This window comes from Phytoamicus setariae (assembly GCF_016722925.1).
GTDB classification, from domain to species: domain Bacteria; phylum Pseudomonadota; class Alphaproteobacteria; order Rhizobiales; family Rhizobiaceae; genus Rhizobium_E; species Rhizobium_E setariae.
Window position 1 is genome coordinate 171,755 of record NZ_JAEQNC010000004.1, and the last position, 56,759, is coordinate 228,513.

The window sequence follows — 56,759 nt, forward strand, 5'->3', positions numbered from 1 at the left end:
CAAAAATATCCTCGCCCGGACGCTGCTGAGAACCTATGTGGGGCCTCATGCCAGCGAAGCGATACTGGCGGGTGCGACGACGCGAGGCAGTGGTGCGACGATGAACGCCGCCATCATGATCTGCGACCTTCGCGACTTCACGACGCTTTCATCACTGTGGCCGCGCGATTATGTCATCGACCTTCTCAACGGCTACTTCGACGCCATTTCCGGCCCCATCGAGGAACATGGAGGCGAAATCCTCAAGTTCATGGGCGATGGACTGCTCGCAGTGTTTCCGCTTTCCGTTCCGACAGCCTGCGGCGATCTGCTCAGCGCCATAAAGGCAGGAAGAGCCGCGATGGCGGCGCTGAACGAGAAAAGCGCAGAGAAAGGCCATCCGCACCTCGGCTATGGCGTCGGCGTCCATTTGGGGGAAGTCATGTACGGTAACATCGGCTCCCAGAAGCGTCTCGACTTCACGGTGATCGGGCCGGCGGTGAATCTGGCCTCGCGCCTTGAAACCCTCACCAAGGAGGTGAAACGCCCCGTATTGATGTCGAAGGCATTCGTCGAAAAAGCCGGGTGCGCGTCCGAGGTCGATGGACTGGGTGTCTTTACGCTTAAAGGCATAGAAACGCCTGTCGACGTCTTCGCACTGAAGATCGGCTAACCCGCCGATCGCAATCCAGGCCCGATATGCCGGGACATTGCGAAAGCTGATTTCACGCCTCATCCACGCGTTCCTGTCGCACCTGCCATTCCCATCTGCGCCCCTGCCCGCTAGAGTAGCTCCAATCAGAAATCGGAAGCGTACAGATGCAAAAACTCGAAAGATTGATCGACCAGGGAACCAGACGCGAGCCGGCCGACATTGTGCTCAAGGGTGGGCGTTTCTTCGATCTTGTCACGGGTGAGCTCGTCGCGTCCGACATCGCCATCTGCGAGGATCGCATCGTCGGCACCTGCGGCGATTATTCCGGCAAGACCGAGATCGACATTTCAGGAAAGATCGTCGTCCCCGGCTTTATCGACACGCATTTGCACATCGAATCCTCGCTGATCACCCCGCATGAATTCGACCGTTGCATCCTGCCCTATGGCGTAACCACTGTCATCTGCGACCCCCATGAGATCGCCAATGTACTGGGAACGGAAGGTCTCCAGTATTTCTTGGATTCCGCTGAAGAGACAATCATGGACATTCGCGTCCAGCTCTCTTCCTGCGTGCCTGCGACCCATCTCGAAACATCGGGCGCCGATCTGCCGATCGAGCGGCTTTTGCCCTTCCGCAAGCACCCCAAGGTCATCGGCTTGGCCGAAATGATGAACTATCCGGGTGTCGTGCATAAGGATCCCGTGCCACTCGCCAAGCTCGAAGCCTTTCAGGGAGGACATATCGACGGCCACGCGCCGCTGCTCTCCGGCTACGATCTCAACGGCTATCTCTCGACCGGCATCCGGACGGATCACGAGTGCACGAGCGCGGGCGAGGCACTCGAGAAAATTCGCAAGGGGATGCATATCCTGATCCGCGAAGGCTCCGTCTCCAAGGACCTGCACGCACTGCTGCCGATCATGACAGAACGCTTGTCGCCCTTCCTGGCGCTCTGCACCGATGACCGCAATCCGCTCGATATTGCCGAGGAAGGCCACCTCGACTTCCTGATCCGCACGGCAATTGCCCACGGGGTCGAGCCGCTCGTTGCCTATCGCGCCGCTTCGATTTCGGCAGCGCGCGCATTCGGCCTTCGCGATCGCGGGCTGGTCGCACCGGGCTGGCGCGCCGACCTCGTGGTGATTGATAGCCTTAAAAATTGCAAGGCGGACATGGTTTTTGCCGCCGGCCGCCGCGTGCATGACGCATTGTTTGCCACGCGCAAGGCGGTCGAACCCGTGGGCCTCGACAGCGTCAGGGCAAGGATGGTTCACGCTTCCGATTTCGGCGTACCTGCACGCGATGGCGACAGTTCGGTGCTTGGGGTGATCCCCGGCAAGATCATCACCGAGCATCGGCGCTATCGCCTGCCGAACAGCGGCAACCAGACGGTTGTCGATTTCACCAACGACATCCTCAAGATCTCGGTCATCGAGCGCCACGGCAAGAACGGCAACATGGCGACCGGCTTCGTGCAGGGCTTTGGTTTGAAGAAGGGCGCGATCGCCTCGACCGTCGGCCACGACAGCCACAACATCTGTGTGGTCGGTGCCAACGAAGACGACATGGCGCTCGCCGCGAACCGGCTATCGGAAATCAAGGGGGGCTTCGTTGTGGTAGAGGACGGCAAGGTCACCGGCGAAATCGCCCTGCCGGTGGCTGGCCTCATGAGCCTGGAACCCTTTGAGAGGGTACGCGATACGTTGCATCATCTCAGGCAGGCAGCCTATGCGCTGGGCTCCACGCTGCAGGAACCGTTCCTTCAGCTCGCCTTCATGCCCCTGCCAGTGATCCCGCATCTGAAAATCTCCGACAAGGGCCTGGTGGACGTAGACAAGTTCGAATTGATCGAGTGAAAACTTGTCGCCTCTCATGACTTGTGCTACTTGTTGTACAACTATGGAGGTGAAGGCATGGATACGGTGTTCTTTTCGAAGGCCCGCGCCGAGCTCGCGGGCTTGCTGGACAAGGTGAACGACGACGCGGCGCCGATTGAAATCGTTCGCCGCGACAAACGTTCTGCCGTGCTGATCAGCAAGGACGAATACGAGGGAATGCTGGAGACGCTTTATCTGCTTTCCACTCCTGCCAATGCTGCACGGCTTAACCAGGGCAAGGCCGATGTTGAAGCGGGACGCCATTCCCTGCGCGTTATTGCCGGCGTGAACGACGAATGAAATGCGGCTATCTTTCAACGCAAACGGCTGGGAAGATTATCTTTATTGGCAGGAAAAAGACCCGAAACTGGTCGCACGCATCAATGAACTGCTAAAAGATATTCTTCGCCATCCATTTGATGGCATCGGCAAGCCGGAACCACTCAGAGGCGATCAAAAAGGCTATTGGTCACGGCGTATAAACCACGAACACCGCATCGTTTATACGGTGCTCGGAAAAGGCGAGGAACAAACTGTGGTCATCACCCAGTGCAGGTTCCATTACTAGGAAACTGTTTTCTCACAACAACGGCTAGTCGCGTCGGTAAAGCACCATGCCAGCATGATAGAGGATACCGTCCTTGAAGTCGCCGTCGGCGGTAAATCCGGTATCGTCTTTGTATTCGATGTGGTTACCCGTGATCCAGTACTGGCCCTCATAGGCGGCTTCGCGCGTTCCCCGCGCCTCGACATAGCGGCCGGTCTCCAGCAGTTCATGCCGGATCTGCCCGTCGCCGGTCACCCAAAGGCCCGAGTAATTGTGCGCAGCCATGGAGCCCTCCTCCTGGATGTCGTCCTTGCGCCTGGTTTCGCCGAATGCCGGCCCGATGGACGCGACCGCAGCCACCAGCGACATCGAGAAGGCAAGCACTCCCAGCAGAATACCATTGTTAGCCATTGAGCCACTTCCCTTCGTCTTCGTCGGACCGCTCACGAATAATTTTCGTCAATTTCTTGCGTCCGATATTGAAAAGCCGCACCGGGAAATCCCAAATGACGGTTACGTGCTTCTTCGACAGGGTCATCGTTTTTTCCTTTCTTGAACGGGTTGCGGTCTGACAGAAGCGAATATGCGGCATGCGGCGATGAAAGCGGTAGAACATTTCTCCACGATCATTGCATAATTCTACAAAGCTGACGGATCACCCCTTGGCCATCAAAAACCAATGGCGCACTATGATCGCCATAATGTTTTGAAAATATGGCAAGTAAGCGGAATTTTCGTGATGATGCACCATGAAGAACTCGGACACTTGATTGCACGATACGCTATCGAAGATGGCATTCATGCAACGGCAGTGCCGCGCTTGTCGGCGGTACGCATTTCAAAGCCCACGGATCCAGTGCACAGCGTGCACAAGGCTGCCATCTGCATTGCCGCTCAGGGTCGCAAGCAGGTGATCCTCGGCCAGGAGGTGTTCGAGTATGGACCCGGCCGCCATATGCTGGTCTCGGTTGACCTGCCGGTGATCGGGCAAGTGATCGGGGCCACGGAAACAGAACCTTACCTTGCCGTGCGCCTCGATCTCGACCTCGATCTGTGCGCGGACCTGTTGATGCGCGTTTCCCCGCCATCGGGGGAGACTGGTCGCGGCCTGGTCATCAGCGATACACCACGCGAACTCGTCGAGGCGGCGATCCGCCTGATGCGCCTGCAGGAAACGCCGGAGGATATTGACGAACTTGCTCCCTTGATCGAGCGAGAGATGATGTACCGACTTCTCAAGGGCGAACAGGGCGCGTTCATTCGCCGGATGCTAGAGCCGGAAAACCGCAACCGCAATATCGGTCGCGCCATCAGCTGGATCAAGGAGAACTACAACAGGTCGTTCAAGGTCGAGGACGTGGCGTCGCTATCGGGCATGAGCCCGTCCTCGCTCCATCAGCATTTCCGCGAGGCGACCGCGATGAGCCCGTTGCAGTATCAGAAGCAGTTGCGGCTTCAGGAAGCACGCCGGCTGATCTTCAGCCACTCGTTTGATGCAGCCAGCGCCGGCCACAGCGTGGGTTACGACAGTCCTTCGCAGTTCAGCCGCGAATACAAGCGCCTGTTCGGCGCACCCCCGCAACGCGATATCGACCGGCTGCGTTCAGAGCCACAGCGCTATGCGGAGGCATGATGGCGCATGTGAATGTCGGGTAATTTTGCTGCTACGCCGGATCGGATGAATCCGGCCCGCTTTTCAGAATTCCCGCAAGCCGAGGTGCTCAACCATCGGCTGGAAATCACGGTCTCGATGTAGCAATTGATGATTGTTCTCGATGCAGTACGTTCCGATGATGATGTCCGGGAATTTGCGGACCGTAATGCCTAGCCTGCGTAGTCGCCGATAGTTTTCGGCGGCCTTCCGAGCGATCTCCATGTCGAGCATCGATTCCTGCACGAATAATAGCAACTCGCGAACCAGGCGCTCGGCATGCGCATCACTACTTGCGCCTCTGAGCACCTCGAACAAAACAATATCGCCAACCACGACGCCATCCAGGGATCGCAGTCGGCGGAGCTTGGAAGTCTGTGTGTTTTCAACCTTGTTGAACAAATCGATCCAGACTGACGAATCGACGAAAATCATTTCGCGTCAAGCGATGGAAAGCCAAGCCGCATCTCTTCGAGGTCGCCTTCCCATCCGATGCCCCAGAGTTCGTCAAGAGCCTTTCTCCTGCGCCGTTGCAAGACCATTGCCTTGAGCGCTTCTTCGACGACGGCTTTCTTGGTCTTCAAGTCTGAAAGCTCGATTGCTTCTTCGAGCAAGGCTTCATCAATGTCGATATTGGTGCGCACGGGTGCCCTCCAATGTGTATGAATTCAAGAAATCATACACATTGGATCACCGCAGCTCAAGTTACAAAGCAATCCCACGCTTGACTGCCTTGCCCGCCACATAGGTCTCGGCAATGGTGCGGTCGTCGCCCATCGTCTGCATCAGGAACAGTTCCTCGGCCAATGTCTTGACCACTTCCATCTTCAGGGCGGTTGCCGGTGTCGCGCGGCTGTTGAGTACCACCACGTCCGCATCCGACCCCACGTCGAGCGTGCCGATCTTGCCGGCAAGTCCCAGCGCCTCGGCGTTGCCGAGCGTCATCCGGTAGAAGCTTTCGAGCGGCGTCATCCGCTCCCCCTGCAATTGCAGAACCTTGTAGCCTTCATCGAGCGTGCGCAGCATCGAATAGGACGTCCCGCCACCGATGTCGGTCGCCACGGCCACACGCACCGCTTTATCGCGCTTGCTGAGGCGCTTGAGCCCGAACAGGCCGGAGCCGAGGAAGAGGTTCGACGTCGGGCAGAACACCGCCACCGAGCCGCTCTCGCTCATTGCATCCGCTTCCCGGTCCGACAGGTGGATGCAATGGCCGAACAGGCTCTTCGGTCCGAGCAGGCCGTAATGCGCATAGACGTCGGTATAGTCCTTGGCCTGCGGGTAGAGTTCGCAGGTGAAGTCGATCTCCGCATGGTTCTCCGACAAATGCGTCTGCACATGCAGATGCGGAAATTCCTGGGCCAGAGCACCGGCCATCTCCATCTGCTCGGGCGACGAGGTGATCGCAAAACGCGGCGTGATTACTACATGATTGCGCCCCTTGCCGTGCCAGTCTGATATCACCTGCTTGGTATCGTCATAACCCGATTGCGGCGTGTCGCGCAGCGCTTCGGGCGCGTTGCGGTCCATCATCACCTTGCCACCGAGCATCAGCATGTTGCGCCGCTGGGCTTCAGCGAAGAACATGTCGGCGGAAACCTTGTGGACCGAGCAATAGGCGACCGCGGTCGTCGTGCCATGGCGGATCAGCTCGTCGAAGAATTTGACTGCAATGCGGGCCGAATGATCGGCATCGGCAAACCGCTGCTCCTCGACGAAGGTGTAGGTGTTGAGCCATTCCAGCAGGCTGCCGGCATAGGATCCCACTACCTGCATCTGCGGAAAATGCAGATGCGTATCGATGAAACCCGGCATGATCAGGTTCGGCCGATGGTCGATGATTTCAGTAACGGCACCGACAGTGGCCTGAACGTCGGAGAACTCGCCGATGCCGGCAACGATGCCATTCTCGATCAGCAGCCCGCCATCCTCGATATAGAGGTAGCTACCGCTGTCGCTCAGGCCTTCGGGCTCCCGCTTGAAGGACAACAGGCGGCCACGAAGCAGTTTGCTGGTCATTGTATGGTCTTCCCGCTGATCGCGCTTTCATACCAAGCGGCCAGCAGCTTGCGCTCGGCCGTGGTCATTTCGGTGACGTTGCCGGGCGGCATGGCATGGCTGCGGCCCGCCTGCAGATAGATGTCACGCGCATGCATTGCAATGGCCACGTCGTTGTCGAGAACCACGCCCTTGGGCGGCAGCACGATACCTTCCCACACCGGCTCGGCTGCATGGCACATCGAACAGCGCCCGGCGACTGCCTCTGCTGCCTTTGCAAAATGCGTATCGTCGCGGAAGCGCTCGAAGCCCGGAGCAAGTTGCGACGTTTCGGTTTCGCCGGTCAGCACCTTGGGCGCGGTCGACAGCCACATGATCGCAATGAACAGCAAAGCGGTCAACAGCCAGGTCCAGTGCGGTTCACCCTTGCGGGCATGCACGGTGTTGAACCAGTGCCGGATCGTCACGCCCATCAGGAACACGAGGCCGGCGATGATCCAGTTGAACTGGGTCGCAAATGCCATCGGGTAATGGTTCGACAGCATGAAGAAGATGACCGGCAGCGTCAGGTAGTTGTTGTGCAGCGAGCGCTGCTTGGCGATCACACCATATTTAGGGTCTGGCGTACGGCCGGCGATCAGATCGGCGACGACGATCTTCTGGTTCGGAATGATGATGAAGAACACGTTGGCCGACATGATCGTGGCGGTGAAGGCGCCCAGATGCAGGAACGCGGCGCGGCCAGTGAAGATCTGCGTATAGCCCCAGGCCATGATGACCAGCAGCACGAACAGGATTGCCATCAGGCCCCAGGTGTTCTTGCCGAGAGGGGATTTGCACAGCAGGTCATAACAGATCCAGCCGATGGAGAGCGAGGCCATCGAGATCAGGATAGCCACCGGCACCGACACATCGAGCAGATGCCGGTCGATCAGGAAAAGATCGGCGCCGCCATAATAGACCACCGCCAGCATCGCAAAGCCGGAAAGCCAGGTGACATAGCTCTCCCACTTGAACCAGGTGAGATGCTCGGGCATCTGGGCCGGCGCGACGAGATACTTCTGGATATGATAGAAGCCACCGCCATGCACCTGCCACTCCTCGCCATAAGCGCCGACAGGCAGCCCTGGCCGCTTGACCAGCCCCAGATCAAGCGCGATGAAATAGAAGGACGAGCCGATCCAGGCGATGGCGGTAATCACATGCAGCCAGCGGACGGCAAAAGAGAGCCATTCCCAGGCTATGGCGTAGTCATACATTCAGGTCCCCGTCGTGTTTTTTAGCTGAAGAATCATGATCACATTTTGAGAGGCAGCGCAAAGGGTCAAAGCAGGACGGTCAGAAGTTCGGCGGCCACCAACGCGGCAATGACCTCCGGCCGCTTGTCCTTGACCGCCGTCCCGCCGATTGGCAGGATCAGGCTTTCGGTCATTTTGCGGTCCAGCTCGGCATCTTCCAGCCAACTCGCGAATACGCCGCGCTTGGTTTTCGATCCGATCATGCCGACATAGGTAAGGTCGGATCGCTTCAAGGCTTCCGCCCCGATCAGGAAATCGAGCGCATGATCGTGCGTTGCGATCACCACCGCACCACCGGCCCGGATATCGCCGACCGCCGATTCCGGCATCGCTTCCAGCCGGCGGGGTACATCGGCAAGCAGCAGGTCAAGTTCATCGCGCCGCGTCTCGATGACGGTGACCTTGAACGGGAGTGGCTTCAGCGCAATCGCCAGCGCTCGTCCGACATGGCCGGCTCCGAAGATGAACACATCGGGATAATCTCCCGCCTCGCGCGCAAGCCGAGCCTTCAATGCATCTATGGCCTGCGGCCCTGCTCGCTTGAGCGCAAGCTCCACTCGCCCCCCGCAGCATTGGCCGGTTTCCGGTCCGAGTGTCACATCCAGCGTGGCCTCATTGCGGCCGCTGGTGACCATGTCGCGGGCAAGATCGATGGCCTCGAATTCCATGTGCCCGCCGCCGATGGTGCCCCAGATATGATCTGCGGAGACGAGCATGAAGGCGCCGGTTTCACGCGGGGTGGAGCCACGCGTGCGGGTGACCTCGATCACGACTTTTTCGCCGGGGTTGGCGAGGAATTCATCGAGAGTCATGGGATAGCATCCCATGCATATGTTTCAGCACAAGCTTTTGTTTCAGCCATTCCCTCATCCGGCCCTTCGGGCCACCTTCTCCCCGCTGGGGAGAAGAAAGAACATGGAGCTCTGCCCCGAGACAACTTCAGCCGCTCAAATGCGGAGATGTACTGAAAGTGCAGCATGAGCGGCAAATTCCCTCTTCTCCCCAGCGGGGAGAAGGTGGCCCTAGGGGCCGGATGAGGGGGCTGGATGAAAACCATCATTTAATAGGTCACACGAAATTCAAGTCGCCTGCAGCCGCTCAACCGCCATCAGCACGCGTTCCGGCGTCGCCGGCGCGTCGAGCTTCGGGCAGACCTTGTAGTCGGCAACCGAAGCCACCGCCATGGAAAGCGCTTCCAGCACCGAAACCCCGAGCATGAAGGGCGGTTCACCGACGGCCTTGGAACGACCGATCGTCAACTCCTTGTTTACCGACCACTCCGCCAGTTTGACGTTGAAGATGCGCGGCCGGTCGGATGCCAGCGGGATCTTGTAGGTCGACGGCGCGTGCGTCCGCAGACGCCCCTTGTCGTCCCACCACAGCTCTTCCGTGGTCAGCCAGCCAGCCCCCTGGACGAAGGCACCTTCCACCTGGCCCTTGTCGATTGCCGGATTGAGCGACCTGCCCACGTCATGCAGGATGTCCGTCCGCTCGATCTGGTATTCGCCGGTCAGCGTATCGATCGAGACCTCCGATACGGACGCACCGTAGGCGTAGTAGAGGAACGGCCTGCCTGTGCCCCTTGCGCGATCCCAATGGATCTTCGGCGTCTTGTAGAAGCCTGCCGCCGACAGGTGCACGCGTGCCATGTAGGCCTGCTTGATGAAATGCGGGAACGGGATCTCCTCGTCGCCGACCCTTACCCGGTTGGGCAGGAAGGCGATTTCGGCCACTGGCACGCCCCAGCGCTCGGCGGCAAAGGCATAAAGCCGCTCCTTGAGCTGGCGCGCCGCATCGTAGGCCGCCATACCGTTGAGATCCGAGCCGGACGAAGCAGCCGTTGCCGAAGTGTTCGGCACCTTTGTGGTGGTCGTCGCAGTAATCTTGACGCGTTCGATATCCACCTGGAACTCATCGGCCAGCACCTGCGCCACCTTGGTATAGAGCCCCTGCCCCATCTCCGTGCCGCCATGGTTCAGGTGGATCGAGCCGTCCTGATAGATATGCACCAGCGCGCCCGCCTGGTTGAATGGCGTGAACGTAAAGGAAATACCGAACTTCACCGGCGTCAGTGCAATACCCTTGCGGATCACCCGTGAGGTCTTGTTGAACGCGATGATCGCTTTGCGCCGTGCCTGATAGTCGGAACTTTCCTCCAGTTCGGACACGATGCGGTGGATGATGTTGTCCTCGACCTTCTGGTGGTACGGCGTCAGGCAGCGCTCGTCGCCTTCGATGGCATAGAAGTTTCGCTTGCGGATTTCGAGTGGATCGAGCCGAAGCGCGTAGGCGATCTCCTCGATGATGCGCTCGCCGCCAACCAGCCCCTGCGGGCCGCCAAAGCCGCGAAACGCGGTGTTGGAGACCGTATTGGTCTTGATCGGCTCGGATGTCAGCAGCACGTCGGGATAGTAGTAGGCGTTGTCGGCGTGGAACAGCGCACGGTCGGTGACCGGCCCGGAAAGATCAGAGGAAAAGCCGGCCCGCGCCGCATAGTTTGCCTTGACCGCCAGAATATGGCCCTCGTCATCGAAGCCCGCTTCGTAGTCGACGAGAAAATCATGCCGCTTGCCGGTCATGGTCATGTCTTCGTCCCGGTCGGGTCGGAACTTGATCGCACGGTTCAGCCGCTTGGCCGCCATCGCGGCAAGTGCGGCGAACTGGCTGCCCTGCGTTTCCTTGCCTCCGAAACCACCGCCCATGCGGCGTGTGTTGACGGTGACCGCATGGACTGGAATCTGCAGGATGCTGGCGACCATATGCTGGATTTCGCTGGGATGCTGGGTGGAGGACCAGACAGTGATCTCGTCGTCCTCGCCCGGGATGGCGAGCGCAATATGGCTTTCGAGATAGAAATGCTCCTGTCCGCCGACGCGCATCTCACCCTTGATTCGGAGCGGCGCTTTCTTCAACGCCGAAACCGCATCTCCTCGCGAGAGCGTCAGCGGCTCGGTGACCATTTTGTAGCCCAGCTTCCGCGCGTCGAGAATATCAGTCGCATGCGGCAGGTCGTGATAGGTGAACTTTGCCATGCGCGCAGCCGCGCGGGCAATTTCACGCGTCTCGGCGACGACCACGAACACCATCTGCCCATGGAACTCGATGCGCTTTTCGGCAAGCAACGGCTCGTCGCCGCGATGGTTGGGGCCGATGTCGTTATGGCCGGGAATATCCTTGTGGGTCATAACGAGCACGACGCCCGGCGTCTTCTCGACCTCAGACAGATCGAGCGACAGGATATCGGCATGCGCCCGGTCCGACAGCCCTGCCGCCATGTGCAGCGTGCCTTCCGGCACCACCATGTCATCGATGTAGTCCGCCTCGCCACTGACATGCTTGTGGGCGGAATCATGCCGGAGATCCTTGTGCACGGGTGCGGAAATCTCTTCGGCGAAAACGAAATCGATCTTGTTCATCGTCCTGCTCCTGCGGCAAAGCGAACCAGTTCGGCCTCTTGTCCTTGGCTCTCCAGATAGAACCGGGTCAAGAGGTTCCTTGCCGTCAACATGCGATATTCGGCCGTGGCGCGCCAATCGCTGAGCGGAGTGAAATTTTGGTCGAGCTCGGCGGCCGCGGCCTTGACATTCGCCTCGGTCCAGGCGCGTCCGAGCAGCGCGTTTTCCACACTGGTCGCGCGCTTGGGAATGCCGGCCATACCGCCATAGGCAAGCCGGATTTCCTCGACTTTCTCATTGTCATCGAGTTTGAGGTAGAAGGCGCCAAGCACTGCGGTAATGTCCTCGTCACGTCGCTTGGAGATCTTGTAGACCGAGAATCGGACGCCCTCTGGAACCATCGGCACTTTGAGACTATCAACGAATTCATGGCGTTGCCGGTCCTGCTTGCCGTAGTCGATGAAGAAGTCTTCAAGCGCCAGCTCACGTGCACCTTCTTGCGAGCGTAGGGCCACGCTGGCGCCGAGCGCAATCAGCGCCGGTGGCGTATCGCCGATGGGCGAGCCGTTGGCGACATTCCCGCCAATCGTACCCATGTTGCGAACCTGCTCGCCGCCGATGCGGGGGAGAAGCTTGCCAAACGCCGGATGCGTCTTGACGAGTGTCGCCAGTGCATGCGTGTAAGTAACGCCCGCTCCAATCACGATAGCGTCGTCATTCTCGCTGATCGTCTGCAGGGCCTCCAGATTGTTGATGAAGATGACCGGATTGATCGAGCGAAACTGCTTTGTCACCCAGAGCCCGACATCTGTCGATCCGGCGACAACTGTCGCATGCGGATGGGCGCCAAGGATTTCGGCAAGATCGCTGATGGTGGCCGGCACGTAGAGTTCATCGCCTTCATGCGACACCTGAACGGTGCCGTCGCGGGCAATGTCTGCGAGCCGTGTTTGTACGTCCCGCCGCGTCGCCTCGATCGGATCGAAAACGTCGGCGGGCCGAATGCGCGCCGCCATCTCGGCTGCCTTGACGATCGGCTCGTAACCCGTGCATCGACAGAGATTGCCTTGCAACGCCTGCTCGATCCGCTCGCGGGAGGGATTGCTGTCGGTAAGCCAGAGCCCGTAAAGCGACATGACGAAACCCGGCGTGCAGAAACCGCATTGCGAGCCATGACAGTCAACCATCGCCTGCTGCACGGGATGCAGCAAACCGTCCTTGCCCTTGAGATGCTCGACCGTCACCACATGCGTTCCATGCAGCGACCCCATGAAACGAATGCAACTGTTGACCGACTCGTAGACGAGCAAACCGCAGACAAGCCGCCCGATCAGCACCGTGCACGCGCCGCAATCGCCTTCGGCGCAGCCTTCCTTGGAGCCCGTCAGGCGCCTGTCGAGTCTCAGCCAGTCAAGCAGGGTCTGCCGCGGCGAGATCGCGTCGAGCGCCACCTCCTCACCGTTGAGGATGAACCTGATTTGTCGACTGTATTGCCCGTTCATGCTGTTCCACTCGTCTATTTGCGTTGCCGATAGCCTGTGCGCAGATGAGGAAAATCGCAAGGGGGATGTTTACCTTCTGGTCAATAATTGCCGCTTTATTGTGCGAAATGCAGGCGCGCTTATTTTCCTTTGACTTTCGTTTTAAGTTCATATTGAAAACAGGAAGCTATTGGGGATGGGGAGGATCTTATGAGCGGATATATCCTGGCAATCGATCAGGGCACGACATCAAGCCGCGCGATCGTGTTCGACGGCAAGATGCGATCGGTTGCATCGGGGCAGAAGGAGTTCCGCCAGATATTCCCCCAATCCGGCTGGGTCGAGCACGACCCCGAGGAAATCTGGCAAACTACGCTCTGGGCCGCCAGAACCGCAATCGACAACGCCAAAATCGCCCCGTCGGACATATCGGCCATCGGCATCACCAATCAACGCGAGACCGTCGTCGTCTGGGATCGCGCCACGGGCAAGCCCATCCACAATGCCATTGTCTGGCAGGATCGCCGCACCGCCCGCATGTGCGAGGCGCTCAAGGAGAAAGACCTTGAAAAGACGTTTTCGGAAAAGACCGGACTGCTGCTCGACCCCTATTTCTCCGGCACGAAGTTGTCTTGGCTACTCTCCAATGTGCAGGGTGCCCGCGAACGGGCAGAAAGGGGCGAACTCTGCTTCGGCACCATTGATACGTTCCTGCTCTGGCGGCTGACCGGCGGCAAGTCGTTCCTCACCGATGCTACGAATGTGTCGCGCACGTTGATCTACAACATCAGGACCAACGATTGGGACAACGAGCTGCTTGATCTGCTCGACATCCCCAGGGCGATGTTGCCAGAAGTCCGCGATTGCGCCGCCGATTTCGGCATGGCGCAAAAGGAACTGCTCGGGGCTGAGATCCCGATCCTCGGCATCGCCGGCGATCAGCAGGCGGCGACCATCGGTCAAGCCTGCTTCAAGCCGGGCATGTTGAAATCCACCTACGGCACCGGATGCTTCGCTCTCCTGAACATCGGCGGCGAAATGGTTCTATCCAAAAACCGGTTGCTGACGACCATCGCCTACCGCCTCGACGGCCAGACCACCTACGCGCTTGAAGGCTCTATCTTCATCGCCGGTGCTGCCGTGCAATGGCTGCGCGACGGCCTGAAGATCATCAAGTCGGCCGGTGAAACCGCAGCGCTGGCCGCAAGCGCCGACCCAAGCCAGCAGGTCTATCTCGTGCCAGCCTTCACCGGCCTCGGCGCCCCCTGGTGGGATCCCGATGCGCGCGGTTCGATCCATGGACTGACACGCAATTCGGGACCGGCGGAATTTGCCCGCGCTGCGCTGGAATCCGTATGCTACCAGACGCGCGATCTGGCCGACGCCATGCACAAGGACTGGAAAGTCGCTGAGCGCGAAACCGTCTTGCGCGTCGACGGCGGCATGGTCGCATCCGATTGGACGATGCAGGCGCTTGCCGACATTCTCGACGCCCCTGTTGACCGGCCACAGATCCTCGAGACGACGGCGCTGGGCGCCGCTTGGCTGGCGGGCTCGCGCGCCGGCGTCTGGCCCGACATGAAAGGGTTTGCGGAAAGCTGGGCACTGGAGCGCACCTTCAAGCCCGAGATGGATGACAAGACGCGCGAGGCCAAGCTCAAGGGCTGGCACGAGGCCGTGAAGCGGACGCTGAGCGGGAGTTAAGGAAAGCATTGTAAGCGGCAATACGCCACGCTATTCTTCGTCAGTTGGCCGTTTGGAGTGCTATCGATGCGCGTGGCAAAACTGGGAAATGATTTGGCCATCACCCTTCCCGCCGAAGTGGTGGAAAATCTCTCTCTGAAAGAGGGCGATGAGGTGGAACTGCGTGTCGCAGGCCCCAAAGCGATTGAAATTGAGCGCCGCATGAGTGCTGAGGAAGCGCTGGAGAAGATCAAGGACTTGCGGATAAAACTGCCTCCCGATTGGAAATTCGATCGAGAAGAAGCCAACTCGCGGTAATTGTTTATGGCACTTGAGTTCGTTGACACGAATATCGTCATCTATGCCTTTGCCGGCGAAGCAAAATCAGCGGCAGCGCAAGCAGTTCTTTCGAGAAAATGCTACATCAGCATACAAGTGCTGAACGAGTTTGCGAATGTCGCGCGACGCAAGCTCTCGAAAAGCTGGCCGGAAATCGAGCACTATCTGTCATGGATCGAAGCTGTTTGCGGAGTTGTGCATCCGATCGATCTTGAAACACATCGTCGGGGGATAGAGCTCGCGGCGAAGTACCATTTTTCGGTGTTCGATGCCATGATCGTGGCCACGGCCCTTCAGGCGGGCGCAACGACGCTCTATTCGGAAGACATGCAGCATGGTCTGCTTGTCGAAGGCCGACTCCGGATATCCAATCCATTCACGTCAGCCACCTGACATCCCTGCCAAACTTTTTTGCTGCGGCCTGTAGGTATCGCCGGTATGAATGCGTCCTTTGCCACAGAAGGAGCATTCGATGCTGTATGCCATTCTTTGCTACAACGATGAAGACCTGGTCTGGAACTGGTCCAAGGAAGAAGAGGACACGGCCATGGCGGGGTTGGCCGCGGTGCAGGCGCCGCTTGCCGACAAGGGCAAGCTCGGTCCTGTCGCCCGCCTGATGCCGACGTCGGCGGCGACGACCTTGAGGAAGAACGGCAAGGAGAGCTTTGTCGTCGACGGACCGTTTGCGGAAACCAAGGAACAGTTCCTCGGCTTCTACGTGGTCGATGTCGAAAATCTGGACGAAGCCATCACGATTTCGAAAGATCTTGCCGCAGCCAATCCCGGCACCGGTTCCTATGAAATCCGGCCACTGGCCCTTTATAACCCGCCGAGGAATTTTGGATGACCAACGACATCGCCTGGATCGATGCTGCTCTCGTCGGCGCCCGCCCCCAGGCGATGGGCGCGCTTTTGCGCTATTTTCGCAATCTCGACCTCGCGGAGGAAGCCTTTCAGGAGGCCTGCCTGCGCGCTCTGAAGAATTGGCCCGACAAGGGGCCGCCCGGCGATCCCGTCGCGTGGCTGGTCTTCGTCGGCCGTAATGCAGGCGTCGACCAGATTCGCCGTCGTGCGAAGTTCACCGAACTGCCCGAGGAAGACCAGCTTTCGGACAAGGAAGATGCGGAGGCCAGCCTCGCCGACCGTCTGGATGGATCGCATTACCGCGACGATATCCTGCGGCTATTGTTCATCTGCTGCCATCCGGACCTGCCGGCCACCCAGCAGATCGCCGTTGCGTTACGCATCGTCTCCGGCCTGTCGGTGAAGCAGATCGCCCGCGCTTTTCTGGTCGGCGAAGCCGCGATGGAACAACGTATCACGCGCGGCAAGGCCAGGATTGCAGCGGCCGGCATCGCCTTTGAAACCCCGGGAGCGGTCGAGCGCTCGGAACGGCTGGGGCTGGTCGCCGCCATGCTTTATCTGGTGTTTAACGAAGGCTATTCCACGGCGGCCTCCAACCCGGATTCCGCCCAACTCTGTGACGAAGCGATCCGGCTGGCCCGCCTGTTGCTGCGTCTGTTTCCTGCCGAGCCTGAAATCATGGGGCTGCTGGCGCTGATGCTGTTGCAGCATGCCAGACGGCATGCACGCGTCGATGCAGGTGGCCAGATCGTGTTGCTCGAAAACCAGGACCGCGGCCTCTGGGAGCGTGCGTCGATCGACGAGGCCCTGGCCCTGATCGACAAGGCGTTGCGCCACCGCGCACCTGGCGCCTATCAGATCCAGGCCGCCATCGCCGCACTTCACGCGCGCGCAGTCCGCGCCGAAGATACGGATTGGAACGAGATCGCTCTGCTCTATCGCATGCTCGAACAGATGCAGCCGTCCCCTGTCGTCACCCTCAATCGCGCCGTGGCCGTCTCCAAGACGAAGGGGCCGGCCGCAGCACTTGCCTTGATCGAACCTTTGGAAGACCAGCTCTCCAGCTATTTCTATTATTTCGGCGTCAAGGGTGGCCTGTACAAACAGCTCGGGATGCGGCCACAGGCACGCGAAGCGTTCAACCGCGCCATCGCGCTTGCCAATTCGTCTGCCGAGGCGACGCATATCCGGCAACATCTCGACCTGCTGGACACGGAAATTGCGGCACCCGACGTGGCGCACACGGATTGCTGAAAATATTTTCGCAACACTGTCGGATCGCGCCGATGTTCACCGTCCTAGGAGCATCGACCAAAACAAAGCCAAACGCACAGGAAAGGCAACCATCATGACACTAGTAGCAGATACCGCCGCCGACCACGAACTCGTGCTGGTCCGGACTTTCGACGCGCCTGCCGCCAAAATCTATGAAGCCTGGACCAATCCGGAAATCCTGAAGAAATGGTTTGCACCCCTGCCCTTCACCACGCCCGAGGCAAAGCTCGATGTCCGCGTCGGTGGCGAAAGCACCATCGTCATGCAGGACGAAGCCGGCAACAGATATCCAAATACCGGCGTCTATCTCGAACTCGTACCGAACAGGAAGATCGTCATGACCGATGCGTTCACGGCCGGCTGGCGCCCTTCCGGAAAACCTTTCATGGTCGCCGAGGTCCTGCTCGAGGAATTGCCAGGCGGCAAAACGAAATACACCGCCACTGCCCGCCACTGGACGAACGAAGACAAGCAAACGCACGAGCAAATGGGCTTTCACGACGGCTGGGGCCAGTGCGCCGATCAGCTCGCCGCCCTGCTGGCAAAGTAACCCGGTCACGCGAGGGAAATCCCATGGAAACGCTGGTTCTTTCAACCGCACCCGGTCGGGGTGCAAAGATTGCCGGTTGGGTGCTGAGTGGCCTGCTCATCGCCTTTCTGGTCTTCGATGGCGCGATCAAGCTCGTGCCGTTGCAGGTGGTTCTGGATACGATGGCGCCACTCGGCTATGCGCCCGATGTTGCGACCGCCCGCGTCTTGGGTATCCTGACGCTCGCCTGCACAATTCTCTATGCAATCCCGAGAACCTCGGTGCTGGGCGCCATATTGCTCACCGGTTACCTCGGCGGGGCGATGGCCACCCATTTCCGCATCGGCAATCCCGTGCCGACGCATACGCTGTTCGGGCTCTATCTCGGCGTCATCGCCTGGGGCGGATTGTATCTCCGCTATCCGTGGCTCAGGCGGATCATCCCGATCAAGCTCTGAAATCGGGGCGTCACGCAGCCCTCTTCCATCCGATGGCAAGCAACCCAGCCCCGATCATCAGCGAGCCACCCGTGCGATTGACAAAACGTTGTACGGATGGCTTGCGGATCTGCTTGCGGGCCAGCGAAGCCAGGAGCGCATAGCCCGCTGCATTCAGCGTTGCGAGCACCAGAAACGTTGCTTCGAAGATGATCAATTGCCGTGCGAGGGATCCAGCAGGGTCCAGAAACTGCGGCAGGAAGGCGACGAAGAAGATGATGCTCTTGGGGTTGAGCGCAGTGACCAGATAGGTATGGGTGAATATCCGGATCGGTTTTTCGCCCCTCTCTGCCTCGTCTTTGGCGGCGGTTTCATCCGCCCCCACCGGCGCCCGCCAGAGTTTGATGCCCAGATAGATCAGGTAGGCCGCGCCGACCCATTTCAGAATTGTAAACACCGTCGCCGATGCGGCAAGCAGAGCCCCGAGGCCCAGCATCGAAGCGGTCATTGCGGTGAAATCGCCGAGCGTGACGCCGGCGACTGTGGCGAAAGCAACCTTGCGGCCGTGGCCAAGCGCGTAGGAGATGACGAGCAGCACCGTCGGCCCTGGTATTGCCAGAAGAACGGCAGACGCCGCACAGAATGCCAGCCAATGTTCGATCGACATGAAAGCCTCCTGCCCAAAGCAGGAGCAATCCACATCCGGCCGAATATGGCAACATGCCGGTTTCGAAAAATGGCGTGAATCTGGAACGGACTGTTTCATGGTCACGTCCTTTAAAATGACATGGCAGACGCCCATCTTCGGAGAAATTCAATCCGGAGCATATTCATGGAACTCGGACTTTATACATTTGCGGACGTCAATCCCGAACCGGCGCCCGGCCAGCGTGGCCCTGAAGGCGCCCAGCGTATCAAGAACCTGCTTGAGGAAATCGAACTCGCCGATCAGGTCGGTCTCGACGTTTTCGGTTTGGGCGAGCATCACCGGCAGGATTATGCCGCTTCGGCGCCTGCCGTGATTTTGGCTGCCGCCGCGGCGAGGACGAAGAAGATTCGCCTGACCAGTGCGGTGACGGTATTGAGTTCGGATGATCCCGTGCGGGTCTATCAGCAGTATGCGACACTGGACCTGATTTCCAATGGGCGTGCCGAAATCATGGCCGGGCGAGGCTCCTTCATAGAATCCTTCCCGCTGTTTGGATACGATCTCGGCGACTACGACCAACTGTTCACGGAAAAGCTCGATCTTCTCATGGCGATCCGCGATGAGGAAAAAGTTACGTGGTCGGGCGAAACGCGCGCGCCTATCAATGGTCGCGGCGTCTATCCGCGCGCCCTTCAGAACCCGTTGCCGCTCTGGGTCGCCGTGGGTGGTACGCCGCAATCGGTCGCCCGCGCGGGTTACCTGGGACTGCCGTTCGCGCTCGCCATCATCGGCGGCGAACCGGCCCGTTTTGCGCCGCTGTTCGACCTCTACCGGCAGGCGGCCGAAAAGGGCGGGCATGACCCGGCCACGCTCAAGAGCTCCATAAACGTGCATGGCTTCGTGGCGGATACGACACAGGCGGCCGCCGATCAGTTTTACGGACCATCGACTGAGGTGATGAACCGCATCGGCCGCGAACGAGGCTGGGGGCCCTCAAGCCGGGCACAATATGATCGTTCGACCGGTCCGGAGGGCGCACTGTTCATCGGTGATCCCGAGACGCTCGCCCGCAAGATCATTGCCCACCACAAGATCTTCAGGAACGACCGATTCCTATTGCAGATGGCAATCGGCCTGATGCCCCATGACCAGATCATGCGCGGCATCGAGCTCTACGGCACCAAGGTCGCGCCGATCGTACGCGATGCATTGGGATCGAAATAGGTTCTTCTCAGGGCTGCATTGACCCCCGCGCCCGGGGGGAGATAGAAGGCGGCATCGAAGATAATGGTGGACCATGGTTGTTTCCAACGACACGGAGCTGGTCAAGCTCAAGGAAATCGGGCGCATTTGCGCTGTGACAGTGCAAAAGATGGCGGCCGCCATGGAGCCCGGCATGACCACCGCCGAGCTCGACGCGATCGGTCGCAAGCTGCTTGAAGATTCCGGCGCGCAATCGGCGCCGGAAACCTGCTACAATTTTCCTGGCGCAACCTGTATCAGCGTCAACGAAGAGGTCGCGCACGGCATACCCGGATCGCGCGTCATCAAGCCGGGAGACCTCGTCAACATTGATGTCTCCGCCGTCAAGGACGGCTATTTCAGCGACACCGGCGCATCTTTCGCTCTGCCGCCGGCCCAGTCGAAGGTTGAAAAGCTCTGCCGCGACGGCAAGCGGGCATTGTGGGTGGGGCTCAATCAGGTCAAGGTCGGCCAGCCCTATGCGCGTATTGGCGACGCCATCGGCGCCTTTGCCGCCAAGAACCGCTATACCCTGATCCAGAACCTGGCGAGCCATGGCGTCGGCCGCTCGCTGCACGAGGAACCGAAGGAACTGGCCACCTGGCCAGACAGAAGCGAACGGCGGACCATCCAGGAAGGCCAGGTCTTTACCGTCGAGCCATTTTTGTCACTCGGCGCCGAATGGGCTGAAAGCAGTGACGACCCGTGGACGCTGCTCAGCGAAAACCGCGCGCTTACCGTCCAGTACGAGCATACCGTCGTCGCCACACGCAGCGGGCCACTGGTGCTGACCCTCGCGGAGTAATATAATCAGGAACCATCACTTGGCTAAAGCGTTCAACGCCAGGAATGTTCAGATTGGACGATCCGACGAATGACGTTCGTCGGCATCCCGGACGAGGGAGTGTTCCGATGAAAATCTTGACAGGCCTCTTCGACACTTACGCGCAAGCCGGTGAAGCGGTGACGGCGCTCAAGGCGTCAGGCATCGCCGAAGATGATATGTCGCTGATCTCCCGCGACCCGGATCACGTCAGTGTCGATTCCGAAGAGCATGTTGGTGTCGGCTCCGGCATCGGACTGGTCGCAGGCGGTGCCGGCGGCCTGCTCGCGGGTCTGGGCATGATCACCATTCCCGGCATAGGCCCCGTCGTGGCAGTCGGCTGGCTCACCTCGACGCTAGCAGGTGCTGCCGCCGGCATGCTGGTCGGTGGCGCCACCGGCAGCCTGATTGATGCATTGACCAGTTCCGATATTGGCGAGGATGACGCGCATGTGCTTGCCGAAAGCGTTCGTCGTGGCGGCACGCTCGTTACCGTGTGTGTGCACGACGACCGGGTAATCGAGGCACAAGGCATTATTGATCGCTTTGGCAGCGTCGATCTCGGTGAGCGACGCCGGGTTTTCCGCGAAGAAGGCTGGGATGAATTCGACGGCGACCTGCCGCCCTATGCCCACACCGAAACTGCGGCTCCCGAGGAATATCTCGAAGAACAGCGCCGCCAACACAGTATCTCGTGAACCATCCTGCCTTCTATACGGACCGAGCCGGGCGGTAACCCGGCTCTCGCCGCGACGACATGAACAATCGCTTACACCAGCATTACATCTCGGTCATGTTGGCCCATGGCCATTGCGGCCAACACACATCTAAATTACGGTCCCGCTCAAAAATAACTGCTTCGCAAGCAAATGCGGAGCCAAGCGGAGACTGCGCAGCGTGTTCACGTCCTTCTTCCCGAGGCCCAAGCCATTCTTCATTTCTGTCGCGGCCTGGTCGCTGATCTGCATTCTTGCCTGGTATTTTGGTGCGAGCAGTTTGGGCGCCTTGATCGGACTGCCTCCATTGGCAGAAGGACAGGAACTCGTTATTGGCATCTCTCGCTTCTGGTCGGCGCCATTCCTGTGGTTTTACATCTACTTCTTCGCCTGCGTCGCATTTTTTGGGGTATCTTGGGCGACAATTGCCCCGCATCCTTGGCAGCGATGGTCCGTATGGGGCTCGGCGCTGGTCGTCTTCAACACCTATCTTCTGGTGCAGGCTTCGGTGGCCGTCAACGCCTGGTACGGCCCGTTTTACGACCTCATCCAGACCGCGCTTGACAAGAAGCGGGTCGTCACCGCTTCAGAGTTCTACTGGCAATGCGTTATTTTCTTCGGCATCGCCTCCGTCGCTATCACGCTGATGGTCTTCAATTCCTTTTTCGTGAACCACTATGTCTTCCGGTGGCGCACCGCGATGAACGATTTCTATGTCGTGCACTGGCAGAAGCTTCGTGTAATCGAAGGCGCCTCGCAGCGTGTACAAGACGACACGATGCGTTTTGCGCGGACCATGGAAGATCTCGGCGTCAGCCTTGTTGGCTCGATCATGACGCTGATCGCCTTCCTTCCGGTATTGTTCAACTACTCCACCAAAATCACGGAACTGCCGTTCATCGGCGAAGTGCCGCATGCGCTAGTCTGGGCCGCGATCATCTGGTCACTGTTCGGTACAGTTTTCCTCGCTCTGGTGGGCATCAAGCTTCCGGGGCTGGAGTTTCGCAACCAGCGCGTCGAAGCTGCCTTCCGCAAGGAACTGGTGCACGGTGAAGACGACGCCGACCGCGCCAACCCGATTACGGTCCGTGAACTTTTCCAGAATGTGCGGCGCAATTACTTCCGCCTATATTTCAACTACCTGTATTTCAACGTTGCGCGCTATCTCTACCTGCAGACTGACAACATTTTCGGCATCTTCGTACTTATCCCGTCGATCGTCGCGGCCAAGATCTCGCTCGGCCTGCTGAACCAAGTTCTCAACGTCTTCGATCAGGTGCGTTCGTCGTTCCAATACCTCGTCAACTCCTGGCCGACGATCGTCGAACTGATATCGATCTACAAGCGCCTGCGGGCGTTCGAAGCGTCGATCTACAACGAACCTCTGCCGACAATCGACCAGGAATTCATTGAGGCACCTGACGTCGATGCCGAGCCGCAGCCGAGTTAACCTGAACTCACCCGATAGATCAAAAGGCGGTTCCGGCCGCCTTTTTCTTTGCCATATCCAACGCCTGCGCATAGTTCACGCAGGCCACGTCAGGCTTGCTGCATGTCTCGGTGAGGAACGTGTCGAGCGCGTTCCAATAGGCGCCGCCGTTCATTTCGACGAAGTGGAAGCCGAGCTGCAAGGGAATGCGCTCGCCATCATATTGCTTTTCGAATGCGTTGCGGAACATCGCCAGTGTGCGAGCCTCGAATTCCTTCGATCGTCCCGGCGAGTTCAACCCGCCGGAATGTCGAACGAAGAGATTGTAATCCATGCCGATGACCAGCCGGCCACCCGGTCCCTCGGGAACGCGCGGCAAGGCAAACCGCATCAACCCGTCGTCGTTGACGGCACTTGCCGGGCCTTTGGACACAAGGCTGGCGTCATAGGCAAAACCATGCGCCTTCAGCGCCGGCACGAGGCTCGATCCGGTCGATAGATAGGGGACGCGAAACCCCTTGATGTCGTTGCGGACAAAATCGTCCCACTCGGCGGGCTGTCGGTCGCCTGCACCATTGGCCTTCCACGCAGCCAGCAGCGTCCGGTCGAAATCGCCAAATTCCTGCGCCCAGTCGGCCGCCGTCCAGTCCTTGCCGTCGAAATGACCGCAGGCATGCGAGCCGATTTCATGGCCGGCAAGATGCGCTTTCCAGAGGTGATCGAGGCGGGTGCGCACTTCTTGCTCGCTCTGCGCAAAGCCGGTGTTCGAACGGCCGCGCTTCTGGTGCGGCGCCTGATAGGTCTTGCGCGCCGACTGGCTCATCACGAAGGTGCAGGAGAGAAAATAGGTGAACTTCGCCCCGGTCTTTTCGGACAGTTTTAGCGATCGTTCCCACAGTTTGTTGTCGTGCGCCCCGTCGAAGGAAATGATCACCAATTGCTTCGGCTTCTCCAGCGCTTGCGCCGAAGTCGCCACAGAGGCGAGGAGTGCCAGGGAGAGGGAAAAATGTAGGCGCATGCGGAAAACCAGTCTGAATGAGTATGTCGCCATACACAGCGCAAATAAGGGGATTTGATGTTTTCTCAGACACTTGCGCCGAAAGCTTCGCGTCCTTCCAGGCTGACCGTCCGCCCTTGAAGCCTGGGCGCAAAACCGGGCAAAACCAGCGTCTGCCGCACGGCAATGTCGGTAGGCAGCGTAAACTCCACCGCTTCGCGCGTGAGGTTGAAAACGAACAACAGCGTCTCGTCGCCGCTCGAACGGGTGAAGGCCAGCAGATCCTGGTTGGTGCTGATAAACCTGAAATCGCCTTCGACCATCGCGGCATGCGCTTTGCGAAAGACAAGCGTCTTGCGATAATGGTTGAGCACGGAGCCAACCGCGTCCTGCTGCATATCCACGGCGAGTGCGGCGTGTTCGACGGGCACCGGCAACCACGGCTTGGCGGTGGAAAAGCCGGCATTGGCTTTGTCCGATTGCCACACCATCGGCGTGCGGCATCCATCGCGGCCCTTGAATGACGGCCAGAAGCGGATGCCATAGGGATCGACCAGATCCTCGAACGCGAGATCGGCCTCGGTCAGGCCCAGCTCTTCGCCCTGGTAGAGGCAGATCGAGCCGCGCAGGCATGCAATCAATGTCAGCGCGATCTTGGCCACACGCGCAGGATCGTCGCCCGGCTGGGCAAAGCGGCTGACATGGCGCGTGACATCGTGGTTGGAGAATGCCCAGCAGATCCACCCGTCAGCGGCGCGCGTCTCCACCGCTTCCACGCATCGGCGGATATGGGTGGCGGTGAATTCCGGCGACAGCAGGTCGAAGGTGTAGCACATGTTGAGCTTGTCGCCGCCGGACGTGTAGGCAGCGACAGTGGCGAGCGATCGGTAGCCATCGCCGACTTCGCCCACCGATGCGCGGCCGTCATACTGGTCGAGCAGGGCGCGGAAGCGTTTCAGGAAGGCGATATTCTCAGGCTGGGTCTTGTCATAGAGGTGGTTCTGGAACCCGTAGGGATTGACGTCAGGTGCATCGGCGCTCGTCGCCCCCTCGATCTTCTCGAGCGGCGGATTGTTGCGCAGCTGTTTGTCGTGAAAATAGAAATTGACCGTGTCGAGACGGAAGCCATCGACGCCGCGTTCCAGCCAGAATTTCACCGTGTCGAGCAGCGCGTCCTGCACATGCGGGTTATGGAAATTGAGATCGGGCTGCGACGTGAGGAAATTGTGCATGTAGTACTGCCGGCGAACTCCGTCCCACTCCCAGGCCGGCCCGCCGAAGATCGACAGCCAGTTGTTCGGGGCGGTGCCATCCGGCTTCGGATCGGCCCAGACATACCAGTCGGCTTTTGCGTTATCGCGGCTGGCGCGGCTCTCCTTGAACCATGGATGCTGGTCCGAGGTGTGCGAAATCACTTGGTCGATCATCACCTTCAGGCCCCGCCGGTGCGCCTCTGCCACCAGCGCGTCGAAATCGGCAAGCGTGCCGAACATCGGATCGACATCGCAGTAATCGGAGACGTCATAGCCCATGTCGGCCATCGGCGACTTGAAGAACGGTGACAGCCAAATCGCATCGACACCGAGCGAGGCGACATAGCCAAGCCTGCCGGTGATTCCCTTGAGATCGCCGCTGCCGCTGCCAGTCGAATCCTGAAATGAACGCGGATAGATCTGATAGATCACCGCGCCCCGCCACCAATCTTTGTCGGAAGTCGTTGTCAGGGCGGCGGATGTCATGAACGGTCTCCGGGAAAATGTGGACGTCCATGCTTATCGGCAACCGCTGATTCCGTAAACCGGGCCCGGCGAATTGCGGCCAGAACCGACCGTCACACGGCTGTAACAAAATCGTTAGAAAAGCCTCCGACGGATGATTATCCGGAATCGGACGGACACATGGCCAAGATCACTGTTGTAACGGATGCCTGGCACCCTCAAGTGAACGGCGTCGTCCGTTCGCTGGACAGCACAATCGACGAAATGCGGCGGCTGGGCCACGAAATCATGCTGGTGACGCCGGACAAATTTCGCAACGTGCCCCTGCCCTCTTATCCCGAGATCCGCATCGCGTTGACCCGCTACAGCACGGTTGCGAAAGCCATCGACAGGTTCCAGCCGTCCTTCGTGCACATCGCCACCGAAGGTCCGCTTGGCTACTACACCCGCAAATGGTGCCTGAAGAACGGCATGCCGTTCTCCACCAGCTATCACACGCGGTTTCCGGAATATGTCTCCGCCCGTATCCCGCTGCCGAAGAGCCTGCTCTACGGCTTTGTCCGCCGTTTCCACAATGCCGGAAATCTGTGCATGGTCGCCACCCAGAGCCTCGAATCCGAGCTCTCCGCGCGCGGCTTCCGCAATCTTCGCCGCTGGACGCGCGGTATCGACCACAGCCTCTATCAGCCGCAACCGCTTCTCGACAAACCTTTCGGTCTGCCGCGCCCGATCTTCATGCAGGTCGGCCGGGTGGCCGTCGAAAAGAACATCCCTGCCTTCCTAGAACTGGATCTGCCGGGCTCGAAAGTGGTGGTCGGCGACGGCCCCGACCGCGAGAAGCTGGAAAAGGCGCATCCGGACGTATTGTTCACCGGCTCCAAATTCGGCCAGGAACTTGCCGATCACTACGCACAGGCCGACGTCTTCGTGTTTCCGTCGAAGACCGATACGTTCGGAAATGTCATCCTTGAGGCGCTTGCCTGCGGCGTGCCGGTCGCGGCCTATCCGGTCACGGGCCCCGCAGACATCCTTGGCGATCATCCGGAAGCGGGCGCACTCGACAGCGATCTCCGCACGGCGTGCCTTAAAGCGCTCGCATGCAGTCGCAGCGGCGCGCGCGCCTTGGCCGAAACCTACACATGGGAAGCGGCCACGCGCCAGTTCCTCGGCAATGTCATGCAGGCGAATGGCATAACAATGGCGGCTGAATAGCCGCCATTCAAATTTCATCCGCAATCAAAAGCGCTAAGCGGTGATCTAGGCTATTGCCGTGGCTTCTTCGTGCCCGCCTGTCGCCTTGACGCCATGGTCTCTTTGTTCTTCTTGCCCTCGAACGGATTGACCGTGCCGCGATAAGAAATACGGATCGGCACGCCCGTCAGACCGAAATCGTCGCGAAGACCATTGATCAGATAGCGCGTATAGCTCTCGGCAAGCGCCTCGGGACGCGAGCAGCTGATGATGAAACCCGGCGGACGAGCCTTGATCTGGGTCATGTACTTGAGCTTGATGCGACGACCGGAGACAGCCGGTGGCGGGTGTCCCTGGGTCTGGAAATCCAGCCAGCGGTTGAGCTTCGCTGTCGAGACACGCTTGTTCCAGATCTTGTCGGTTTCCTCAACCGCAGCCATCAGCCTGTCTAGGCCCTCGCCCGTCTCTCCCGAGACAGTCACAGCGCGCACGCCGCGAATCTGCGGTAGCAGGCGGTCCGTCTTCTCGCGCAGGTCAGCGAGCAGCTTCTGGCGGTCCTCGATCAGGTCCCATTTGTTGAAGGCGAGCACGACAGCACGACCTTCGCGAACCGCGAAATCGACGATGTGCAGATCCTGTTTTTCGAAAGGAATCGTCGCATCGAAAACGACGATGACCGTCTCGGCGAACCGTACCGCGCGCAACGCATCGGCAACCGAAAGCTTTTCGAGCTTTTCCGTGACCTTGGCGCGACGGCGCATGCCGGCGGTGTCGAACATCTTGATCTGGCGGCCGCGCCATTCCCACTCCACCGAGATGGAGTCGCGGGTAATGCCGGCTTCGGGACCGGTCAGCAGACGATCCTCGCCGAGGAAGCGGTTGATCAGCGTGGATTTTCCGGCGTTCGGACGTCCGACGATGGCAATCCGAAGCGGCTTGGTATTGTCGTAGACGGGTTCGAAATCCTCGTCTTCCTCACCCTCGGCCGGCATAGGCAGATCGACGTTGGTTTCAGCGACGTCCTCTTCCTCGAACGCCTTGTCCTCGCCGATGGCTTCCACGATCGCGTCGCGCAGATCGAGCATACCCTCGCCATGCTCGGCCGAAATCGGGCATGGTTCGCCGAGTCCCAGCGTGTAGGCATCGTAGAAGCCGGCATCCGAACCCTTTGCTTCGGCCTTGTTGGCAACCAGCACGACAGGCTTGCCGCGGCGACGCAGCATTTCGGCCAGCGTCTTGTCGAGCGGCGTCAGTCCGTATTTGGCGTCGACGAGAAACAGCGACAAATCGGCGTCATCGATCGCCGCCTCCGTCTGGGCGCGCATGCGCCCCTGCAAACTTTCCTCGCCCGCCTCTTCCAGGCCGGCGGTGTCGATGATGCGGAATCTCAAATCCACCAGCCGCGCATCGCCCGGGCGGCGATCGCGCGTGACGCCGGGCTGGTCATCGACCAGCGCCAGCTTCTTACCGACAAGACGGTTAAACAGCGTCGATTTGCCAACATTCGGTCGCCCGACAATTGCAACGGTGAAAGTCATTCAATGCTCCAGTGCAAGAATCGGTCGCGGTCCGAACTCAGGACAGCTTGCCGCTAGCAACGATAAGGCCGAGCATCGTGCGGGCACGGCTCGTCGCGCCGCTCGGCGCGTCGGAATCGTCGACAATCAATTGAAACCAGTCGCGCGCCTTGGCGAGGTCGCCAGCCTTGTAGGCGGCAAGACCGAGAGTTTCCCGGGCGCTGTGGCGCATCGCGCTGGACGGTACCGCCAGTTCCTCGACTTCGGTTGCGACCTGATCGTAGGTGCCGGCGTCAACCAGCAACCATGCCGCCCTCAAGCGGGCCGCATTGCGGATCGCCACCGGTATCGACTGATCCTTGCCGATGGCGGAGAAATCCGAGACCGCAGCTGCGGCATCGCCCTTTTCCGCCTTCAGCGTTGCAAGGCGCATCCGCGCCAGCACAGGATAAGCGCCGAAGCCGTCCTTGGTCAGGGCTTCGAGATCCTTGGCCGCGTCATCAGCGCGATTTTCCTGTGCGTCCTTGATCGCGGTCAGGTAACGGTCACCGGAAGCGGATGACTGCTTCGTCTCCCACCACTGATAGATGCCTGAGCCTGCAACACCGACAACGATCAGAACGGCGGTTCCAATAATGAACGGCGCGAAGCGTCGCCAGATGGAGCGCATCTGTTCGGAGCGCAGTTCTTCATTCACCTCGCGAATGAAACTGTCATTGTCGTTCATCATCGTCATATCGTGGTCCGTGGTGGCGCATTCGATCTCGAATTGCCGCTTCTAAACGATTTTGCCGCAGATGTAAGGGGGGCGCGCCAGAATCTCACATCGGCAATGCCGGCACGCCAATTAGCAACGGATGCAGCTTGGCGGCGAACACACCGTAAAGGACCACGCCGATTGCGACCGCAGCGACATCCCAGGTCCAGGATTTATAGACGCGCGGCGCAACTTCGCCCCGCTGCACCCGCTTCTTGTAGGAGATCCTGAGAATGACCCCCCAAGCCAGGAAAGCGGCAAACAGGATCACCTGCACGACTTCACCATTGGCGAAAAGGTGCGCCAGTGCCCAGATCTTGATTGCCAGTACCGGAGGATTCTTCGTCCAGGTCGCAATATAGCCCGAGGGCAGAAAGCCGGAAACCAGCACGATCGATGCCAGCAACATCAGCAGCAACGTCAGATGGGCCATGAATGGGGGCGGCGTGTACAGGATATCCGTCTCCATGCGCGCCTGTCCAAATCCGTAGATCAGCAGACAGAGTGTCGCGATGGCGGCCACGGAAAAGACTGCACGAAAGCCGATCTTGCCGAGCGAGCCGATCAACCCATCACGGATGCCGGGAAAGAGACGTATCAAATGCAAGCCGAGAAAAAGGATCAACCCGATAAGGAAAAGTGCCATCATGAAATCCTGACGATAGACGCTGCGATCCGCCAGCTTTATGCGCTGCCAACCGGAATTGCCAGTTGCAAAAGTGCGGCCGATTGCTGCGCGTCACCGGTCTGGAGGCAGATGGATGGTCTACGGCGTCGCCTTACCGGTCTTCAATTGGATTCGCGGTCCCAGCCACTGGATCATTTTTTCCTCCAGGCGGTCAGGCGTCATCGGCTTGGCGAGGCAGTCGTCCATGCCCGCCTTCATGCAATGTTCCCGCTCGAATTCCTGCCGATTGGTGATCACGCCAATAATCGGCGTATGGCCGCCGGTGACCGCCTCGCTGGCGCGGATATGCATGGTTGCATCCAACCCGCCCAGCACAGGCATGGACGTATCCATGAAAATCAATGACGGCGCTGCTGCCTGCCAGGCCTCCAGTGCCTCTTTGCCATTGCCAACGATCCGGTGGTCGATTGCCAGCCCGTCCAGTATTTGCCGGAAGAATATCTGGTTGACCTCATTGTCTTCGGCCACGAGGATGTAGGGCCGTGGGACGGTTGCCTCCGGCTGCATCACGGAAGGCCCATCCACAGGCTCACCCTGCGACACAACCTCTCCACCAGGCGCAGGCAAGCGCTGGATGGACTGAGGCCTTATCGACACGATCGACGAGTTGTTCGCTTTGTTGGTTCGTTGCCGGGCGGCACGGATAACATCGATCAGCGTCTGGCGCAGCAGAGGGGTCCGTACCGGCTTCATCAGATGGGCCTGCGCATGGATATCCGCCTTCAGCTCTTCGTCTTCGCCGATATCGCGCGCCGTCAGAAATACAATCGCGAGATTTTCGCACCCCGGCTTTGCGCGGATCGCCTGGGCAAACTCGGTTCCACTCATGTCAGCCATATGGCAGTCGATGACGACAGCATCGACGCTAAGCCCGTTGTCAACAGCAACTTCAAGAATCGACATCGCAGTTGCCGCATCGGCAGCGCCCACGCAATCGAAACCCCATTCCTCGACATTTTCGAGAAGATGATCGCGGACGACCTCGTGATCGTCGACAATTAGCACGCGGGCACCCGACACGTTCTTGGGCAACGAACGCGAACGGCTGGCTTCCGCCGCCACCTGAACCGGCAGGCTGAAGGTAAAAGTCGAGCCTCTGCCTTCTGTGCTGTGCACCGATATCGCCCCGCCCAGAATCGTGGCAAGCCGCTGCGCAATGGCCAGCCCCAGGCCCGTTCCATCAGGACGGTTCGAGGAAATCTCCACTTGGGAGAAGCGTTCGAAAATCGAACCGAGCTTGTCGGCGGGAATGCCGATGCCCGTGTCTTCGATGGTAATACTCAGAAGATGCTGGCCGGGACCGCCGTCGACTGCCTCAATCGATGCGGAGACATGACCGCGTTCGGTGAATTTCACGGCATTGCTGACGAGATTATGGACGATCTGCCTGAAACGACCGGCGTCGCCCATTATGGCCGCCGGAATGCAATCCGAACGCTTGACGATCAGTTCGACATCCTTCTCCGCAGCCTTGAAGGCAAACAACGATGCCACATCTTCCATTGCCTCGGCGGGATCGAAGGATGTGTATTTCAGCTGCATGTGCCCGGATTCGAGCTTGGAGAAATCGAGAATGTCGTTGATGACCGTCATCAACGTATGGCCCGACTTGACGATGATATCGATGAAAGCCTTCTGACGCGTATCAAGCGGCGATTTCGACAGCAGTTCGGCCATTCCGAGAATGCCGTTCATAGGGGTACGGATCTCGAGGCTCATATTTGCCAGGAATTCCGACTTGGCCCGGTCAGCAGCCTCCGCCTTGGCGACAAGGCGCTTCAGCTCTGCCTCGCGGCGGATGACCGAAGTCTCATCGCTGCACATGACGACGCTCTGGCCGTTGTCGCCCGCACGCATTTCGAGATGGATCCAGCGCTCCTCGTTGAGCGGAAACACATAGGAAACGTGCTTGCCCGCAGCGAGCGCACCGGCAAACCGCTCCAGGCCTTCCCTGACGACAGCCTCATCCGACTGCGGATTCTGGATCGCCGTTGCACGAAACACATCTTCCCAGCGCCCGCCGCTAGACAAAAGTTCCTCGGGAACGTTCAGGAGCTTTGCCAGGCTATTGTTGACGAAAGCGATCCTGCCGCCCTCGATCACCATCAGTCCTTCCGGCATCGTTTCGGTGGCATTGCGCGCCAGGCTGTAGGCTCGGGCAGCGGCCTCATGCGCCTGAGTGACCTCATAGTCGCGTTGCCGGAGCTCAGTCAGATCGACGTTGCAGAGCAGGAAGTTGCCTCCGGAGAGCGGAATGCCGGAATAGAAGACAACCTTGCCGCTCTTGAGCACTGTTTCACGCGGCCGAATGCGCCCCGAGCGGATTTCATTGATCCGCATGGCGCAATACTCTTCGACCGAAGCCGTTGCCTCCGGCCGGTGGTCATTCCGGAAATGCGAGCACAGCAGATCCTCGAACGGCCGGCCGACCATGTCGCCGGCCTGATCGGCATTTTCCTTGCCCCAGATTTTTTTCTTGTAGGCTTCGTTCATCAACTGGATGTTCAGATCGCGGTCGAGAACCAGCAACCCCACATCGACGCTGGATATGATGTTCTCGAAGTCCTGCCGGACCGCCTCAGCACGCTCGTTGGCTTCCTGCAGCAGAAGTTCGCGCTGCCGGATCGTCGAAATGTCGACGATTGTACCCACCAGGAATGGCGTACCCTTGCCGGTAACCATCCGCCCGGTCTTGACGATGGTGCTGACCGTGCGGCCGTGCGCGACCTGCAGTTCTTCCTCGCGCTCGTATTCGCTGCCGTTGACTAGCGTATCCTGGTTGATTTCGCGTATGCTGGCAGCTTCGCTGCCCAGCAGCTCGAATTCGTCAGTACCGATCAGATTGTCACAACTGCGGCCAAAGAGGTCCGAATATGCCTGATTGACGAAAGCCAGCCGTTGGTCGGGACCGCGCACGAAGGCGGCGACCGGCAGTCGATTCAGCAATTCCCGATACAGACTGACTTCCTCGACGTGACGCTCGAGAAGCGTTTCACGATTCTTCATCTCGGTTACATCGAGACGAAGACCGATAATGCTGCCATCGGCTTGCTTGCGGTTGATGGTGTGCAGCCAGGAGCCATTGGCAAGCTGGGTGTAGTCCGAGCTGCGCTCCCGTTCATAGCCGGCGAGCTTTGCGTCGATGCGCCGCTCGCGAATATCGGGGGCCATGGAATATTCGTCGGGAAAGCGCCGCGCCAGGCTGTCATAGGCCGCGGCCAGCCCGTCGCGGAGGTGCATGCCGATATACAGATCATCAATCAGGCCCTTGTAGTAGGTCCTCAGGCGCTCATTGAAATAGACGAGCTTCCGCTCCTTGTTCCAGACGCAGAGGCCGACATCGAGCTCATCGAGCAGTTCATCTATCTGCTGCCTGTCGAGCGCCACCGCAGGGACGGCAGCGATCTCATGTGCCTTTGTGTCGTCGTGCTGGGTGGCTGTGGAAACCGCTTTTGCGGGGTTCTCCACTGGCCGCGATGCATCTTGAGGGTGAAAGACGCTGTAGAGAAAGGTCTGCCCATCGCCCAGAACGAACTTTTCCATTTCGATGCGGAAGCGACCTTTGCCGAACGGATCAGCGAATTGCGAAGCCTGTTCGTCACCGAAAACCAGGCACGCGCGCTCCTTGTCCTCGATATCCAGCAGCGCTTCGATGTCCTCACGCTCGCTGCGGCCCGTGCCGATGAGATCGGACGGCGAAACATTGAACAGCTTGGAAAAAGCGTCATTGACGGCGACATAAACCAACTCGCTGTTCTTGATGAAAGCAGGTTCGGCGAGCTCGAGTATCCGGTCGCAAATCTTGTCGAGCAATGGGTCGCGGTAATAGATCAAAACTCTCATCCGCAAGTTTCGGGGCTGCGCAGAACTCACCCAATACCATTTGGGCGTTAAACATTTGGTTAACCATGAAGGCAGGCCCCGGCCTGCGGAAGTGGTTGACGCAGCCGGAACATGCAATTGCCCGTCCGCGCCAATGATTCTTCGTTACATGTCGCTTTTACCGAGGCTGGACAGGGGGTTTGTTGGCATTATTATGTATATGCAAATAGAATCTTGAGCAGGCGGAACATGAGCGCAGAAGGCACCCTCGCAAGCACCATCCATGAAGAAGCTACGGGCGAAGCGGGGCGGCGCCGGCGCCCCGGCGGACGCGGTGGTGACCGCACTCGCAAGAGCCATGGCCCTTCCTACCTCAACCTCACCAACACCCGCCCCAAGACCGAACTCCTGTCCGCCGACCAGATCGAAGCAATCCACAATGCATCGCTGACCGTGCTCGAGGAAATCGGCATGGATATCATGCTGCCGGAAGCCCGCGAGATCATGAAGGCACACGGTGCCCGGGTTACTCCCGGCAGCGAACGCGTGCGCTTCGATCGCGGGCTGATCATGGATATGATCGCCACGGTCCCGAAAGAATTTACACTATATTCCCGCAATCCGCTGCGCAACGTGCAGATGGGCGGCAACAATCTGGTCTTTGCCCAGGTCGCATCTGCACCCTTCGTGTCTGATCTCGACGGCGGTCGCCGCACCGGCAACCAGAAGGACTACCGCAACTTGCTGAAGCTTGCGCAGTCCTACGACATCATTCACACGACCGGCGGTTATCCGGTCGAGCCGGTCGATATCCATGCCTCTGTCCGCCATCTCGACTGCATCTCCGACCTAATCAAGCTGACAGACAAACCGTTCCACGCCTACTCGCTCGGCAAGCAGCGAAATACCGACGCGATCGAAATGGCTCGTATCGGACGCGGCATCAGCATGGAGCAGATGGAGCGCGAACCCTCGCTCTTCACCATCATCAACTCGTCCTCGCCCCTGCGCTTGGACGGACCGATGCTGCAGGGTATCATCGAGATGTCCGCAACCAATCAGCCCGTCATCATTACGCCCTTCACCCTCGCGGGCGCGATGGCCCCGGTGACGGTGGCCGGTGCGCTTGTCCAGCAAAACGCCGAGGCGCTGTGCGGCATCGCGTTCACCCAGATGGTGCGTCGTGGTGCCCCAGCCGGCTACGGCGGCTTCACCTCGAATGTCGACATGAAGACCGGCGCGCCGGCCTTCGGCACCCCGGAATACATGAAGGCGGTGATCGCCGGTGGCCAGCTCGCCCGTCGTTACGGCTTCCCGTATCGTACATCCAACACCAATGCCGCCAATACCGTCGATGCGCAGGCGGCCTACGAGTCCGTCTTCTCTCTCTGGAGCGTGATCGAAGGCGGTGGCAATTTCATCATGCATTCGGCCGGCTGGACCGAAGGTGGACTGACCGCATCCTACGAAAAGTTCATCCTCGACGTCGATCTCTTGCAGATGATCGCCGAATTCCTACGCCCGCTCGATGTCTCAGACGAGGCGCTGGCGCTCGATGCCATCCGCGACGTTGGTCCCGGAGGCCATTTCTTCGGCACGGCGCATACGCTCGCGCGCTACGAAAACGCCTTCTACTCGCCGATCATCTCGGACTGGCGCAACAACGAAAGCTGGGTTGAGGCAGGCAGCCCGACTGCCTTCGACAAGGCAAGCAAAGTCGCAAAGTCCGTGCTTGCCTCCTACGAGCGCCCACCGATCGATCCGGCTGTCGAGGAAGAACTCGACGCCTTCGTCGCCAAGCGCAAGGAAGAAGGCGGGGTAGCGACGGATTTCTGATGAAGAATTTGATTGTTCATTTAACAGGGCGCCGTTGGCGCCCTTTTTCTGATGTATACTGCATATATCAACGGTATTTTCACACATTTCCGAAACAATTCCAAAACGTTAGAAATATATATTAAATCTCAATAGTACGGCAGCATTGGAATGGCTTCGGAAACAAATTTCATCGACCTGATATACGAATCTGCTTTTATCCCCACCAACTGGGAACATGTGCTGGACCAGATGGCGCAAGCTGTGAATGGACACGGAACCGCGCTCTTCAATGTCAGCACGGCGGCCACGCGTTCGATTGCATCCGCGTCCCTCGAAGACCTGTCGACCAAGATGCTGAAGGAAGGCTGGGCAACCCGCAACACGCGCGCGCAAAGATTGCTATCAATCGAGCAGCATGGCTTCATCAATGAGGCAGACTATTTCTCCGACGAGGACTACGAGACCCACCCGATCTTCACCGAAGTCATGAAGCCGCTGGGCTACGGCTTCGGCACATCGACATTCATAAGTGCGCCTTGCGGCGACAAGATCATCTTCGCCGTAGAGAAGAAGAAAAGCAAAGGCCCGGTCGACACCGCCTCGATCGCCTATCTGGACCGTCTGCGCCCGCATCTTGCCCGGGCAGCGATGATGTCCAGCCGCCTTGAATTCGAACGCATAAACGCCGCAGTCGAGGCCCTTCACCTCACGGGATTGCCGTCCGCAGTTCTTGGCTTCAACGGCCGGGTGTTGGCAAGCAACAGGCTTCTGGAGAACTTCATACCGCAGATCGTAATTGCGGCGCACGATCAGTTGCGCTTCGCCCATGCACCGGCCAACGATCTGCTCTCCGTGGCAATCGCACGCTTCCAACTGGCCGATGGCGCCACATTCAGCCGCTCTTTTCCACTGCCGCAACTGGACGATGCGCCGCCGGCCGTCGTCCATCTGGTTCAGGTTTCGGGCAACGCACGCGACATATTCACCAGCGCAGCCTTCTTCCTGGTGGTCACCCCCATCGACAGAACGAAAGTGCCTGACACCGAAACGATCCAGGGCTTGTTCGACTTGTCGCCGGCTGAAGCCCGCGTTGCCCGGCGGCTCGCGGCGGGGAGCAATGTGGCCGCAACAGCAACCCAGCTTTCGATCAGCGACGAGACCGTCCGCAGCCATGTGAAATCGATCTTGTCGAAATCTGGTATGCAGCGCCAAGCCGATTTCATCGCGGCGATCGCCAGCATTCGCCCGATGGGAGGATAGCGCGCCTCGCGTTTCGGAGACGCGCAAGCCATTTAACGCGAACCGAAATCGAACAAGTGCATGCATTTCCACCAGTTCTGGCGAAGACATTTGCTTCCACGCCTTGGGAAACGCCTGCTTTTGCCAGCCAACGGGAGATGGCTGATGCTCGCCTATCGAAGCAGGCAAGACGCCTCCCCAAACCACAAGCGCCATGCCCTGGCATTAATTGCCGGGGTATGGCGCTTGGCAACGATGCTTCCATAGGGGTACGGCGGCCTGGCTCGGGCGGCCCCTTCCCCCCCCTGCATGTTTCAGTTGTTCCTCTTGCGGCCGGTGATCATCGCCCGCACCAGATTTTCGCGATGCTCAAAACAGGCAAAGACAACGCCGGCAATATGCAGCACGATCAGGCCAATCGTCAGATAAACTGCGGTCTTGTGAACGTTCTCAACCCATTCGACGCCCCAATAGGCATCCGTCGTCATCATGTACCCCGTTGTGGCGATGGTCGAAATCATCGCCAGCAACACCAGGACCATCATGCCGCCAGCGGGATTGTGGCCGAGATAACGCCTTGCGCGCATCCTCAGGCTGTCACTTAGAAAGCGGATCACGGTGACCGGGTGATATATGAAGTCTGAGAAGCGGGCGTGGCGGCTGCCCACCAGTCCCCAGAGCACCCGAAAAGCCAGCAGGGACGCGATCGCATATCCCGAATAGATATGCGCCGCTTTCCATTCATCTCCGGTCAGAAATGAAAACGAGAATAGTCCAACCAGAGACCAGTGGAAAATCCGCACGAACGGATCCCAGACCTTCACGGTGGGGAGCGCCGAAGCGGCGTCCCCCGTTTCGACATCCTCGGCGGCGACCATTATTCGCCTGCCTCGTTTCCAACGGCTTCGCCGGTCTGCGGATTGAAGAGTGTTTCGACCTTGGCGCCCTTTGAATCGATGGCATAGACCTCGTAGCAGCCTCCTTCGACCTTGATCTTGCGCACATCATAGCCCATGCCCTTGGCCTTTTCCTTCAGCGCGTCCTCGCTCATCCACTTGTCCTTGGGGACATTGCCACAATCATGCGTGTCTTCGGCGCGAGCCAGTCCTGCAAAGGCTGTGGTGAGAACGACGGCAGCAAGAATGATCTTCCGCATATGAAATGCTCCTTGGTGTGAACCGGCGGGCTTGATCACCCGAACCGTTACCGGCACCATAGAAACAGGTAGCTGACGTTCACCTGACGCCCGCTGTCAGCTTTTCGTCATCTTCAACCAATTATCCTGTCAAGATGCATACTTCCATGTCGACGCTCGCAAGACTTGCTGCCGTGGCCACCTGCCTCTGGCCGCTGGCCGGTTCGTGCGTTGCGATCGCCGACGACGATGATCGCAACACCTCGCCAGCCGACGATCATAGCCAGGAAGAACCCGATCCCTATGATCAGATCCGCAAATCCGTGAGGGACGGCAAGCTGCTGCCGCTTGCGACAATCAAGGCGGATGTACAGCGCCGCTGGGCAGGCGAAATCGTGAACGTGTCGATTGGTCGTGAAAAAAGCCTGATCGTCTATGAGTTTCGTATCCTGAGCCCGAACGGCCGGCTGATCGAGATAGAGATCAATGCCGCCAATGGCGCCGTGCTTGAAGTCGAGAACGAATGATGCGCATCCTTCTGATCGAAGACGACCCCATGATCGCGCGTGACGTCTGCGCCTACCTCATCAAGTCGGGCTACATTGTAACGCATGAAAGAAACGGCGAGGACGGCTGGTTCGCCGGTGACACCGAGGATTTCGCGGCCGTCATACTCGATCTCGGCCTGCCGGGCATGGATGGTCTCACGGTGCTCAAACGCTGGCGCGCAGCAGGACGCGAGATGCCCGTGATCATTCTGACTGCCCGAGGCAATTGGGAGGAGCGCGTCGAGGGCATCGACACAGGTGCTGACGACTACCTGCCCAAACCGTTCAAGATGCAGGAATTGCTCGCCCGCCTGAGGGCTGTGTTGCGGCGCTACGCAGGCCAGGCAAATCCGGTCCTTTCCAGCGGTCCCGTCAGCATCGACACGAAGCGCAAGGCGGTCAGCGTCGATGGCCTGCCGGTCGAACTGACGCAACTGGAATATCGTTGCGTCATGGCGCTTATGCTGAACAAGTCCCGACCGGTTTCTCAGCTGGAATTGACCGAACAGCTTTATGCTCAAGACTTCGAGCGCGAGAGCAACTCCGTCGAGGTGTTGATCGGGCGGCTGCGCAAGAAGCTGGGCAAGGACGTCATTCTCACGCGACGCGGCTTCGGCTACCAGATTGCGTCGGACGTTGGCCAATGATTTCAATCCGAACGCGCTTCATCATCGTTTCGCTGATCAGCGTCACCGTCGCGCTTTCGCTCGCCTCATGGTTTCTGGTGGCGCTTTTCGCTGACAATGTCGAAAAGCGCATCGACACGGAATTGACGGGCCACATAAACCGTTTAGCAGGTTCGCTGGAATTCAAGTCCGACGGCACCTTGCAAAGACCCGAAAGCCCCGCGGACAATCGCTTTTATCAGGCCTATAGCGGTCTTTACTGGCAGATTGACGATCCCGCGCGCGGCACGGACCTGCGCTCTCCGTCGCTCTTCGATTATGCGCTTCCCCTTCCGGCCGACGAACATTCTCCTGGCACTGTTCATCGCTACCACCTCAAGGGGCCGGAAGGCAGCGATGTTATCGTCCAGGAACGCGCCCTGATCGTAGCCGCCCCCGGTGGGGGCCGCACGATCAGGATTGCCGTGGCCGTCGATGCATCGGTGCTGAACGACGCAAAGGACAGCTTTGCCAGGGCAATCATCCCCTATGTGGCGGCGCTTGCCGTTTTCCTGGTGGCCATGTCGGTCGTGCAACTGATGATCGGCCTGCGGCCGCTTTCGGCTATAGCCGGTGATCTCAATGACGTGCGCGAGCGGCGCAGCCAGACACTGAAGGCCCCCTACCCCGCCGAGCTTTCGGGTCTGGTCAGCCAGTTGAACCATCTGCTGGTGGCGCAGGCAAATGCGATCGAGAAGGCCAGAGCGCGCGCCAGCGATCTTGCTCATGGCCTCAAGACACCGCTGACCGTGCTCTCCAACAATGCGCTGACATTGCACGACAAGGGCGAAACGGAAATGGCAGCTGAACTCGACCAGCTGGCCGAATCCATGCTCGCCCATGTAAATCACGAGCTGGCGCGGGCGCGGATTGCCCACAGCCCTGAACAGCGCAGGTCTGACGCGCCCGTGGGGAAGATCATCGATGATCTCGTTCGCACGCTCAAGCGCACGGAAGACGGCGAAAAGCTCGACTGGAAGACCGTTGTTCCGCGGGATCTGACGCTGCCGATCGACCCGCAGGATTTCCGCGACCTGATCGGCAACCTTCTGGAAAATGCCGCCAAGTGGGCCCGCACATGTGTCAGTGTGACGGCAACCTCCCGGCCGCAGGGATGGACGATCACCATTGTCGACGACGGGCCGGGGGTGGCGGAAGACAAGCTGAGCCAGTTGACAACACGAGGCCTGCGGCTGGATCATCAAAAGCCGGGCAGCGGCCTCGGTCTGGCGATCACCCAGGAAATCGCCTCGGTGTATGGGTTGGAGCTTCAGCTGGAAAACAGCGGCGACAGCGGCTTGTGCGTAACCATTGCCGGCCCGGGCATTGCCTAGCAGTCTGGTCCCGCCCTATTACGGGTGCGATCGATGCTTGCTTCGGCATCCCCTTTCGCACTTGCGAAACAAAGCACTTGACTTTCTCATGCGAATGAACGAAATGAGCACCAGCTTTCCCTCAAGGGCGCCGCGTGAGCTGCCCGTGCGACAAAGGTCGCGATACAAGAGGTCGGGCGCCGTAACTTGATACCTTCCCCCGGGAAGGTCGAATGCGCCGGAAAGTATATTTCCAGAAACTTACAAGTTCCCAGATCACGCGGGGTTCTTGGGCCAGACGAACCGGAAAGCAATGATGCTTTTCCGGCTGCCCCGTTTGGCACCCCGAAAGGTTATTAGAATTGACCAGCTTTGATACGCTTGGGCTCTCCCAGTATCTATTGTCCACACTCGGCGCCAGCGGCTTCGAAACCGCCACCCCCATTCAGGGCAAGGCGATCCCCGTCCTGCTCGAAGGCCGCGACATTATCGGCCTCGCACAAACCGGCACCGGCAAAACCTTGGCATTCGGCCTGCCGCTCGTGCAGATGCTGATCAAGGAAGGCGCAAGGCCCGATCCGAAAGCGGTACGCGCCCTGATCCTCGCTCCGACCCGCGAACTGGTCAACCAGATCGCCGAGAGCCTGAAAGTCTTCACCAAGAAGTCGCCACTGAAGATCACCACCGTCGTTGGCGGTGCATCGATCAACAAGCAGAGCCAGATCCTGGAAAAGGGCATCGACATTCTCGTCGCCACCCCGGGCCGCCTGCTCGACCTTTGCGAGCGCCGCGCACTGACGCTGACGGCAACCCGTTATCTCGTGCTCGACGAAGCCGACCAGATGCTTGATCTCGGTTTCATCCACGACCTGCGCAAGATCGTCAAGCTGGTGCCGAAGCGCCGCCAGACGCTGTTGTTCTCCGCCACCATGCCGCAGGCAATCGCCGAACTGGCCGACGGCTATCTCGACAATCCGGTCGAAGTCTCCGTCAACCCACCGGGCAAGGCTGCCGACAAGGTCGAGCAGCGCGTCCACTTCGTCGAAGGCCGCGATCACAAGACCGTGCTCCTCAAGGAACAGCTTCGCATCAATACCGAAGGCCTTTCGCTGGTTTTCTCCAAGACCAAGCATGGCGCCGAGAAGCTGATGAAGCATCTCGACCACTCCGGTTTCAAGGTTGCCTCGATCCACGGCAACAAGAGCCAGGGCCAGCGCGACCGCGCGTTGAAATCCTTCCGCGATGGCGAGATCGACATTCTCGTTGCCACCGACGTCGCCGCCCGTGGCATCGACGTCCCCGGCGTCAGCCATGTCTACAACTTCGACCTGCCGCAGGTTGCCGAAGCCTATGTCCACCGCATCGGCCGCACCGCGCGAGCCGGCCGCGAAGGCGTGGCGATCGCGTTTTGCGGTCCCGAAGACGTCAAGCTGCTTTACGACATCGAAAAGCTGATGGGCATCTCGATCCCGGTCGCATCCGGCGAGCGCCCCGACTGGCAGGGCAAGAAGAAGAAAGTCGGTGGTGGCGAAGGCCATCGCGGCCAGCGCGAAACCAGCCGCGGCCCGCGTGAGGAACGTGCAAAGCGCGAACAGTATGCCGACAAGCGCGCACGCGAAATGTCGAGCTTCGCCGAAGTCGAGGAACTCAGCGGCGGCGAATTCAAGCCGGTTCGCACCGAAAACCATGGCGAGCGCCGTGACGACAGCCGTCGTGCGCCCCGTGCCGGCGAACAGCGTCGCGAGCGACCCGCCCATGGCGATCGTCCGCATCGTGGCGAACGCCCGGCTCAGGGTGAACGCCCTGCCCGCGCCGAGCAGCCGCATCGTGGCGAGCGCGCCGCGAACGGCGAACGCCGTGACAACCGCAACCATGGCGAAGGCGCGGCCAAGCCCCATGGCCAGAACCGTCATTCTCCAGTGCGCCATGCCGGCTTTGCCGACGACCGCAACCTGATCGCAGGCGATGTCTCCGGTGACGCACGTCCGGCCCGCAAGCCGCAAGGCCAGCCCGGCGCCAAGCCGCAGGCAGCTGCCAGCAAGAAGCAGTGGCACGGCGGTAACCGTGGTGGCAACGGTGGCAATGGTGGCCAGCGCCGCAAGGCCACTGGCGGCAACCGCGAGGGCTGATAACCCACAACAAGAACACGAGCTCAGTCCCGTAGGATTGAGCTCGGATGGCGAATTTAAGCCGTCCGCGGATAGTTCTGCGGGCGGCTTTTTGCTACCCCTGTTTCCTGCTTTTGCATGAGCCATGGAGACGGACTGAATGAACCTGATCTCGCACATCGAAATACCGGTCGCGAACCTGGAGAGAGCCACGAGTTTCTATGCCACGGTCTTCGGCATTGCATTCGGGAACATCGTCAATCTCCATGGAAGCAGGATGGCGCACTTTCCCTTCGAGGAAGGAAAAGACGGCGCCAGCGGCGCCCTCGCAGAAGGCGAAGCGTATGTGCCAACGGTAAACGGGGCGATCGTCTATTTCAGCGTCGCAGATATCGATGCCGTCATCAAAAGGGCCGTTGGCCACGGAAGCGAAGTTCTCTTCCCGAAGACCGCAATCGGCAAGCAGGCCTTTGTTGCCGAAATCAAAGACAGCGAAGGCAACCGTATCGCGCTTCAGACTTTGTGAGACCCACGGCTGATAGGAATATTAGCTCCTGTTTCCGAACTCTTCATAAAGTTGCAGCAATATACCAACCCAGTGAATCGTAGCTCACCGACTCCGGGGCAGAATGTTGTTTTCACACGAGCAATTGCAGTCCATCCTTTCGACTTTGCCCGACCCGGCGTTCATCCTGACAAGAAGCGGCCGCTATGCGGCGTTGTTCGGCGGCACGGACGATCGCTATTATCATGATGGTAACAGCCTCGTCGGGCAAACGATGTTCGACGTTCTCCATTACGAGAAAGCCAACTGGTTCGCCCAACAGATCAGCCGCGCCCTGGATTCTAAAGCGCTGCATATCGTCGAATACACCCTGAGCGGCAGCGACGTGAAAGGGTTGGAGAACTCAGGGCCTCACCTGCCCATCTGGTTTGAGGGCCGCATCCAGGCACTGGGGTTTCAGGTCGATGGCGAAGATGCCGTCGTCTGGGTTGCAAGCAACATTACCGAGAAAAATGCAATCGAGATGCGCCTGCGCGAACAAAGCGAGACGGATGCCCTCACGGGACTGTTCAATCGCCGAAAACTGCTGGAAGCTCTACAAAGCCGTTACGAGCTGTTTTTCCACCAACAGGCGCCGACGACGGCGATGATGTTCGATGTCGACAATTTCAAGCAGATCAACGATGAACTCGGCCATCTGAAGGGGGACGAAGTGTTGAGCGAGATCGGCTGCGTTTGCCGCAACGAACTCGGTACCAACAACATTCTCGCGCGTCTCGGTGGCGACGAGTTCGTGGTTCTTATGCCCGGCACGACCTGCGACGAAGCGGAAAAAATAGCGAACCTGCTACGTCTCCGCATCATCATGGACATTGAGGACAAACTGAAAATCGGCACGACGATCAGCGGAGGCCTGAGCGAATTCTGGCCCTCTGACACCTCATGCGAAGACGTCCTGAAGCGTGCTGACGACGGCCTCTATCAGTCCAAGCGCGATGGACGAAACCGGATTAGTACAATCCGCCCAGGGTTTCAGTTGTCGAAAAGCGCAGTCGGCATGTAAGCGGAACGCCCAGTCCGGCCCCTGGCTGCAGGCCAGATGGCGGAAATAATCCAGTGTAACTCCGATTGCCAGTCATGCTCACGGACTGGCGCCGTCGCGCCAGGCCACAGCACCAGTCGTGCTGACGGGCGTGAACATCATTGACGGCGTCCTCGATAGCTATCCCAACGCCAGATCGTAGAGCAGCTTGATGTTGAGCCCGGCGATGAACACCGCAATGAAATAGGCCAGCGCACTTAGCCAGCGCGGGGAGACAAGTTCGCCCATCTTGGCTTTGCTGGCGGTGAACATAACCAGCGGGAAGACTGCAAACGAAAGCTGCAGTGACAGCACCACCTGCGACAGGATCAGCAGCTTGCCGGTACCGCTCTCGCCATACCAGATGGTGACGATCGCGGCCGGGACGATGGCAATGGCGCGCGTCACAAGGCGGCGCATCCACGGCGGAATTCGAAGCTGCAGAAACCCCTCCATGACGATCTGTCCGGCGAGCGTTGCCGTCACAGTGGAATTGATGCCGCATGCCAGAAGCGAGATGCCGAACAGGATGGGGGCGACCGCGAAGCCAAGCAACGGCGCCAACAGTTGTTGCGCTTCGCCAAGCTCAGCGACCTCGGTGCGGCCGGTCGTGTGAAAGGCGGCTGCGGCCAGGATCAAGATCGAGGCGTTGATTAACAGGGCGAACATCAGCGCCACGGTCGAGTCGATGGTCGCATAGGTCAGCGCGCTTTTCTTGTCTTCGACCGTGTCGCCGAAATCGCGTGTCAGCACGATGCCGGAATGCAGGTAGAGATTGTGCGGCATGACGGTCGCACCGAGAATACCAAGCGCCAGATAGAGCATTTCGGGGTTCTTCAGGATCTCGGTGGTCGGCGCAAAGCCGCGGATGACGTCTCCCCAAACAGGGTCGGCCATGAAGATCTGCATCCCGAAGCAGACGGCGATCACGCCGAGCATTGCGATGACGAAGGCCTCGACCCAGCGAAATCCGAGTTTCTGCAGATAGAGGATCAGGAACACGTCGAGCGCAGTGATGACCACGCCGATCTCGAGCGGGATGCCGAATATCAGATTGAGGCCGATGGCCGTGCCGATCACCTCGGCAATATCGGTGGCGATGATGGCCAGTTCCGCCAGCGCCCACAGCATATAGGACACCGGTCTGGGGAATGCGTCACGGCAGGCTTGCGCCAGATCCCGCCCCGAGGCGATGGCCAGGCGGGCGGTAAGCGACTGCAGGATGATGGCGATAATATTGGAAATCAGCGCCACCGTGAGCAGCGTGTAACCGAATTTGGAACCACCGGCGAGCGATGTAGCCCAGTTGCCGGGGTCCATGTACCCGACCGCAACCATATAGCCGGGGCCAACGAACGCAGCCATTTTCCTGAACTTTGAGGCATTCCTCGCGACGGAAATGGAGCGATGCACATCCGAAAGTGACGCCTCCCCGCGTTCCGCCCGCCATCCGCCTGCCTGCCATTTTACATTTGCGTCCATTGATGTCAGCTTTTGCTATTGAGAATTATTCTCAATGTAACAGCAAATCGATGGCTGGCAATAGAACCAGAGCAATAAATTTTGTCGTTGTTTCTGCGTGCCGGAACACGTGCCCGTTGTGCGCATGACATGCAGACAGAGTTGCAAAACTGTGGCACAACTGCTCAGACGGCTGCCTGCCGCACATCAAACTCATGCGAAATCGCCTTAACTGAACGGTTTTCTGTGATCGACCTCCTCAAGACCTACTGGCCACATATCCTTGCCGGCGTCTCGCTGATTACCGGCGGCATCGCCGCAGCCCATGCCGCCATGACCAAGGAAGACGTTCGTGCCGCCACCGGCTGGGTCGGCGTCATCATCTTGTCGCCCATATTGGGGGCACTGATATATCTGGTTGCCGGCATCAATCGCATCCGCCACGCCGCACTCGCCACCCGGCGCGGTGCCCGTCGCAGCCTTCTGAGCGAAGCCGATACCCATGTGCTGGGCCGGGAAGATATTGCCGAACTGTTTGGTCGACAATTCATGGCGCTCAACCGCCTGGGCGATACCATCACCCGGTTCTTCATGACCACCGGCAATTCGATCGAACTGCTCGCGACCGGCGATGCCGCCTACGCGGAAATCTGCAGGGCGATCGATGAAGCTGAACAAAGCATAGTCGTCGAGAGCTATATTTTCGACCGCGACAGGATCGGTTTGCGGGTTGCCGACCGGCTGATCGCCGCCTTCAAGCGCGGCGTGGATGTACGGGTACTGATCGACGCGGTGGGTGCACGTTATTCGACGCCAAGCATCATCGGTCATTTCGAAGAGGCTGGCGTGCCCGTGGATGCCTTCAACGGCAATGTCATCAAGGGCCTGCGTCTGCCCTACGCCAACCTGCGCACTCACCGGAAGATCATCGTCATCGACGGCAAGGTCGGATTTACCGGCGGCATGAACATTCGTGAGGGCTTTGCGGGTGAATTTGCCGGAAGCAATTTCAGCCGCGACACGCATTTCAAACTGACCGGTCCTGTCGTCCGCGACCTGCAAACCGTGGCGCTCGAGGACTGGCATTTCGCTTCGGGTGAAAAGCCGGACTTTCCCTCCCCGAACGGTATCAACCCCTCGGAGCCGACAAGCCCGCGCTATATCCGGGTCGTCTCGTCCGGGCCGGATGCAGGCTTGGAAACCAACCACAAAATGCTGCTCGGCGCTTTCTCCATCGCCCGCTCCACCGTTCGCATCATGTCTCCCTACTTCCTGCCGGATCGCGAGTTGATCAGCGCCATGGTCACTGCCGCGCGCCGGGGTGTCGAGATTGACATCCTGATCCCGCAGGACAACAATCTCAAGCTTGTCGATCGCGCCATGTCCGCCCAGTTCGACCAGCTCCTGAGATATGGGTGCCGCATCTGGCGGGTTGGCGGTACGTTCAACCATTCCAAGCTGCTGACGATCGATGGCACATGGTCCTATGTCGGCACCAGCAATCTCGACCCGCGTTCATTACGTTTGAACTTCGAAGTGGACCTTGAAATACTGGATTGGGAATTCGCCGCCGAGATCGAACGGCTTGCCGACGAGGCAATGCGGAAAGCCACGGAAGTCACCCTCGACAGTTGGCGCGCACGGCCATTTGCCCTCCGGCTGCTCGAAAAACTGGTCTGGCTTGGATCGCCCTACTTGTGAAACCGGCAAAGAGACATACGTAAAGACCGAGAAACCAGGGACATCAGCAGTTGATACTGTCGGCAATTAGAAACATGCGTTCGCGACCAAACGCAGCCCCCATCGCCAAGGAACGCGCGAGCGGTGAGCTGGTGGTCGCGTCCTACAACATTCACAAATGCGTGGGGACAGACGGAAAACGAGACCCCGACAGAATCTTGCAGGTCATCCGGGAAATGAGCCCGGACATCATAGCGCTGCAGGAAGTCGATACCCGCTTCGGCGAGCGCAAGGGGCTGCTGAACCTTCAGCGCATCGACCATGATTGCGGGCTGGTGCCGGTGCCGCTGAGCCGCGCGTCCGCCGCCCACGGCTGGCACGGCAATATCGTTCTGGTTCGCAAGGACATGGTGAGTGCAGTGCATGAGTTTCGCCTGCCGGGACTGGAGCCGAGGGGCGCGTTGCTGGCAGACATCGATTTCGACGACGGGCCGGGCGTTCGCATCATCGCGGCGCATCTTGGTCTATTGCGCCGCTCGCGCCGGCAACAGGCCGACAGACTCCTCGACATCATGAGGCGACATACCGCAAAGCCGACGTTGCTGCTCGGGGATTTCAACGAATGGCGGCTCGGCGCGCAATCCTCGCTATCGACCTTCCGCACCGCCTTCGGAAGCCTGCCGGCGGCCGTTGCGAGTTTTCCCTCGCGTCTGCCCTTCCTGGCGCTCGATCGTATCATCGCCGATCGCGAGGGCCTTATCGATGCGGTCAGTGTCCACGATTCGCCGCTTTCGCGCGTCGCCTCGGACCATCTGCCGATCAAGACGACCCTGCGTTATCAAGATGCGGTGCTTGGCGCGGCCTGAAGCGTTTTGGGCTTGCGACCCGCAAGCCACACGCCCGCGACCACGATGACTGTGCCCGCAATCATCCAGAAACCGAGCGGCTCGCCGAGGAAGATGTAGGACTCTATGGCCACGGTCGGCGGCATCAGGTAGATCAGCGATGCCGCGCGCGAAACCTGCCCCCTGCGGATCATGTAAAGCAGCAGCGCCACAGCGCCCATCGACAGCGCAAACACCGACCAGGCCATGACCAGCATCAATTGCAGGCTGAAATCGAACTTCGGTTCCTCGGTCACGAAGGTGAGCGCGAAAACCACCGAGAAGGCGCCGATATACTGATAAACGGCGGTGGTGCGCATGTCGCCGCCATGGATGAAACGCTTCTGATAGAGCGTTCCGAGGACGGCGCCTGACATCGCGACGATGTTCACGGCGATCGGAAATGCACGCTCGGCGAACACGGCTGCGTCGACGCCTTCGAAACTTGGAACAAGTGCCGTAAGTATCCCCAGGAAGCCGAGAACCAGACCCATCAGCTGAGTGCCGGACAGCTTCTCGCCGACCAGCCATGGTGCAAGAGCCCCAGTCATGAGCGGTTGAAGCGCGGCAATGACGCCGGAGACCGAAGCCGGTACGCCATTGAAAATCGCCCACCACACCCCACCGAGATAGGCGCCATGCAGCAACAGTCCCGAGACGAAGCCATGGGCGATGAACTTCGGATCCTTCGGCCAGCGGGCGCCACTCGCGACACTGAAGATAGCGAATGCAACGGCAGCAAGCGCAAAGCGGACGGATAGAAATACCTCAGCCGACGCATGCCCTATACCGTAGACCGGCGAAATCCAGCCGGACGACCATAGGAGAACGAACAGCACCGGCGCGAAGCGCTCGAGTTTCAAAACAATGCTCCGGGGATATGTCTGCAAAGCAAACGGATCAACAGCCTTCGCGATAGCTCAACCCGCGCACGGCAACAAGCCGAAAAACCGACGATCAACTGGTTCAGGTCAGAACCCGATCAATGGCTGCAGCATCCGCGCCAGCCAGCCATGCGGACGCATGGAGCCTTCGATGACCGTAAGGCAGATACATTCGCCTTCCGGCCCCGCTATGGGTTGATGGTCGGATTGCTCATCTTCCTCCGCGATATCACCAGGCAGATAGGTTCCGCCTTCGTCGTGGAAGGACCCTTTGAGGATTAGCGTCAGCTCCGTCCCCTTGTGCCCATGCATGGGAAGCGCTTGTCCGGCGCGAACCCTGAGCAGCACGACCTTGAAGTCGGGATCCTCGGGGACTTCGACTTTGGCAAACCTTATGCCCGGGGCGATACATCGCCAATTGCCGATCTGTCGCGCGGCCAGCGGTGTGGGCAGTGTCACGCCCATATCAAGGCTTGCATGATCATTTCCATGGGGGGCCGTATCGGGGACGGCTTGTTCATCAGGAATGTCCAGGCGCATCAGCATGCGCTCGAACAGATCCTCGTGGAGTTCAGCAAGCGGCTGCTCCTCCAGGAGGTTGCCACCCAGACTTTCGAACATCGAAAGCCGCTCTTCGCTCTGCGCGGACATCGCCACATGGCTTGCCACTACCAGCGACGGCGCAGGGCTCAGTTTTCCCGCCGCATAGGCAAGCAATAAATCATCACTGGCTTGGTTGTTCGTCGCCATCACTCGTTTTCCATTATCTGGCGCAACCTGTGCAGGGCGAGCCGTACCCGCGACTTCACAGTTCCGAGGGGAATGCCAAGCAAACGGGCGATCTCTGCTTGCGGGTTGTCGCCGAAATACGACATCCTGATCACCGCTGCCTGTTCCACTGGCAAGCGGCCGAGTGCCTCGCGAATGGCAGCCTCGTTCTGCCGTATGATGATTACGTCCTCGGCCGATGGATCCGGATCCGGCTCGTCGTTCTCCTCCTCCACCGGTCGCGACACCATGCGGGCGGTACGGCGGCGGCGGTCTATACCGGAGTTGCGGGCTATCGTGAAGATCCATGTCGAGACGCCAGCCTTGCCGGGGTCAAAGCTTTCGGCCTTGCGCCACAGGTTGAGCATCGTCTCCTGGATCAGGTCTTCACATTCGATGTCATTGAATCCCTGCTTGACAAGGAACGACTTCAGACGCGGCGCATAGAACCGGAACAACGACGCAAAGGCCTGTTTATCGCGGCGCTCCGCCACCAGCAGCAGCAAGGAAGCCAACTCTTCCGGCGGAGGCAAGTGTCCCCTGTCCCCGAGTGTCACCATATGGGCTGCCTTGCCCTGCCGGGCGGCCGCATGCTGGTAAGCTCGCCGTTCGCCATTCATGCCCCGTATACGCTTCACCGGCCAAGGCGGATCAACACCATGTGCTACGCGGTATAGTAGAATGGCTGCCGGTGAAATGCCATCCCGTCATTCCACCGTCGAAGACGGTCAAAACGTCAAGAAGTATCGGCAAAGGCCCTTCAGGAGAATGGCGAACCGCGGCTGCGATGCACCCGCTGCGATTTCAAGCGCTGCCCGATCGAATGCGGCCGAGAGCAATTGCGCTCGCGCCTCAAGTTCGGCGTCAACAGCCCTTCCGGAAGCAGCAGCAAGCCCCGTAACAAGCGTCCCTGCCGGATTTTCCCAGTCGATGAGATCGATTTTTTCCCGTCCCAGTACGGCCGGGCCGTCGATCAGCAGCAGTCGCGTCCGCCCAGGCACTTTCATCGCATCGAGATAGGCGTCCGCACCCACCCCCAGCGCCTCGGCCGGATCGGCAATATCAGCGGTTGCCGCATCGATCACCCTCGCGACCTCCACCGCCTCCTGTCGGACAACTGCTTCGAACAGCGCCGCCTTGTCGACAAAGTGATGATAGAGCGCGCCGCGCGTCACCCCCGCCTGCGCCACGATATCCGGCGTAGCGGTGTCGGCATAGCCGAATTCTACGAACAGGACTCGCCCCGTTTTCAGCAGTGCCTCGCGGGTCGCGTGGCTTCTATCGGAATTGCTCCGCCTGGATTTCTCTTGCATACATACAGCCTGTATGTTAATTGAAAACTACATACAGACTGTATGTCTTTTTCGACAAGGAGGAAAGTCATGAAAGCAACGAGCTACTACCCTGTTCTTCTCGTCAATGACGTGACGGCATCCGCGCGCTTCTACGAAACCCATTTCGGATTTCGCAGCCTGTTCAGCAGCGACTGGTATGTTCACTTGCAATCAGCAACGGACGAAACCGTCAATCTCGCTTTCGTCGCCGTCGATCACGACACGGTTCCAGAGCAAGGCCGCAGGCCAGCCAGCGGGATCATCCTCAACTTCGAGGTCGAGGATACGGACAGAATCTATGCCGCCGTGCAGGAGGCCGGGATGCCGATACTGCGCAGCCTCCGTGACGAAGCATTCGGCCAGCGACACTTCATCACCGCCGATCCGAACGGCGTAATGATCGACGTCATCAAACCAATCCCACCTTCGGCGGAATTTGCCGGGCAATATTCGGAGACAGCACTTCCCATCTGACAAAAGTTGCGGACGACCTGATCCGGTCGACGCATAGTATTTGTGCAAGCGCATAACTCACGGGCATCTCAGGCGGCATAATGGAAACGCCCCCTCGCCTGGATGTCCGTTTTCACGCCGCATTCTCTGCAATTCCTCCGCGAAAAATCATTTCGTCAAACTGTGCATGGTTCTTGCATTGCACCTGACATTGGTTTCAAATGACCGCACAATAATGGGGAACTGAGAATTGGCGTTTGACGAAATGATCAACGCGGATGGCAGTCCGCGGGAACCCTACCGCAAGTATTACGAGTGGTTCAAGGAGCAGGACCCGGCGTATCTCTCAGCAAAAGCGCGGGATGCGGACGATATATTCCAGAAGACGGGTATTACATTCGCAGTCTATGGCCATGAAGACGCCACGGAAAAGCTGATCCCCTTCGATCTCATTCCACGTATCATCTCCGGATCGGAATGGCGCAAGCTTGCACAAGGCATCGAACAGCGAGTGTTGGCGCTCAACGCATTCCTTGAAGATATCTACCATAAGCAGGAGATCATCCGCGCCGGGCGCATCCCGCGCGAACTGATCGACAGGAATTCCGCCTTCCTGCCGCAGATGATCGGTATGAAACCGCCGGGCGGCGTCTATACCCATATCATCGGCACCGACATCGTCCGCACCGGCGAAGACCAATTTTACGTCTTGGAAGACAACGCCCGAACGCCGTCCGGCGTCTCCTACATGCTGGAAGACCGCGAAACGATGATGCAGATGTTTCCGGAACTCTTCCATCGCATCCGCGTGCGGCCGGTCGAAAACTATCCGACGCGGCTACGCCAGAGCCTCGACTATCTGGCGCCTCCCGGCTGCAAGGGCAAGCCGCGTGTCGCCGTCATGACACCCGGCATCTTCAACTCCGCCTTTTTCGAACACGCCTTTCTGGCCGACCAGATGGGTGCCGAACTGGTGGAAGGTTCGGACCTGCGCGTCATCAACGGCAAGGTCTGCATGCGCACCACGCTTGGCTACGAGCCGATCGACGTGCTCTACCGCCGCGTCGACGACGACTTTCTCGACCCCCTGTCGTTCCGGCCCGATTCCGCCCTCGGCGTCGCGGGCATCATGGACGTCTACCGCGCCGGCAACATCACCATCGCCAATGCCCCGGGAACCGGCATTTCCGACGACAAGGCGATCTATTCCTACATGCCCGAAATCGTCGAATTCTACACCGGCCGCAAGGCACTGCTCGAAAATGTGCCGACATGGCGTTGTTCCGAACCGCAGAGCTGCAAGTATGTCCTCGACAATCTGGCCGATCTGGTGGTCAAGGAAGTGCATGGTTCGGGCGGCTACGGCATGCTCGTCGGTCCGACGGCCACGAGGAAGGAAATCACCGAGTTCGCTGAAAAACTCAAGGCCAAGCCCGCCAACTACATCGCCCAGCCGACGCTGGCGCTATCGACCGTTCCGATCATGGTCAAGAAGGGCATCGCGCCGCGCCATGTCGACCTGCGCCCCTATGTGCTGGTGTCCGACAAGGTACACATCATTCCGGGCGGACTTACCCGCGTGGCGCTGAAGGAGGGCTCGCTGGTCGTCAACTCCAGCCAGGGGGGCGGCACCAAGGACACCTGGGTGCTGGAGGACTGATCATGCTCGGAAGAACAGCCAACGGACTATTCTGGATGTCGCGCTACCTGGAGCGCGCCGAAAACATCGCCCGCCTCATCGACGCAGGCTTCCGCATGTCGCTGACCCGTTCGGTGGCCACGGACGAAGACTGGGATGGCGTGCTGCAAAGCGCCGGCGTGCGCGAACTCTATGCAGAGAAGTGTTCCACGGTCACCGCCGCCGACGCGATGGACTTCCTGCTCCGGGACAAATCCAACCCATCTTCGGTGCTTAATTGCATCGAGTTCGGCCGCAACAATGCCCGCATGGTGCGTACGGCGCTGACCCGCGAAAGCTGGGAGACGATCAACGAAAGCTGGCTGCAGATCAAGAACCTGCTTGCCAAGAACATCACCCAGACGAACCTGACCGACTGCATCGAAGCGATCAAGCGCCGCTGCGCCCTGATGCGTGGAGCGTTTTCCGGCACCCAGTTGCGCGACGAACTCTACAATTTCGCCATGCTGGGCTCTTTCGTCGAGCGGGCCGACAACACCGCACGCATTCTCGACGTGAAGTACTACGTACTGCTGCCGTCGCTTCTCCACGTCGGCTCGACGCTCGACAATTTCCATTGGCAATCGATCCTGCGGTCAGTGTCGGCGCTGCGCTCCTACCTCTGGGTTTACGACGCGGAATACAAACCCGCCAACATCGCCCACTTCCTGATCCTCAACCGGCGCATGCCCCGTTCGCTCGCGTTTTGCTATGAGACGATCAACAGCAACCTCGCCCACCTCGCGCGTGACTACGGCGCCCAGATCGCGGCCCACGATACTGCTGCGCGCACGCGCAACATGCTGCTGACCACCTCCATTGACGCGGTGATGCAGAACGGACTGCACGAGTTCCTCGAAGATTTCATACTGGCCAACGACAAGCTGGCCAGCGAAATCACCGAGGGCTACCGGTTCTACAAGTGAGTTGACACGATGCTCCTGAAAATCAGCCATATGACCGAGTATACCTACGAGGAACCGGTGGAGTTCGCGCTTCAACGGCTGCGCCTGACGCCGAAGGATTGCCCCGGCCAGAAGGTTCTCAGCTGGCAGTCGCTGGTCAGTGGCGCTGGTCACGAAGCCGCTTATGACGACCATTTCGGCAATCGCGTCGAGCTGGTCAGCATAACAGACGGCGAAAAAACCATCCGCATCATGGCATCCGGCGAAGTCGAGACCGAGGAGCGCAATGGTGTCTTCGGCCCGCATCAGGGCTATGTGCCGCTCTGGCTGTTTCGCCGCGAAACGCCGCTCACCAAGCCGGGCCAGTCGATCCGCGAACTGGCCGGAACGGTTCAAGGTGATGGCGAGCTTTCCAGGATGCACGCGCTGATGGCGACCATCAACGATGCCGTGAAATACACCAAGGGCGTTACCAGCTCGGGCACGACGGCCGAGGCCGCGCTGGAACTGGGCGCGGGCGTCTGCCAGGACCACGCCCATATCTTCGTTTCAGCCGCCCGGCTGATGGGGCTGCCGGCCCGCTACGTTTCCGGCTACATGTTCGATACCAGCGAGGCCGCCGCCAGCCATGCATGGGCCGAAGCGCATGTTACCGGGCTGGGTTGGGTCGGCTTCGACCCCGCCAATCGCGTCTGCCCCGACGAGCGTTACGTCCGCGTAGCCACGGGCCTGGACTACAGCGATGCGGCGCCGGTCTCGGGCATGCGCATCGGCACGGCCCCAGAGATGATCCTCGTCAGCGTCAGTGTGGAGCAGTAAGGTCCAAGCCGGGTTTTTCCCTTGTCTTGACCGGCTGAATGCTTACAGCGGCAAAAAGTGCGCTGATGGCAGCGAGAACAGCTGCACTGACCATCACCAGCCGAAATCCGGTCGTCACGACTGCAGGCTCGATATTGGCGAGGTCGGCGCCCCCGAAGGCCAGCCCGATGGCAGCCACCGCCAGCAGACCGCCACCGCGCGCAGCAACATTGTTGATGCCCGACGCCGTGCCGCTCTGTTCGTGCGGAACCGAAGCGAATACGGTCGAAGTCAACGGCGGTATGCAAATCGCCATTCCGGTTCCCGCCAGCACGAGGCCGGCAAATGGACCAGCCCAATAGTCGGCATTGTCGCCGATGAGCGCCAGCAGGGCAAAGCCAAGGGCGGCGATAGCCGGCCCGGCAATCAGCGGCAGGCGCGTTCCGAACCGATCCGAAAGTTCACCGGCCCATCGGGACCCAAGCCCGATGATGACGGCAAAAGGCAACAGCGCCATGCCAGTTGCCGAGGCGCTGTAGCCATGCACCCTGATCAGCATGAACGGCAGGATGAACAGCGATGCGCTCAGCCCCGCATAGAGCACCACCGTGATCGCGTTGGCGCCGGCAAAGTTCCGGTCTCGAAACAGCCCCAACGGCATCATGGGAGCCGGTGATTTCGCCTCCACGACGAGAAACAGGACCGCAGCGGGAACCGACAGCGCGACGGCGATGGTTCCAACCAATCGCATGCCATCTCCGAGGGCGACGAGGCCGTAGCTGAGCAGCGAGAGGAAGATGACCGCGAGAGCCGAGCCTGCCCAGTCGAGCGGAGCGGCCGCCCGTTTGCCATCGACGGGAAGCTTGAGGGCCAGAAGCAATGTCACTGCGGCAATCGGCGGATTGATGAAGAAGATCGACCGCCAGCCTGTCGTGTCCACCAACCATCCGCCGAGCGGTGGCCCGATGGCCGCCATGATGGCCGCCGCCGCCGCCCAGGTCCCGATGGCCTTGCCGCGTGTTTTCTCGCTATAGGCAGTACCGATGATCGCAAGGCTTGCCGGGACCAAAAGTGCCGCACCGATGCCCTGCAAAAGCCGGCCCGCGATCAACTCTGCCGCCGTCGAAGCGATGCCGCAGCCAGCTGACGCGATCGCGAAGACGATAACGCCGAGGATGAAGATGTTGCGCCGGCCGTACCGGTCGCCCAGCGAGCCACCGATCAGGATCAGGCTCGACAGCATCAGCATGTAGCCGTTGACCACCCATTGCATCGTGGAGATCGTGGCATCCAGCGAGGACTGCATCGCCGGTAGTGCCACGTTGACAACCGAGCCATCGATGAAGCTCAGGCTGGACCCCAGGATGGTGACCGGCAACACCCAACGGGTTTGCGCCGGGGCATCATCGCCCGGCGCATCCGGCACAGGTCTTTCCGACATTGATCCGGAACCGTCCATGAAGTCCCCTCTGCATCGGCCAATCGCGCATGCGATCTCGGCTGACGGCTGCCGTTACGGCGCTGATGCCTCCACGACAGCGAGAGCCGCCATGTTGACCACGCCGCGCGACGTCACCGACGGCGACAGGATATGGGCCGGCAATGCCGAGCCGAGCAGGATCGGGCCGACATGCAGCGAATCCGTCATCGTCTTGACCAGGCCAAGCGAAATGTTGGCGGCATCGATGTTCGGGAACACCAGCAGGTTGGCCTCGCCGGTCAATGTCGAATCCGGCATCACGCGCTTGCGCAGAAGTTCCGAAATGGCGGAATCGCCATGCATCTCGCCGTCAGCTTCCAGGTCGGGGGCCTGTTCCTTGACCATGCACATCGCGCTCCGCATCTTCTCCGCGCTGTCGGAATCTCGGCTACCGAAATTGGAATGCGAGACAAGTGCTGCCCGCGGCGTAATGCCGAAGCGACGGATCGCAGAGGCTGCCAT

At 59.5% G+C, this 56,759-nt stretch carries 56 protein-coding genes (2 of these 56 running past the window's edge); 31 read left to right on the plus strand and 25 right to left on the minus strand.

Translation table 11 applies throughout. The features are described from left to right. From JJB09_RS08510 to JJB09_RS08525, 4 genes are all read left to right on the plus strand, one after another. Window positions 1–652, plus strand: partial view of an adenylate/guanylate cyclase domain-containing protein gene (locus tag JJB09_RS08510; RefSeq protein WP_201656048.1) — the 3' portion only. The gene continues 575 nt to the left of window position 1, outside the view; 652 of the gene's 1,227 nt are visible here — the last part of the coding sequence; its start codon lies off the left edge, out of view; the stop codon is at window positions 650–652. Window positions 653–798: 146 nt separating this feature from the next. Beyond that, a complete protein-coding gene (gene ade, locus JJB09_RS08515; RefSeq protein WP_201656051.1) occupies window positions 799–2,493 on the plus strand; it encodes an adenine deaminase in 1,695 nt (564 codons plus the stop codon). Between the two features lie 57 nt (window positions 2,494–2,550). Continuing rightward, window positions 2,551–2,814, plus strand: coding sequence for a type II toxin-antitoxin system Phd/YefM family antitoxin (locus JJB09_RS08520; RefSeq protein WP_201656054.1), 264 nt, complete (start codon window positions 2,551–2,553; stop codon window positions 2,812–2,814). A gap of 1 nt (window position 2,815) precedes the next feature. Next, a complete protein-coding gene (locus tag JJB09_RS08525; protein ID WP_201656057.1) occupies window positions 2,816–3,082 on the plus strand; it encodes a Txe/YoeB family addiction module toxin in 267 nt (88 codons plus the stop codon). 24 nt (window positions 3,083–3,106) lie between these two features. Here JJB09_RS08525 and JJB09_RS08530 read toward each other — a convergent pair whose 3' ends face one another. Continuing rightward, a complete protein-coding gene (locus JJB09_RS08530) occupies window positions 3,107–3,472 on the minus strand; it encodes an Atu4866 domain-containing protein (RefSeq protein ID WP_201656060.1) in 366 nt (121 codons plus the stop codon). Continuing rightward, a complete protein-coding gene (locus tag JJB09_RS08535; RefSeq protein ID WP_201656063.1) occupies window positions 3,465–3,677 on the minus strand; it encodes a hypothetical protein in 213 nt (70 codons plus the stop codon). The genes JJB09_RS08530 and JJB09_RS08535 overlap by 8 nt, the downstream gene beginning before the upstream one ends. 123 nt (window positions 3,678–3,800) lie before the next feature. Here JJB09_RS08535 and JJB09_RS08540 point away from each other — a divergent pair, with 123 nt between their 5' ends. Continuing rightward, window positions 3,801–4,694 carry an AraC family transcriptional regulator gene (locus tag JJB09_RS08540; protein ID WP_201656065.1) on the plus strand — a complete coding sequence of 298 codons (894 nt, stop codon included), beginning with the start codon at window positions 3,801–3,803 and terminating at the stop codon, window positions 4,692–4,694. Window positions 4,695–4,757: 63 nt separating this feature from the next. On the opposite strand, the gene vapC is transcribed toward JJB09_RS08540, so the two are convergent. The 7 genes from vapC to xdhA form a co-directional block, all read right to left on the minus strand. Further along, window positions 4,758–5,147, minus strand: a complete 390-nt coding sequence (gene vapC, locus JJB09_RS08545) for a type II toxin-antitoxin system VapC family toxin (RefSeq protein WP_201656068.1) — start codon at window positions 5,145–5,147, stop codon at window positions 4,758–4,760. Then, a complete protein-coding gene (locus JJB09_RS08550; protein ID WP_201656071.1) occupies window positions 5,144–5,356 on the minus strand; it encodes a type II toxin-antitoxin system VapB family antitoxin in 213 nt (70 codons plus the stop codon). The genes vapC and JJB09_RS08550 overlap by 4 nt, the downstream gene beginning before the upstream one ends. A gap of 61 nt (window positions 5,357–5,417) precedes the next feature. Further along, window positions 5,418–6,731 carry a guanine deaminase gene (guaD, locus tag JJB09_RS08555; RefSeq protein ID WP_201656073.1) on the minus strand — a complete coding sequence of 438 codons (1,314 nt, stop codon included), beginning with the start codon at window positions 6,729–6,731 and terminating at the stop codon, window positions 5,418–5,420. After that, a complete protein-coding gene (gene puuD, locus JJB09_RS08560) occupies window positions 6,728–7,969 on the minus strand; it encodes a urate hydroxylase PuuD (RefSeq protein WP_201656076.1) in 1,242 nt (413 codons plus the stop codon). The genes guaD and puuD overlap by 4 nt, the downstream gene beginning before the upstream one ends. Before the next feature lie 65 nt (window positions 7,970–8,034). Next, on the minus strand, window positions 8,035–8,820 hold the full coding sequence (xdhC, locus tag JJB09_RS08565; RefSeq protein WP_201656079.1) for a xanthine dehydrogenase accessory protein XdhC: 786 nt from the start codon (window positions 8,818–8,820) through the stop codon (window positions 8,035–8,037). A 267-nt stretch (window positions 8,821–9,087) separates the two neighbouring features. Further along, the gene (gene xdhB, locus JJB09_RS08570; RefSeq protein ID WP_201656082.1) at window positions 9,088–11,424 is read right to left on the minus strand and encodes a xanthine dehydrogenase molybdopterin binding subunit; all 2,337 of its coding nucleotides are present in this window, start codon (window positions 11,422–11,424) and stop codon (window positions 9,088–9,090) included. After that, window positions 11,421–12,905, minus strand: coding sequence for a xanthine dehydrogenase small subunit (gene xdhA / locus JJB09_RS08575; protein ID WP_201656085.1), 1,485 nt, complete (start codon window positions 12,903–12,905; stop codon window positions 11,421–11,423). Before xdhA ends, xdhB begins: the two co-directional genes overlap by 4 nt. Window positions 12,906–13,094: 189 nt before the next feature. Between xdhA and glpK the strand changes: the two genes are divergently transcribed. The 7 genes from glpK (at window position 13,095) to JJB09_RS08610 (ending at window position 18,032) form a co-directional block, all read left to right on the plus strand. Next, on the plus strand, window positions 13,095–14,588 hold the full coding sequence (gene glpK / locus JJB09_RS08580; RefSeq protein ID WP_201656088.1) for a glycerol kinase GlpK: 1,494 nt from the start codon (window positions 13,095–13,097) through the stop codon (window positions 14,586–14,588). Between the two features lie 66 nt (window positions 14,589–14,654). After that, complete coding sequence (locus tag JJB09_RS08585) at window positions 14,655–14,885, plus strand: AbrB/MazE/SpoVT family DNA-binding domain-containing protein (protein ID WP_201656091.1); 231 nt, start codon at window positions 14,655–14,657, stop codon at window positions 14,883–14,885. Window positions 14,886–14,891: 6 nt separating this feature from the next. Continuing rightward, window positions 14,892–15,299 carry a PIN domain-containing protein gene (locus tag JJB09_RS08590; protein ID WP_201656094.1) on the plus strand — a complete coding sequence of 136 codons (408 nt, stop codon included), beginning with the start codon at window positions 14,892–14,894 and terminating at the stop codon, window positions 15,297–15,299. A gap of 79 nt (window positions 15,300–15,378) precedes the next feature. Next, on the plus strand, window positions 15,379–15,753 hold the full coding sequence (locus JJB09_RS08595; protein WP_201656097.1) for a YciI family protein: 375 nt from the start codon (window positions 15,379–15,381) through the stop codon (window positions 15,751–15,753). Beyond that, window positions 15,750–17,024, plus strand: a complete 1,275-nt coding sequence (locus JJB09_RS08600; RefSeq protein ID WP_201656100.1) for an RNA polymerase sigma factor — start codon at window positions 15,750–15,752, stop codon at window positions 17,022–17,024. Before JJB09_RS08595 ends, JJB09_RS08600 begins: the two co-directional genes overlap by 4 nt. A gap of 94 nt (window positions 17,025–17,118) precedes the next feature. Next, the gene (locus JJB09_RS08605) at window positions 17,119–17,595 is read left to right on the plus strand and encodes an SRPBCC family protein (protein ID WP_201656103.1); all 477 of its coding nucleotides are present in this window, start codon (window positions 17,119–17,121) and stop codon (window positions 17,593–17,595) included. 23 nt (window positions 17,596–17,618) lie between these two features. Continuing rightward, window positions 17,619–18,032, plus strand: coding sequence for a DoxX family protein (locus tag JJB09_RS08610; protein ID WP_201656106.1), 414 nt, complete (start codon window positions 17,619–17,621; stop codon window positions 18,030–18,032). 10 nt (window positions 18,033–18,042) lie between these two features. Here the strand turns inward: JJB09_RS08610 and JJB09_RS08615 are convergent, their stop codons facing one another. Further along, entirely contained in the window at window positions 18,043–18,678 is a 636-nt protein-coding gene (locus JJB09_RS08615; protein ID WP_201656109.1) for a LysE family translocator, read from the minus strand. Window positions 18,679–18,843: 165 nt separating this feature from the next. Between JJB09_RS08615 and JJB09_RS08620 the strand changes: the two genes are divergently transcribed. The 4 genes from JJB09_RS08620 to sbmA all read left to right on the plus strand — a co-directional run bounded on the left by JJB09_RS08620 (window position 18,844) and on the right by sbmA (window position 22,891). Next, entirely contained in the window at window positions 18,844–19,884 is a 1,041-nt protein-coding gene (locus JJB09_RS08620) for an LLM class flavin-dependent oxidoreductase (protein ID WP_201656112.1), read from the plus strand. Between the two features lie 73 nt (window positions 19,885–19,957). Further along, complete coding sequence (map, locus tag JJB09_RS08625; protein WP_201656115.1) at window positions 19,958–20,707, plus strand: type I methionyl aminopeptidase; 750 nt, start codon at window positions 19,958–19,960, stop codon at window positions 20,705–20,707. Between the two features lie 107 nt (window positions 20,708–20,814). Further along, window positions 20,815–21,423: a hypothetical protein gene (locus JJB09_RS08630; RefSeq protein WP_201656118.1), complete on the plus strand. Its 609-nt coding sequence runs from the start codon at window positions 20,815–20,817 to the stop codon at window positions 21,421–21,423. Window positions 21,424–21,622: 199 nt separating this feature from the next. Further along, window positions 21,623–22,891, plus strand: coding sequence for a peptide antibiotic transporter SbmA (sbmA, locus tag JJB09_RS08635; protein WP_201656121.1), 1,269 nt, complete (start codon window positions 21,623–21,625; stop codon window positions 22,889–22,891). A gap of 19 nt (window positions 22,892–22,910) precedes the next feature. Here the strand turns inward: sbmA and JJB09_RS08640 are convergent, their stop codons facing one another. After that, window positions 22,911–23,888: a polysaccharide deacetylase family protein gene (locus JJB09_RS08640; RefSeq protein WP_201656124.1), complete on the minus strand. Its 978-nt coding sequence runs from the start codon at window positions 23,886–23,888 to the stop codon at window positions 22,911–22,913. Window positions 23,889–23,953: 65 nt separating this feature from the next. After that, window positions 23,954–25,606 carry a beta-galactosidase BglA gene (gene bglA, locus JJB09_RS08645; protein ID WP_201656127.1) on the minus strand — a complete coding sequence of 551 codons (1,653 nt, stop codon included), beginning with the start codon at window positions 25,604–25,606 and terminating at the stop codon, window positions 23,954–23,956. A 159-nt stretch (window positions 25,607–25,765) separates the two neighbouring features. Between bglA and JJB09_RS08650 the strand changes: the two genes are divergently transcribed. Further along, window positions 25,766–26,797 carry a glycosyltransferase family 4 protein gene (locus JJB09_RS08650; RefSeq protein WP_201656130.1) on the plus strand — a complete coding sequence of 344 codons (1,032 nt, stop codon included), beginning with the start codon at window positions 25,766–25,768 and terminating at the stop codon, window positions 26,795–26,797. A gap of 50 nt (window positions 26,798–26,847) precedes the next feature. On the opposite strand, the gene der is transcribed toward JJB09_RS08650, so the two are convergent. The 4 genes from der to JJB09_RS08670 all read right to left on the minus strand — a co-directional run bounded on the left by der (window position 26,848) and on the right by JJB09_RS08670 (window position 33,581). Further along, window positions 26,848–28,314, minus strand: a complete 1,467-nt coding sequence (gene der / locus JJB09_RS08655; RefSeq protein ID WP_201656133.1) for a ribosome biogenesis GTPase Der — start codon at window positions 28,312–28,314, stop codon at window positions 26,848–26,850. Window positions 28,315–28,351: 37 nt separating this feature from the next. Beyond that, a complete protein-coding gene (locus tag JJB09_RS08660; protein WP_201656820.1) occupies window positions 28,352–29,023 on the minus strand; it encodes a tetratricopeptide repeat protein in 672 nt (223 codons plus the stop codon). A 91-nt stretch (window positions 29,024–29,114) separates the two neighbouring features. Then, window positions 29,115–29,696 carry an NnrU family protein gene (locus tag JJB09_RS08665; RefSeq protein WP_201656136.1) on the minus strand — a complete coding sequence of 194 codons (582 nt, stop codon included), beginning with the start codon at window positions 29,694–29,696 and terminating at the stop codon, window positions 29,115–29,117. Between the two features lie 120 nt (window positions 29,697–29,816). Beyond that, window positions 29,817–33,581: a response regulator gene (locus tag JJB09_RS08670; protein WP_201656139.1), complete on the minus strand. Its 3,765-nt coding sequence runs from the start codon at window positions 33,579–33,581 to the stop codon at window positions 29,817–29,819. A 228-nt stretch (window positions 33,582–33,809) separates the two neighbouring features. On the opposite strand from JJB09_RS08670, the gene JJB09_RS08675 reads away from it, so the two are divergent. Further along, complete coding sequence (locus JJB09_RS08675; RefSeq protein WP_201656142.1) at window positions 33,810–35,396, plus strand: trimethylamine methyltransferase family protein; 1,587 nt, start codon at window positions 33,810–33,812, stop codon at window positions 35,394–35,396. 150 nt (window positions 35,397–35,546) lie between these two features. Then, the gene (locus JJB09_RS08680; protein ID WP_201656145.1) at window positions 35,547–36,638 is read left to right on the plus strand and encodes a helix-turn-helix transcriptional regulator; all 1,092 of its coding nucleotides are present in this window, start codon (window positions 35,547–35,549) and stop codon (window positions 36,636–36,638) included. A gap of 293 nt (window positions 36,639–36,931) precedes the next feature. Here JJB09_RS08680 and JJB09_RS08685 read toward each other — a convergent pair whose 3' ends face one another. Together JJB09_RS08685 and JJB09_RS08690 are read right to left on the minus strand one after the other, a co-directional pair. After that, window positions 36,932–37,495, minus strand: coding sequence for a cytochrome b/b6 domain-containing protein (locus tag JJB09_RS08685; protein ID WP_201656148.1), 564 nt, complete (start codon window positions 37,493–37,495; stop codon window positions 36,932–36,934). Continuing rightward, window positions 37,495–37,773, minus strand: a complete 279-nt coding sequence (locus tag JJB09_RS08690; protein WP_201656151.1) for a PepSY domain-containing protein — start codon at window positions 37,771–37,773, stop codon at window positions 37,495–37,497. The genes JJB09_RS08685 and JJB09_RS08690 overlap by 1 nt, the downstream gene beginning before the upstream one ends. Window positions 37,774–37,919: 146 nt before the next feature. On the opposite strand from JJB09_RS08690, the gene JJB09_RS08695 reads away from it, so the two are divergent. From JJB09_RS08695 to JJB09_RS08720, 6 genes are all read left to right on the plus strand, one after another. Then, window positions 37,920–38,279, plus strand: coding sequence for a PepSY domain-containing protein (locus tag JJB09_RS08695; RefSeq protein ID WP_201656154.1), 360 nt, complete (start codon window positions 37,920–37,922; stop codon window positions 38,277–38,279). Further along, window positions 38,279–38,947, plus strand: coding sequence for a response regulator transcription factor (locus JJB09_RS08700; RefSeq protein WP_201656823.1), 669 nt, complete (start codon window positions 38,279–38,281; stop codon window positions 38,945–38,947). Before JJB09_RS08695 ends, JJB09_RS08700 begins: the two co-directional genes overlap by 1 nt. Continuing rightward, window positions 38,944–40,299, plus strand: coding sequence for a sensor histidine kinase (locus JJB09_RS08705; RefSeq protein WP_201656157.1), 1,356 nt, complete (start codon window positions 38,944–38,946; stop codon window positions 40,297–40,299). Before JJB09_RS08700 ends, JJB09_RS08705 begins: the two co-directional genes overlap by 4 nt. Before the next feature lie 341 nt (window positions 40,300–40,640). Further along, window positions 40,641–42,407, plus strand: coding sequence for a DEAD/DEAH box helicase (locus tag JJB09_RS08710; protein WP_201656160.1), 1,767 nt, complete (start codon window positions 40,641–40,643; stop codon window positions 42,405–42,407). A gap of 139 nt (window positions 42,408–42,546) precedes the next feature. Further along, a complete protein-coding gene (locus tag JJB09_RS08715) occupies window positions 42,547–42,912 on the plus strand; it encodes a VOC family protein (protein WP_201656163.1) in 366 nt (121 codons plus the stop codon). 103 nt (window positions 42,913–43,015) lie between these two features. After that, a complete protein-coding gene (locus JJB09_RS08720) occupies window positions 43,016–43,954 on the plus strand; it encodes a sensor domain-containing diguanylate cyclase (RefSeq protein ID WP_201656166.1) in 939 nt (312 codons plus the stop codon). Window positions 43,955–44,113: 159 nt separating this feature from the next. On the opposite strand, the gene JJB09_RS08725 is transcribed toward JJB09_RS08720, so the two are convergent. Then, the gene (locus JJB09_RS08725; protein ID WP_201656169.1) at window positions 44,114–45,454 is read right to left on the minus strand and encodes an Nramp family divalent metal transporter; all 1,341 of its coding nucleotides are present in this window, start codon (window positions 45,452–45,454) and stop codon (window positions 44,114–44,116) included. Window positions 45,455–45,679: 225 nt separating this feature from the next. Here JJB09_RS08725 and cls point away from each other — a divergent pair, with 225 nt between their 5' ends. Both cls and JJB09_RS08735 read left to right on the plus strand, forming a co-directional pair. Continuing rightward, on the plus strand, window positions 45,680–47,134 hold the full coding sequence (cls, locus tag JJB09_RS08730) for a cardiolipin synthase (RefSeq protein WP_201656172.1): 1,455 nt from the start codon (window positions 45,680–45,682) through the stop codon (window positions 47,132–47,134). A gap of 74 nt (window positions 47,135–47,208) precedes the next feature. Continuing rightward, window positions 47,209–47,979, plus strand: coding sequence for an endonuclease/exonuclease/phosphatase family protein (locus tag JJB09_RS08735; protein WP_201656175.1), 771 nt, complete (start codon window positions 47,209–47,211; stop codon window positions 47,977–47,979). On the opposite strand, the gene JJB09_RS08740 is transcribed toward JJB09_RS08735, so the two are convergent. From JJB09_RS08740 to JJB09_RS08755, 4 genes are all read right to left on the minus strand, one after another. Continuing rightward, window positions 47,952–48,860 carry a DMT family transporter gene (locus JJB09_RS08740; protein ID WP_201656177.1) on the minus strand — a complete coding sequence of 303 codons (909 nt, stop codon included), beginning with the start codon at window positions 48,858–48,860 and terminating at the stop codon, window positions 47,952–47,954. The two genes, JJB09_RS08735 and JJB09_RS08740, sit on opposite strands and share 28 nt — an antisense overlap. Before the next feature lie 108 nt (window positions 48,861–48,968). Beyond that, window positions 48,969–49,631: a ChrR family anti-sigma-E factor gene (locus JJB09_RS08745; protein WP_246748645.1), complete on the minus strand. Its 663-nt coding sequence runs from the start codon at window positions 49,629–49,631 to the stop codon at window positions 48,969–48,971. Beyond that, window positions 49,631–50,269: a sigma-70 family RNA polymerase sigma factor gene (locus tag JJB09_RS08750; RefSeq protein ID WP_246748627.1), complete on the minus strand. Its 639-nt coding sequence runs from the start codon at window positions 50,267–50,269 to the stop codon at window positions 49,631–49,633. Before JJB09_RS08750 ends, JJB09_RS08745 begins: the two co-directional genes overlap by 1 nt. 108 nt (window positions 50,270–50,377) lie before the next feature. After that, window positions 50,378–50,962, minus strand: a complete 585-nt coding sequence (locus JJB09_RS08755; protein WP_201656183.1) for a TetR/AcrR family transcriptional regulator — start codon at window positions 50,960–50,962, stop codon at window positions 50,378–50,380. Between the two features lie 69 nt (window positions 50,963–51,031). Here JJB09_RS08755 and JJB09_RS08760 point away from each other — a divergent pair, with 69 nt between their 5' ends. From JJB09_RS08760 to JJB09_RS08775, 4 genes are all read left to right on the plus strand, one after another. Continuing rightward, complete coding sequence (locus JJB09_RS08760; protein WP_201656186.1) at window positions 51,032–51,457, plus strand: VOC family protein; 426 nt, start codon at window positions 51,032–51,034, stop codon at window positions 51,455–51,457. Window positions 51,458–51,701: 244 nt separating this feature from the next. After that, window positions 51,702–53,096, plus strand: coding sequence for a circularly permuted type 2 ATP-grasp protein (locus tag JJB09_RS08765; RefSeq protein ID WP_201656828.1), 1,395 nt, complete (start codon window positions 51,702–51,704; stop codon window positions 53,094–53,096). 2 nt (window positions 53,097–53,098) lie between these two features. Further along, window positions 53,099–54,040, plus strand: a complete 942-nt coding sequence (locus tag JJB09_RS08770) for an alpha-E domain-containing protein (RefSeq protein ID WP_201656189.1) — start codon at window positions 53,099–53,101, stop codon at window positions 54,038–54,040. Between the two features lie 9 nt (window positions 54,041–54,049). Continuing rightward, complete coding sequence (locus JJB09_RS08775; protein WP_201656192.1) at window positions 54,050–54,838, plus strand: transglutaminase family protein; 789 nt, start codon at window positions 54,050–54,052, stop codon at window positions 54,836–54,838. Here the strand turns inward: JJB09_RS08775 and JJB09_RS08780 are convergent. Beyond that, window positions 54,822–56,276 (minus strand): MFS transporter, encoded by a 1,455-nt coding sequence (locus tag JJB09_RS08780; RefSeq protein ID WP_246748628.1) that lies wholly within the window; start codon window positions 56,274–56,276, stop codon window positions 54,822–54,824. The genes JJB09_RS08775 and JJB09_RS08780 overlap by 17 nt on opposite strands. 54 nt (window positions 56,277–56,330) lie before the next feature. Continuing rightward, a protein-coding gene (locus JJB09_RS08785; RefSeq protein ID WP_201656195.1) for an NADP-dependent malic enzyme crosses the window boundary here: on the minus strand, window positions 56,331–56,759 show its 3' portion. The gene runs 1,878 nt beyond the window's last position; only the last 429 of its 2,307 coding nucleotides appear in the window; its start codon lies off the right edge, out of view; its stop codon occupies window positions 56,331–56,333.

Excerpts from the sequence above, each read along its gene's own strand:
- ade (WP_201656051.1), top strand. The coding sequence starts at position 799 with ATGCAAAAACTCGAAAGATTGATCGACCAGGGAACCAGACGCGAGCCG.
- JJB09_RS08520 (WP_201656054.1), top strand. The coding sequence starts at position 2,551 with ATGGATACGGTGTTCTTTTCGAAGGCCCGCGCCGAGCTCGCGGGCTTG.
- JJB09_RS08525 (WP_201656057.1), top strand. The coding sequence starts at position 2,816 with ATGCGGCTATCTTTCAACGCAAACGGCTGGGAAGATTATCTTTATTGG.
- JJB09_RS08530 (WP_201656060.1), bottom strand. The coding sequence starts at position 3,472 with ATGGCTAACAATGGTATTCTGCTGGGAGTGCTTGCCTTCTCGATGTCG.
- JJB09_RS08535 (WP_201656063.1), bottom strand. The coding sequence starts at position 3,677 with ATGTTCTACCGCTTTCATCGCCGCATGCCGCATATTCGCTTCTGTCAG.
- JJB09_RS08540 (WP_201656065.1), top strand. The coding sequence starts at position 3,801 with ATGATGCACCATGAAGAACTCGGACACTTGATTGCACGATACGCTATC.
- vapC (WP_201656068.1), bottom strand. The coding sequence starts at position 5,147 with ATGATTTTCGTCGATTCGTCAGTCTGGATCGATTTGTTCAACAAGGTT.
- guaD (WP_201656073.1), bottom strand. The coding sequence starts at position 6,731 with ATGACCAGCAAACTGCTTCGTGGCCGCCTGTTGTCCTTCAAGCGGGAG.
- puuD (WP_201656076.1), bottom strand. The coding sequence starts at position 7,969 with ATGTATGACTACGCCATAGCCTGGGAATGGCTCTCTTTTGCCGTCCGC.
- xdhC (WP_201656079.1), bottom strand. The coding sequence starts at position 8,820 with ATGACTCTCGATGAATTCCTCGCCAACCCCGGCGAAAAAGTCGTGATC.
- xdhB (WP_201656082.1), bottom strand. The coding sequence starts at position 11,424 with ATGAACAAGATCGATTTCGTTTTCGCCGAAGAGATTTCCGCACCCGTG.
- xdhA (WP_201656085.1), bottom strand. The coding sequence starts at position 12,905 with ATGAACGGGCAATACAGTCGACAAATCAGGTTCATCCTCAACGGTGAG.
- glpK (WP_201656088.1), top strand. The coding sequence starts at position 13,095 with ATGAGCGGATATATCCTGGCAATCGATCAGGGCACGACATCAAGCCGC.
- JJB09_RS08585 (WP_201656091.1), top strand. The coding sequence starts at position 14,655 with ATGCGCGTGGCAAAACTGGGAAATGATTTGGCCATCACCCTTCCCGCC.
- JJB09_RS08590 (WP_201656094.1), top strand. The coding sequence starts at position 14,892 with ATGGCACTTGAGTTCGTTGACACGAATATCGTCATCTATGCCTTTGCC.
- JJB09_RS08595 (WP_201656097.1), top strand. The coding sequence starts at position 15,379 with ATGCTGTATGCCATTCTTTGCTACAACGATGAAGACCTGGTCTGGAAC.
- JJB09_RS08600 (WP_201656100.1), top strand. The coding sequence starts at position 15,750 with ATGACCAACGACATCGCCTGGATCGATGCTGCTCTCGTCGGCGCCCGC.
- JJB09_RS08605 (WP_201656103.1), top strand. The coding sequence starts at position 17,119 with ATGACACTAGTAGCAGATACCGCCGCCGACCACGAACTCGTGCTGGTC.
- JJB09_RS08610 (WP_201656106.1), top strand. The coding sequence starts at position 17,619 with ATGGAAACGCTGGTTCTTTCAACCGCACCCGGTCGGGGTGCAAAGATT.
- JJB09_RS08615 (WP_201656109.1), bottom strand. The coding sequence starts at position 18,678 with ATGTCGATCGAACATTGGCTGGCATTCTGTGCGGCGTCTGCCGTTCTT.
- JJB09_RS08620 (WP_201656112.1), top strand. The coding sequence starts at position 18,844 with ATGGAACTCGGACTTTATACATTTGCGGACGTCAATCCCGAACCGGCG.
- map (WP_201656115.1), top strand. The coding sequence starts at position 19,958 with ATGGTTGTTTCCAACGACACGGAGCTGGTCAAGCTCAAGGAAATCGGG.
- JJB09_RS08630 (WP_201656118.1), top strand. The coding sequence starts at position 20,815 with ATGAAAATCTTGACAGGCCTCTTCGACACTTACGCGCAAGCCGGTGAA.
- JJB09_RS08640 (WP_201656124.1), bottom strand. The coding sequence starts at position 23,888 with ATGCGCCTACATTTTTCCCTCTCCCTGGCACTCCTCGCCTCTGTGGCG.
- bglA (WP_201656127.1), bottom strand. The coding sequence starts at position 25,606 with ATGACATCCGCCGCCCTGACAACGACTTCCGACAAAGATTGGTGGCGG.
- JJB09_RS08650 (WP_201656130.1), top strand. The coding sequence starts at position 25,766 with ATGGCCAAGATCACTGTTGTAACGGATGCCTGGCACCCTCAAGTGAAC.
- der (WP_201656133.1), bottom strand. The coding sequence starts at position 28,314 with ATGACTTTCACCGTTGCAATTGTCGGGCGACCGAATGTTGGCAAATCG.
- JJB09_RS08660 (WP_201656820.1), bottom strand. The coding sequence starts at position 29,023 with ATGATGAACGACAATGACAGTTTCATTCGCGAGGTGAATGAAGAACTG.
- JJB09_RS08665 (WP_201656136.1), bottom strand. The coding sequence starts at position 29,696 with ATGGCACTTTTCCTTATCGGGTTGATCCTTTTTCTCGGCTTGCATTTG.
- JJB09_RS08670 (WP_201656139.1), bottom strand. The coding sequence starts at position 33,581 with ATGAGAGTTTTGATCTATTACCGCGACCCATTGCTCGACAAGATTTGC.
- JJB09_RS08675 (WP_201656142.1), top strand. The coding sequence starts at position 33,810 with ATGAGCGCAGAAGGCACCCTCGCAAGCACCATCCATGAAGAAGCTACG.
- JJB09_RS08680 (WP_201656145.1), top strand. The coding sequence starts at position 35,547 with ATGGCTTCGGAAACAAATTTCATCGACCTGATATACGAATCTGCTTTT.
- JJB09_RS08685 (WP_201656148.1), bottom strand. The coding sequence starts at position 37,495 with ATGGTCGCCGCCGAGGATGTCGAAACGGGGGACGCCGCTTCGGCGCTC.
- JJB09_RS08690 (WP_201656151.1), bottom strand. The coding sequence starts at position 37,773 with ATGCGGAAGATCATTCTTGCTGCCGTCGTTCTCACCACAGCCTTTGCA.
- JJB09_RS08695 (WP_201656154.1), top strand. The coding sequence starts at position 37,920 with ATGTCGACGCTCGCAAGACTTGCTGCCGTGGCCACCTGCCTCTGGCCG.
- JJB09_RS08700 (WP_201656823.1), top strand. The coding sequence starts at position 38,279 with ATGCGCATCCTTCTGATCGAAGACGACCCCATGATCGCGCGTGACGTC.
- JJB09_RS08705 (WP_201656157.1), top strand. The coding sequence starts at position 38,944 with ATGATTTCAATCCGAACGCGCTTCATCATCGTTTCGCTGATCAGCGTC.
- JJB09_RS08715 (WP_201656163.1), top strand. The coding sequence starts at position 42,547 with ATGAACCTGATCTCGCACATCGAAATACCGGTCGCGAACCTGGAGAGA.
- JJB09_RS08720 (WP_201656166.1), top strand. The coding sequence starts at position 43,016 with ATGTTGTTTTCACACGAGCAATTGCAGTCCATCCTTTCGACTTTGCCC.
- JJB09_RS08725 (WP_201656169.1), bottom strand. The coding sequence starts at position 45,454 with ATGGACGCAAATGTAAAATGGCAGGCAGGCGGATGGCGGGCGGAACGC.
- JJB09_RS08735 (WP_201656175.1), top strand. The coding sequence starts at position 47,209 with ATGCGTTCGCGACCAAACGCAGCCCCCATCGCCAAGGAACGCGCGAGC.
- JJB09_RS08745 (WP_246748645.1), bottom strand. The coding sequence starts at position 49,631 with ATGGCGACGAACAACCAAGCCAGTGATGATTTATTGCTTGCCTATGCG.
- JJB09_RS08750 (WP_246748627.1), bottom strand. The coding sequence starts at position 50,269 with ATGAATGGCGAACGGCGAGCTTACCAGCATGCGGCCGCCCGGCAGGGC.
- JJB09_RS08755 (WP_201656183.1), bottom strand. The coding sequence starts at position 50,962 with ATGCAAGAGAAATCCAGGCGGAGCAATTCCGATAGAAGCCACGCGACC.
- JJB09_RS08760 (WP_201656186.1), top strand. The coding sequence starts at position 51,032 with ATGAAAGCAACGAGCTACTACCCTGTTCTTCTCGTCAATGACGTGACG.
- JJB09_RS08765 (WP_201656828.1), top strand. The coding sequence starts at position 51,702 with ATGATCAACGCGGATGGCAGTCCGCGGGAACCCTACCGCAAGTATTAC.
- JJB09_RS08770 (WP_201656189.1), top strand. The coding sequence starts at position 53,099 with ATGCTCGGAAGAACAGCCAACGGACTATTCTGGATGTCGCGCTACCTG.
- JJB09_RS08775 (WP_201656192.1), top strand. The coding sequence starts at position 54,050 with ATGCTCCTGAAAATCAGCCATATGACCGAGTATACCTACGAGGAACCG.
- JJB09_RS08780 (WP_246748628.1), bottom strand. The coding sequence starts at position 56,276 with ATGGACGGTTCCGGATCAATGTCGGAAAGACCTGTGCCGGATGCGCCG.